General features: G+C 68.1%; 58 protein-coding genes and 1 tRNA gene (1 of these 59 cut by a window edge). 17 read left to right on the top strand and 42 right to left on the bottom strand.

Annotated elements, in window-relative coordinates:
- The 3 genes from AAH991_RS20185 to dcd all read right to left on the bottom strand — a co-directional run.
- Positions 1 to 688: the 5' portion of an inorganic phosphate transporter gene (locus AAH991_RS20185; RefSeq protein WP_346227415.1), read on the bottom strand. Its footprint begins 311 nt before the window's first position; 688 of the gene's 999 nt are visible here — the first part of the coding sequence; it begins with the start codon at positions 686 to 688; the stop codon falls past the left edge of the window.
- Positions 689 to 1,306, bottom strand: coding sequence for a DUF47 domain-containing protein (locus AAH991_RS20180; RefSeq protein WP_169987386.1), 618 nt, complete (start codon positions 1,304 to 1,306; stop codon positions 689 to 691). It abuts the gene before it with no gap.
- A 156-nt stretch (positions 1,307 to 1,462) separates the two neighbouring features.
- Positions 1,463 to 2,038, bottom strand: coding sequence for a dCTP deaminase (dcd, locus tag AAH991_RS20175; protein ID WP_346227414.1), 576 nt, complete (start codon positions 2,036 to 2,038; stop codon positions 1,463 to 1,465).
- Between the two features lie 119 nt (positions 2,039 to 2,157).
- Here dcd and AAH991_RS20170 point away from each other — a divergent pair.
- Positions 2,158 to 2,231: transfer RNA gene (locus AAH991_RS20170), tRNA-Gly, on the top strand.
- Positions 2,232 to 2,321: 90 nt separating this feature from the next.
- Here AAH991_RS20170 and AAH991_RS20165 read toward each other — a convergent pair.
- The 9 genes from AAH991_RS20165 to AAH991_RS20125 form a co-directional block, all read right to left on the bottom strand.
- A complete protein-coding gene (locus AAH991_RS20165) occupies positions 2,322 to 3,659 on the bottom strand; it encodes a tyrosine-type recombinase/integrase (RefSeq protein WP_346227413.1) in 1,338 nt (445 codons plus the stop codon).
- Complete coding sequence (locus AAH991_RS20160) at positions 3,659 to 3,865, bottom strand: excisionase family DNA-binding protein (RefSeq protein ID WP_346227412.1); 207 nt, start codon at positions 3,863 to 3,865, stop codon at positions 3,659 to 3,661. Before AAH991_RS20160 ends, AAH991_RS20165 begins: the two co-directional genes overlap by 1 nt.
- Positions 3,866 to 3,878: 13 nt before the next feature.
- Positions 3,879 to 5,492 carry a replication initiator gene (locus AAH991_RS20155; protein ID WP_346227411.1) on the bottom strand — a complete coding sequence of 538 codons (1,614 nt, stop codon included), beginning with the start codon at positions 5,490 to 5,492 and terminating at the stop codon, positions 3,879 to 3,881.
- Positions 5,489 to 5,680 (bottom strand): hypothetical protein, encoded by a 192-nt coding sequence (locus AAH991_RS20150; RefSeq protein WP_169987396.1) that lies wholly within the window; start codon positions 5,678 to 5,680, stop codon positions 5,489 to 5,491. Before AAH991_RS20150 ends, AAH991_RS20155 begins: the two co-directional genes overlap by 4 nt.
- The gene (locus AAH991_RS20145; RefSeq protein ID WP_346227410.1) at positions 5,677 to 7,098 is read right to left on the bottom strand and encodes an FtsK/SpoIIIE domain-containing protein; all 1,422 of its coding nucleotides are present in this window, start codon (positions 7,096 to 7,098) and stop codon (positions 5,677 to 5,679) included. The genes AAH991_RS20150 and AAH991_RS20145 overlap by 4 nt, the downstream gene beginning before the upstream one ends.
- An 85-nt stretch (positions 7,099 to 7,183) precedes the next feature.
- Positions 7,184 to 7,498 carry a hypothetical protein gene (locus tag AAH991_RS20140; RefSeq protein ID WP_346227409.1) on the bottom strand — a complete coding sequence of 105 codons (315 nt, stop codon included), beginning with the start codon at positions 7,496 to 7,498 and terminating at the stop codon, positions 7,184 to 7,186.
- On the bottom strand, positions 7,495 to 7,917 hold the full coding sequence (locus AAH991_RS20135) for a plasmid replication, integration and excision activator (RefSeq protein WP_346227408.1): 423 nt from the start codon (positions 7,915 to 7,917) through the stop codon (positions 7,495 to 7,497). Before AAH991_RS20135 ends, AAH991_RS20140 begins: the two co-directional genes overlap by 4 nt.
- Positions 7,918 to 8,034: 117 nt before the next feature.
- Positions 8,035 to 8,724 carry a GntR family transcriptional regulator gene (locus AAH991_RS20130; protein WP_346227407.1) on the bottom strand — a complete coding sequence of 230 codons (690 nt, stop codon included), beginning with the start codon at positions 8,722 to 8,724 and terminating at the stop codon, positions 8,035 to 8,037.
- Between the two features lie 271 nt (positions 8,725 to 8,995).
- Positions 8,996 to 9,280, bottom strand: a complete 285-nt coding sequence (locus AAH991_RS20125) for a hypothetical protein (RefSeq protein WP_183534033.1) — start codon at positions 9,278 to 9,280, stop codon at positions 8,996 to 8,998.
- Positions 9,281 to 9,629: 349 nt separating this feature from the next.
- Here AAH991_RS20125 and AAH991_RS20120 point away from each other — a divergent pair, with 349 nt between their 5' ends.
- On the top strand, positions 9,630 to 10,925 hold the full coding sequence (locus tag AAH991_RS20120) for an NsdA family TPR-like regulatory protein (protein ID WP_346227406.1): 1,296 nt from the start codon (positions 9,630 to 9,632) through the stop codon (positions 10,923 to 10,925).
- A gap of 46 nt (positions 10,926 to 10,971) precedes the next feature.
- On the opposite strand, the gene AAH991_RS20115 is transcribed toward AAH991_RS20120, so the two are convergent.
- The 3 genes from AAH991_RS20115 to AAH991_RS20105 all read right to left on the bottom strand — a co-directional run bounded on the left by AAH991_RS20115 (position 10,972) and on the right by AAH991_RS20105 (position 14,276).
- Complete coding sequence (locus tag AAH991_RS20115; RefSeq protein WP_346227405.1) at positions 10,972 to 11,868, bottom strand: DNA adenine methylase; 897 nt, start codon at positions 11,866 to 11,868, stop codon at positions 10,972 to 10,974.
- Entirely contained in the window at positions 11,865 to 13,316 is a 1,452-nt protein-coding gene (locus tag AAH991_RS20110; RefSeq protein ID WP_346227404.1) for a hypothetical protein, read from the bottom strand. The genes AAH991_RS20115 and AAH991_RS20110 overlap by 4 nt, the downstream gene beginning before the upstream one ends.
- Positions 13,317 to 13,778: 462 nt before the next feature.
- On the bottom strand, positions 13,779 to 14,276 hold the full coding sequence (locus AAH991_RS20105; protein ID WP_346227403.1) for a hypothetical protein: 498 nt from the start codon (positions 14,274 to 14,276) through the stop codon (positions 13,779 to 13,781).
- A gap of 644 nt (positions 14,277 to 14,920) precedes the next feature.
- Here AAH991_RS20105 and AAH991_RS20100 point away from each other — a divergent pair.
- Positions 14,921 to 15,202, top strand: a complete 282-nt coding sequence (locus tag AAH991_RS20100) for a hypothetical protein (RefSeq protein WP_346227402.1) — start codon at positions 14,921 to 14,923, stop codon at positions 15,200 to 15,202.
- A 628-nt stretch (positions 15,203 to 15,830) separates the two neighbouring features.
- On the opposite strand, the gene AAH991_RS20095 is transcribed toward AAH991_RS20100, so the two are convergent.
- The 8 genes from AAH991_RS20095 to AAH991_RS20060 form a co-directional block, all read right to left on the bottom strand.
- Positions 15,831 to 16,331, bottom strand: a complete 501-nt coding sequence (locus AAH991_RS20095; protein ID WP_346227401.1) for a hypothetical protein — start codon at positions 16,329 to 16,331, stop codon at positions 15,831 to 15,833.
- Between the two features lie 118 nt (positions 16,332 to 16,449).
- Complete coding sequence (locus tag AAH991_RS20090; protein WP_346227400.1) at positions 16,450 to 17,169, bottom strand: hypothetical protein; 720 nt, start codon at positions 17,167 to 17,169, stop codon at positions 16,450 to 16,452.
- A gap of 170 nt (positions 17,170 to 17,339) precedes the next feature.
- Positions 17,340 to 17,765: a type II toxin-antitoxin system VapC family toxin gene (locus AAH991_RS20085; RefSeq protein ID WP_346227399.1), complete on the bottom strand. Its 426-nt coding sequence runs from the start codon at positions 17,763 to 17,765 to the stop codon at positions 17,340 to 17,342.
- Entirely contained in the window at positions 17,762 to 18,007 is a 246-nt protein-coding gene (locus AAH991_RS20080; RefSeq protein WP_346227398.1) for a hypothetical protein, read from the bottom strand. Before AAH991_RS20080 ends, AAH991_RS20085 begins: the two co-directional genes overlap by 4 nt.
- Before the next feature lie 256 nt (positions 18,008 to 18,263).
- Entirely contained in the window at positions 18,264 to 18,779 is a 516-nt protein-coding gene (locus tag AAH991_RS20075; protein WP_346227543.1) for a hypothetical protein, read from the bottom strand.
- Entirely contained in the window at positions 18,737 to 19,132 is a 396-nt protein-coding gene (locus AAH991_RS20070; RefSeq protein WP_346227397.1) for a replication initiator, read from the bottom strand. The genes AAH991_RS20075 and AAH991_RS20070 overlap by 43 nt, the downstream gene beginning before the upstream one ends.
- A 151-nt stretch (positions 19,133 to 19,283) precedes the next feature.
- Positions 19,284 to 19,520: a hypothetical protein gene (locus AAH991_RS20065; protein WP_346227396.1), complete on the bottom strand. Its 237-nt coding sequence runs from the start codon at positions 19,518 to 19,520 to the stop codon at positions 19,284 to 19,286.
- 503 nt (positions 19,521 to 20,023) lie between these two features.
- On the bottom strand, positions 20,024 to 20,413 hold the full coding sequence (locus tag AAH991_RS20060) for a YccF domain-containing protein (RefSeq protein ID WP_428834001.1): 390 nt from the start codon (positions 20,411 to 20,413) through the stop codon (positions 20,024 to 20,026).
- 456 nt (positions 20,414 to 20,869) lie between these two features.
- On the opposite strand from AAH991_RS20060, the gene AAH991_RS20055 reads away from it, so the two are divergent.
- Complete coding sequence (locus tag AAH991_RS20055) at positions 20,870 to 21,232, top strand: hypothetical protein (protein ID WP_346227395.1); 363 nt, start codon at positions 20,870 to 20,872, stop codon at positions 21,230 to 21,232.
- A gap of 43 nt (positions 21,233 to 21,275) precedes the next feature.
- On the opposite strand, the gene AAH991_RS20050 is transcribed toward AAH991_RS20055, so the two are convergent.
- Both AAH991_RS20050 and AAH991_RS20045 read right to left on the bottom strand, forming a co-directional pair.
- On the bottom strand, positions 21,276 to 22,058 hold the full coding sequence (locus AAH991_RS20050) for an alpha/beta fold hydrolase (RefSeq protein WP_346227536.1): 783 nt from the start codon (positions 22,056 to 22,058) through the stop codon (positions 21,276 to 21,278).
- Positions 22,059 to 22,133: 75 nt separating this feature from the next.
- Positions 22,134 to 23,006, bottom strand: a complete 873-nt coding sequence (locus tag AAH991_RS20045) for a YwqG family protein (RefSeq protein ID WP_346227394.1) — start codon at positions 23,004 to 23,006, stop codon at positions 22,134 to 22,136.
- Positions 23,007 to 23,571: 565 nt separating this feature from the next.
- Here AAH991_RS20045 and AAH991_RS20040 point away from each other — a divergent pair.
- On the top strand, positions 23,572 to 23,952 hold the full coding sequence (locus tag AAH991_RS20040; protein WP_346227393.1) for a PLDc N-terminal domain-containing protein: 381 nt from the start codon (positions 23,572 to 23,574) through the stop codon (positions 23,950 to 23,952).
- Positions 23,953 to 23,989: 37 nt separating this feature from the next.
- Here AAH991_RS20040 and AAH991_RS20035 read toward each other — a convergent pair whose 3' ends face one another.
- On the bottom strand, positions 23,990 to 24,991 hold the full coding sequence (locus AAH991_RS20035) for a hypothetical protein (RefSeq protein ID WP_346227392.1): 1,002 nt from the start codon (positions 24,989 to 24,991) through the stop codon (positions 23,990 to 23,992).
- 109 nt (positions 24,992 to 25,100) lie between these two features.
- Positions 25,101 to 25,418 carry a winged helix-turn-helix transcriptional regulator gene (locus AAH991_RS20030; protein WP_346227391.1) on the bottom strand — a complete coding sequence of 106 codons (318 nt, stop codon included), beginning with the start codon at positions 25,416 to 25,418 and terminating at the stop codon, positions 25,101 to 25,103.
- 172 nt (positions 25,419 to 25,590) lie between these two features.
- On the opposite strand from AAH991_RS20030, the gene AAH991_RS20025 reads away from it, so the two are divergent.
- Complete coding sequence (locus AAH991_RS20025) at positions 25,591 to 26,493, top strand: NmrA family NAD(P)-binding protein (protein WP_346227390.1); 903 nt, start codon at positions 25,591 to 25,593, stop codon at positions 26,491 to 26,493.
- A 46-nt stretch (positions 26,494 to 26,539) separates the two neighbouring features.
- Here the strand turns inward: AAH991_RS20025 and AAH991_RS20020 are convergent, their stop codons facing one another.
- Positions 26,540 to 27,124 (bottom strand): dihydrofolate reductase family protein, encoded by a 585-nt coding sequence (locus tag AAH991_RS20020; RefSeq protein ID WP_346227389.1) that lies wholly within the window; start codon positions 27,122 to 27,124, stop codon positions 26,540 to 26,542.
- Between the two features lie 107 nt (positions 27,125 to 27,231).
- Positions 27,232 to 28,023, bottom strand: coding sequence for a hypothetical protein (locus tag AAH991_RS20015; RefSeq protein ID WP_346227388.1), 792 nt, complete (start codon positions 28,021 to 28,023; stop codon positions 27,232 to 27,234).
- A gap of 162 nt (positions 28,024 to 28,185) precedes the next feature.
- Here AAH991_RS20015 and AAH991_RS20010 point away from each other — a divergent pair, with 162 nt between their 5' ends.
- The gene (locus AAH991_RS20010) at positions 28,186 to 31,290 is read left to right on the top strand and encodes an ATP-binding protein (RefSeq protein WP_346227387.1); all 3,105 of its coding nucleotides are present in this window, start codon (positions 28,186 to 28,188) and stop codon (positions 31,288 to 31,290) included.
- 10 nt (positions 31,291 to 31,300) lie between these two features.
- On the opposite strand, the gene AAH991_RS20005 is transcribed toward AAH991_RS20010, so the two are convergent.
- Positions 31,301 to 32,149 (bottom strand): ABC transporter permease, encoded by an 849-nt coding sequence (locus AAH991_RS20005; protein ID WP_346227386.1) that lies wholly within the window; start codon positions 32,147 to 32,149, stop codon positions 31,301 to 31,303.
- Positions 32,146 to 33,129, bottom strand: a complete 984-nt coding sequence (locus AAH991_RS20000; protein WP_346227385.1) for an ATP-binding cassette domain-containing protein — start codon at positions 33,127 to 33,129, stop codon at positions 32,146 to 32,148. The genes AAH991_RS20005 and AAH991_RS20000 overlap by 4 nt, the downstream gene beginning before the upstream one ends.
- Before the next feature lie 248 nt (positions 33,130 to 33,377).
- Here AAH991_RS20000 and AAH991_RS19995 point away from each other — a divergent pair, with 248 nt between their 5' ends.
- The 4 genes from AAH991_RS19995 to AAH991_RS19980 all read left to right on the top strand — a co-directional run bounded on the left by AAH991_RS19995 (position 33,378) and on the right by AAH991_RS19980 (position 37,307).
- Positions 33,378 to 34,211, top strand: a complete 834-nt coding sequence (locus tag AAH991_RS19995) for a CPBP family intramembrane glutamic endopeptidase (RefSeq protein WP_346227384.1) — start codon at positions 33,378 to 33,380, stop codon at positions 34,209 to 34,211.
- The gene (locus AAH991_RS19990) at positions 34,208 to 35,353 is read left to right on the top strand and encodes a sensor histidine kinase (RefSeq protein ID WP_346227383.1); all 1,146 of its coding nucleotides are present in this window, start codon (positions 34,208 to 34,210) and stop codon (positions 35,351 to 35,353) included. The genes AAH991_RS19995 and AAH991_RS19990 overlap by 4 nt, the downstream gene beginning before the upstream one ends.
- A complete protein-coding gene (locus AAH991_RS19985; protein ID WP_346227382.1) occupies positions 35,350 to 36,009 on the top strand; it encodes a response regulator in 660 nt (219 codons plus the stop codon). The genes AAH991_RS19990 and AAH991_RS19985 overlap by 4 nt, the downstream gene beginning before the upstream one ends.
- A 77-nt stretch (positions 36,010 to 36,086) precedes the next feature.
- Positions 36,087 to 37,307, top strand: coding sequence for an SRPBCC family protein (locus AAH991_RS19980; RefSeq protein ID WP_346227381.1), 1,221 nt, complete (start codon positions 36,087 to 36,089; stop codon positions 37,305 to 37,307).
- Here the strand turns inward: AAH991_RS19980 and AAH991_RS19975 are convergent, their stop codons facing one another.
- From AAH991_RS19975 to AAH991_RS19945, 7 genes are all read right to left on the bottom strand, one after another.
- Entirely contained in the window at positions 37,308 to 39,035 is a 1,728-nt protein-coding gene (locus AAH991_RS19975) for an IlvD/Edd family dehydratase (protein WP_346227380.1), read from the bottom strand. It abuts the gene before it with no gap.
- A 48-nt stretch (positions 39,036 to 39,083) separates the two neighbouring features.
- Positions 39,084 to 39,965: a carbohydrate ABC transporter permease gene (locus AAH991_RS19970; protein ID WP_346227379.1), complete on the bottom strand. Its 882-nt coding sequence runs from the start codon at positions 39,963 to 39,965 to the stop codon at positions 39,084 to 39,086.
- Positions 39,965 to 40,909, bottom strand: a complete 945-nt coding sequence (locus tag AAH991_RS19965) for a carbohydrate ABC transporter permease (RefSeq protein WP_346227378.1) — start codon at positions 40,907 to 40,909, stop codon at positions 39,965 to 39,967. Before AAH991_RS19965 ends, AAH991_RS19970 begins: the two co-directional genes overlap by 1 nt.
- Positions 40,910 to 40,977: 68 nt before the next feature.
- The gene (locus AAH991_RS19960; RefSeq protein ID WP_346227377.1) at positions 40,978 to 42,375 is read right to left on the bottom strand and encodes an extracellular solute-binding protein; all 1,398 of its coding nucleotides are present in this window, start codon (positions 42,373 to 42,375) and stop codon (positions 40,978 to 40,980) included.
- 197 nt (positions 42,376 to 42,572) lie between these two features.
- Entirely contained in the window at positions 42,573 to 44,747 is a 2,175-nt protein-coding gene (locus tag AAH991_RS19955) for an alpha/beta hydrolase-fold protein (RefSeq protein WP_346227376.1), read from the bottom strand.
- 167 nt (positions 44,748 to 44,914) lie between these two features.
- Positions 44,915 to 45,955, bottom strand: coding sequence for a LacI family DNA-binding transcriptional regulator (locus AAH991_RS19950; protein ID WP_346227375.1), 1,041 nt, complete (start codon positions 45,953 to 45,955; stop codon positions 44,915 to 44,917).
- A gap of 162 nt (positions 45,956 to 46,117) precedes the next feature.
- Positions 46,118 to 48,511 carry a glycoside hydrolase family 3 N-terminal domain-containing protein gene (locus AAH991_RS19945; RefSeq protein WP_346227374.1) on the bottom strand — a complete coding sequence of 798 codons (2,394 nt, stop codon included), beginning with the start codon at positions 48,509 to 48,511 and terminating at the stop codon, positions 46,118 to 46,120.
- A gap of 135 nt (positions 48,512 to 48,646) precedes the next feature.
- On the opposite strand from AAH991_RS19945, the gene AAH991_RS19940 reads away from it, so the two are divergent.
- From AAH991_RS19940 to AAH991_RS19930, 3 genes are all read left to right on the top strand, one after another.
- Complete coding sequence (locus AAH991_RS19940; protein ID WP_346227373.1) at positions 48,647 to 49,516, top strand: fumarylacetoacetate hydrolase family protein; 870 nt, start codon at positions 48,647 to 48,649, stop codon at positions 49,514 to 49,516.
- A 105-nt stretch (positions 49,517 to 49,621) separates the two neighbouring features.
- Positions 49,622 to 50,350: a helix-turn-helix transcriptional regulator gene (locus tag AAH991_RS19935; RefSeq protein ID WP_346227372.1), complete on the top strand. Its 729-nt coding sequence runs from the start codon at positions 49,622 to 49,624 to the stop codon at positions 50,348 to 50,350.
- Between the two features lie 79 nt (positions 50,351 to 50,429).
- Positions 50,430 to 51,014 (top strand): hypothetical protein, encoded by a 585-nt coding sequence (locus AAH991_RS19930; protein WP_346227371.1) that lies wholly within the window; start codon positions 50,430 to 50,432, stop codon positions 51,012 to 51,014.
- Here the strand turns inward: AAH991_RS19930 and AAH991_RS19925 are convergent.
- The 3 genes from AAH991_RS19925 to AAH991_RS19915 all read right to left on the bottom strand — a co-directional run bounded on the left by AAH991_RS19925 (position 50,945) and on the right by AAH991_RS19915 (position 53,432).
- Positions 50,945 to 52,219 carry an MFS transporter gene (locus AAH991_RS19925; RefSeq protein ID WP_346227370.1) on the bottom strand — a complete coding sequence of 425 codons (1,275 nt, stop codon included), beginning with the start codon at positions 52,217 to 52,219 and terminating at the stop codon, positions 50,945 to 50,947. The genes AAH991_RS19930 and AAH991_RS19925 overlap by 70 nt on opposite strands.
- Before the next feature lie 82 nt (positions 52,220 to 52,301).
- Positions 52,302 to 52,706 carry an SRPBCC family protein gene (locus AAH991_RS19920; RefSeq protein ID WP_346227369.1) on the bottom strand — a complete coding sequence of 135 codons (405 nt, stop codon included), beginning with the start codon at positions 52,704 to 52,706 and terminating at the stop codon, positions 52,302 to 52,304.
- A gap of 18 nt (positions 52,707 to 52,724) precedes the next feature.
- Complete coding sequence (locus AAH991_RS19915) at positions 52,725 to 53,432, bottom strand: SDR family oxidoreductase (protein ID WP_346227368.1); 708 nt, start codon at positions 53,430 to 53,432, stop codon at positions 52,725 to 52,727.
- A 102-nt stretch (positions 53,433 to 53,534) separates the two neighbouring features.
- Between AAH991_RS19915 and AAH991_RS19910 the strand changes: the two genes are divergently transcribed.
- Together AAH991_RS19910 and AAH991_RS19905 are read left to right on the top strand one after the other, a co-directional pair.
- Positions 53,535 to 54,374, top strand: coding sequence for a helix-turn-helix transcriptional regulator (locus AAH991_RS19910; RefSeq protein WP_346227367.1), 840 nt, complete (start codon positions 53,535 to 53,537; stop codon positions 54,372 to 54,374).
- A gap of 131 nt (positions 54,375 to 54,505) precedes the next feature.
- Positions 54,506 to 55,543 (top strand): LacI family DNA-binding transcriptional regulator, encoded by a 1,038-nt coding sequence (locus AAH991_RS19905; RefSeq protein WP_346227366.1) that lies wholly within the window; start codon positions 54,506 to 54,508, stop codon positions 55,541 to 55,543.
- 73 nt (positions 55,544 to 55,616) lie between these two features.
- Here the strand turns inward: AAH991_RS19905 and AAH991_RS19900 are convergent, their stop codons facing one another.
- Entirely contained in the window at positions 55,617 to 55,844 is a 228-nt protein-coding gene (locus tag AAH991_RS19900; RefSeq protein WP_346227535.1) for a cellulose binding domain-containing protein, read from the bottom strand.
- On the opposite strand from AAH991_RS19900, the gene AAH991_RS19895 reads away from it, so the two are divergent.
- On the top strand, positions 55,777 to 56,005 hold a 229-nt coding region (locus tag AAH991_RS19895; protein ID WP_346227542.1), incomplete at its 3' end, for a hypothetical protein. The two genes, AAH991_RS19900 and AAH991_RS19895, sit on opposite strands and share 68 nt — an antisense overlap.

Raw genomic sequence — 56,005 nt, 5'->3', positions numbered from 1 at the left:
TGCCCAGGGAGATCGCCAGCGCCGAGGCCGTGATGACCCACTCGGGGATGTCCGAGTTCTGGGGGACGTACCCGCCGACGACCAGTGCGAGGAAGATCACGCCCATCGTCTTCTGTGCGTCCTGCAGGCCGTGGCCGAGGGCCATCCCGGCCGCGGACACCGTCTGGGCGTACCGGAACCCCTTGCCCGCCTTATGGGGATTGGCCTTGCGAAAGATCCACAAGATCGCGATCATGATGAGCGCGCCCAGGAAGAAGCCCACGACCGGGGACAGCACCATGGGAATGACGACCTTCTCGACCACCCCGCCCCATTTCACCGACTCGGTCGCGGCCAGGGCCGAGCCGATCAGGCCGCCGATGAGAGCGTGACTGGAGGACGAGGGCAGGCCGAAGTACCAGGTGATGAGGTTCCAGACGATGGCCCCGATCAACGCGGCGCCGACGATGATCAGGCCATGCCTGCCGTCCGGGGGAGCGATGATCCCCTTGCCCACGGTCGAGGCGACCGACGTGCCCAGATGCGCACCGATGAAGTTCATGACCGCGGCCATGAGCAGCGCCAGCCGGGGCGTGAGGGCGCGGGTCGAGACGGAGGTGGCGATGGCGTTGGCGGCGTCGTGGAAACCGTTCGTGTAGTCGAACACCAGCGCGATGACGACCACGCCGATGACAAGCGCGAGCTCCACTTAGCTTTCCTTGACCGCGATCGACTCGATCGTGTTCGCGACGTGCTCGAAGGCGTCGGCCGCGAGCTCGAGCTGCTCGATGACCTCGCGCATCTTCATCACGGTCAGCGCGTCGTACTCGCCGCTGAACAGCTTCGCCAGCAGCCTGCGGTAGACCTGGTCGGCCTGGTTCTCGAGCCGGTTGATCTCGATCCAGTACTCGTTGAGGTGCTGCATCCCGCGCAGGCGCGGCATCGCGTCCGCCGTGAGCTCGGCGGCCCGTTCGAGGACCTCCACCTGACGTACGACCTCCTTGGGCAGGTGGTCGATCTGATAAAGGACGATCAGGTCGGCCGCGGCCTCCATGTAGTCCATCACGTCGTCGAGATTCGACGCGAGGCGGTAGATGTCCTCACGGTCGAAGGGCGTGATGAAGCTCTCATTGAGCCGGTTCATGATCGCGTGAGTGCGCTCGTCGCCCGCGTGTTCGCAGGCGCGCATCTTCTCGGCCAGAGCCTCCCGGTCCGAACCGTCGCTGATGATCTCGACCAGCAGACGCGATGCGGTGACGAGGTTGTTCGCCGAGTCGGCGAACAAGTCGTAGTAGCTGTCCTCACGGGGCGTGAGACGCAGGCGCACGTCGTTTCTCCAGATGTGCGGGGACGGTCCGCAGAGAAGGGTACGGGTTACCAGTGGAAATGCGAAGTTCAGGCCGTACAAGCCCGCTTGTAACCTACTCTTCCCCTTCCCGCTGCCCAGAACGGCTCCCGTGACACACTTGTTGCCTCAGACGCTTCAGATCTTGGTGCGGTGGAAGTTCAGGAACGATCTGCTCGGGGTCGGCCCCCGCTGCCCCTGGTAGCGCGAGCCGTACCGGTCCGAGCCGTACGGGAACTCGGCGGGCGAGCTGAGCCGGAACATGCAGAGCTGTCCGATCTTCATCCCGGGCCACAGCTTGATGGGCAGCGTGGCGACGTTGGACAGCTCGAGTGTGACATGTCCCTCGAAACCGGGGTCGATGAAGCCGGCCGTCGAGTGCGTCAGCAGGCCCAGCCGGCCCAGGCTCGACTTGCCCTCCAGCCGCGAGGCGATGTCGTCGGGCAGGCTGATCACCTCGTACGTGCTGGCCAGCACGAACTCGCCCGGATGCAGGATGAACGGCTCGTCGCCGTCCGGTTCCACCTGCCGGGTGAGATCGGGCTGCTCGATCGCGGGGTCGATGTGCGGGTAACGATGGTTCTCGAACACCCGGAAGTAGCGGTCCAGCCGCACGTCGACGCTGGACGGCTGGATCATCGCCGGGTCGTACGGGTCGAGCTTCACCCTGCCCGACTCGATCTCGGCACGGAGGTCACGATCGGAAAGCAGCACGGGTGCAAGGCTAGTAGGCCATTTCAGCGATGGGTGTCGCGGATCTTCGCGTCGGGGCTGCAGGAGCACGCCCCGGATCCGCTACAGTAGGGGCAGCGACGGGCTCCACAGCCGGTCACGCGGGTGTAGTTCAATGGCAGAACATCAGCTTCCCAAGCTGACAGCGCGGGTTCGATTCCCGTCACCCGCTCCACGAGCGAAGGCCCAGGTCAGGGACAGATTCCCGACCCGGGCCTTGATCATTTCTGACACCTGTTCGATCTTCCGTGCAATTAGCGTGCAATTAGCCCACGGGGATCAGGACGGCGGCCGACCCGCCCTCGTCCTCGTCACCGGCCCCGCTGATGTGCCGGTCGATGGCGTCCGTGATCGTCTTGTCGGCACCGCGTACGGCGTGCTGGTAGATCATCGCGGCCCGGACGTTGTCGTGCCCCATCCGGGCCATCAGGTCCTTGAGCCCCGCACCCGACTCGGCGGCGAGCATGTTGCCGGTGTGACGCAGATCATGGAAGTGAAGGCCAGGGAGGCCCATCTCCTTGACCACGTCCACCCAGCGCGTACGGGTGTTGAAGCCGCTGCGCCGTAGAGGGCCGCCCTTGGCCCCGGGGAAGAGGAGCGCGCCCGGCTCGTCCTGCACGTAGGTAGCGAGGTGCTCGCGCAGTGCGGGAACGATCGCTTGCGGGATGCCCACGGTTCGCCGTCCGGCCTTGGACTTGGGAGGCCCGAGGACCAGTTCCCCCGTGGAGCGCTCGACGAAGGCCGCCCGAACGCGAACCGTCCCGGCGATCAGGTCGAGGTCACTGCGACGAAGGGCGCTGACCTCGCCCCATCGCAGGCTCGCGAAGGTTGCGAGCAGCACCAGGGCGCGGAAGCGTCTGTCCTGGGTACAGTCGGCCCGGCCGTCCATGCCCATCGCCCAGAGCGCCCGTTCGGCGTCCGCGCGAGTCCGGAAGACCTCGGGATGCGTGCGCATCTCCCCATGCCGCTGGAAGCGCAGCCGATAGGCGTTGTCCTTGAGCTTGCGCACGTTGCCGACAGGGCGACGGCCCACGAGGTCAGCCAGCTCGAAGACCTGGGCCACGGTGAGGACCGGCCGCTCTTGCGCGTGCTCGTCGCCGGCCCCGCGGATCCGGCATGGGTTGCGCGGGATGATGTGGTCCTCTTCGGCCGCCGTCATCAGCACAGCCCGCAGCAGCCGGTACGCCTTGGCCGCTACGGACACCGAGACGCCGTTGCCGAGAAGGTCGGCCCGCCACTGCCGAATCATCGCGGTTGAGAGCTTGCCGAGCTGGACCCCGCCGAGGTACGGCGTGATGTGCTTCTTGAGCAGCCACGTATAGAGATCGACAGTGCGCGGACGAAGGCCCGGACGCTGGGAGATCCACGTCTCGGCGTAATCCTTGAGCTTGACCTTGCCGCGATCGGGGTCGGTCCACTCCCCCGAGATCATCTTGGCCTCGATCAGCGTGAGCGCTCGTTCGGCATCGCCTTTGCGCTCGTACGTCTCGGAGCCCGTACGCCGCCGCCCGTCCGGCCCCAGGTAGCTCACCTGATAACGGCCGGACGGGAGCTGACGGATGTTGCCGAAACGGCGATGGTTCGGCTTGTTGCCCTTGGCCATCAGGCCGCCCTCCCGGTGATGTCATGGGCCGTCAGGGGCGCGACCGTGCCCGCGACGACGAAGGCGGTCAGTGCAGACTCGGAGATGCGGACGTGGCGACCGACCTTCACGAACTCGATGCGCCGTTCGGCCACCAGGCGACGGACGAAGCGAACCGAGGTGTTCAGGCGGGCCGCCGCTTGCGGGACAGTGAGCAGTTGATCCAAGGTGTTCCTCCCTTCACGCGGCGGACTGAATTGCCGAAAGATCTCGGCCCTCGGCTTGGGCCTGGAGCTGATTCATGTGGTTGCGCCAGCGTTGGCGTTCGTGGACCGAGCGCAGGAGCCGTACGCCGATCGGGGCGAGGTCGGGATCACCGGGCTTGACGGGCTTCCAGATGTAGCGGTGGGGATCGACCGGCTCGTCTTCGATGCCGAGCGCTTCGAGGACCCAGGTGCGGCGGTCCTGCTTGTGCTCGGTGAGGGTCTTGTTGGACCACTTGCGCGAGACCAGGACACGGCGGCCCGCGTAGCCGAGGTGGTCGGGCTTGTGCGCCTTGCCCTTGCACCGGCCCGGAGCCATGCCGGGCTTGGCGCCCTTGGGCTGGATCCCGTAGCGCAGCCAGTTCGGGCAGGTCGGTGAGCACGGCTCGAACCGCAGGGCCTCCAGCAGCCGTTCGGCGTGAGCTTTCCGGCGGGGGTCGTCGGTGCCCAGGGCATCGCCGAGGCTCTTGGTGAGGTACTTCGACAGGTACCCGATGAGCTGGTCAGCGTCCGGGGTTCCAGCGAGCACGCCTTTGACGTCCATCTGGTCGCCGAAGCGGAGCACGTGCAGGGGTTCGGCTTCGTCGTCTTGGTCGAGGGCGTCGAGGGCCTGTTCCCAGGTCGGCAGGACCTCCCCGGTTTCGGGGTCGAGGTAGCCGGCCCCGTCCTCCCAGACCGGCAGACGGTCGCCCTCGAAACGGACGTCGTCGGTCGAGGGCCACCACACCTGGTGGTAGGTGGCCGCGATGATCTGCCGCAGTTCCGCACGGGGCAGGGTGCCGCGGATCGCCATGTGCAGGTGCGGGGCGAGCCGCTTTTGTGGCTCGACGGTTGCGAAGTACTGCACGTCGTATCCGGCGACCCGGCGGAGGTTCTGCACGAACCGGTCGACGAGCTTGGAGAAGTGCAGCGCGTCGCGGGCTGCCCGCGTGTAGTCGTAGGCGTCCGGGTTGAGCGGCGCACCCTCCAGCACGCGCCCGTAGGAGGGCAGGGTGAGCGTGACGAACATCGAGGGCCGGTAGGTCTTGCCGTACGAGCCGGTAAAGGTCCGCCCGAGTGTGGTCTTGGTCATCTGCCGCTTGGGCAGGTCCGGTGCGTCCTGCCGCCGCTTGGTCGAGCGGGAGCGCTTGCCCGAGGTGCGGCCAAGGACGTTGCCGCGCATGCCCGCCCGGTTGATCTCCTCGTCCAGGTCTTCGATGGCGGCGTCCAGGTCGGTGGTGTCGCCGCCGGCCTTTTCCACCTCATCCCGCCAGGCTTGGGCATCGGCCCGCAGCTCCACGAGGTGACGCTGATACTCGTCAGCGTTGTCCGGGAGGTTGACCGGCTCGGCTTCCAGGTGCCAGCCCTCCCGGCACTGCGCCCGCCGAAGCTGCCGGTTCCGCTTGGCGCACGGCGGGCACTTGCTCTCCAGCGTCGCCCCGCAGGGGACGTCGATGACCTCAACCTGACCGGTGACGATGTCCTGCCGCCGGAGCGGAACCGGCCGGATACAGACGCCGTACCGCTTGGCGATCTCTTCCACGACCTCACGGGCCAGCGGTTGCGCCATCCGCACGGCGCGAGGGATGGAGCGGTCGGACGGGTTGGTCACCGGTCACCGTCCCACGCGCTGAGGGGGTCGAGGAGGTCGGCCGGACCGAGGCCATCGACCATCACGGCGGCCTTTTCGCCGCACTCGTGGCACTCGACGATGCCGCGCACCGGGTCGAGCCACAGCACATCGAGCGCGCCGCAGCCCGAGCAGCGCAGGCCGTCGAGGATGTGGGCCAGGCGCATCATCGGCCCACCCCCGCGAACTCGGCGACCATCGCCCGGATATCCGTGTCGGAGACGTAGGCCGCCCGCACGCGGACCGGATCGGGGGAGGTCTCCAGTCGGACGTAGCCGACTCCCGCGCCCAGCTCCGGGACGGGTGAGATGTGGTCGGCCAGTGCGCCCCGGTCGCGTGCGCCGTCGCCGAGGACCATGTCCACCTGCTCTGACTCATCGAGCCGCAGCGCGATCTTGTCGGGGAACAGGTTGCGGATGTTCATGACCTCCTTGCGCGGGTCCTGCAAGGCCGCCATGACCCCGACACCGACCGCCCGGCCTTGCGTGGTCAGGGTGGCCAGGGCCGCCGTGATGCGCTGACGGAGTTGCTTGTCGGGCTGGTAGGCGGTCAGGAACGCCACCTCGTCCACGAGCACCAAGACGAACGGATCAGCGGCGGTCGGCGTATGCGAGCGCTGGAGGCCGGCGAACCGATCGGCCCGCTCCTGCATCACGCACACGGCGTCATCGAGCAGGTCGGCGCACTCCTTCGGATCGGCGGCGTACCTCGCGCCGAACAGCGCACGCCCGAAGGACAGCTCCATCCGCTTGGGGTCCAGCGCCCACACCTGCACCAGGCCCGCCCGCATCGCCGGAAGCAGACCGCGGATCGTCGACCACAGGTAAGAGCCCTTACCCGCGCCCGTGGCCCCGGCGATCAGGACGTGCGTGCCGTGAACCTTAAGCCGCAGCGGTGAGCCGTCCTCGCACCGCCCGATCTCCACCGGCCCCACCGACGCCTCGTCAGGGACAGGAAGCGCGGGCAGGGGTTCGGCGAGGGGGTCGCGCCGGGGGAAGGTGAGCACGAGCCGCCCGGCCCGAGCGACGGCCACCCGGCAGGACGGGGCGCCGAAGCCGTGGGCCAGGTGCTCGATGCGGTCGGCCCAGTCGGTGACAGCCTGACCGTTGAGCATCTTCACACTGACGCGGTCGGCCCACCCGTCGCACTCCACCCGCACCAGGCGGGGCAGGTAGTCGCGGCCCCGGATGTGCCGCCCGAGACCGGACACGACCATGACCGGTTGCCAGTGCCGCCGGTAGACGGCGACGAGCCGCCACCAGGCCAGCAGCGGCCAGCCGACCAGGCGTAGGAACGAGGCCCGGTCCAACAGCAGCCAGGACAGGCCCGCCGAGGGCAGGAATCCGGCCATGACCAGGGCCAGTCGCCAGCCGTACAGGGTCCAGATCACCCCGAGGCCGACCGGGATGGCCACGGCGACCGGATGCCGCACGACCAGGCGGACCAGGCCCGCGACGAGGCGGGACAGCCAGATCACGATGGTGACGATGGCGGGGGTTTGCATGACGGCCGGGCGGAAGACCACGGCCGTGTCTGGTGTGGTGGAGACGAGGTTGCGTGCCTCGTCGCCAGGGAGTTTCTTGAACATTAGGCTTGGTGTCCTCTCAGGCATTGGCGTGTGTGAGAGATCTGGGGGCCGCTGGAATGCCAGTTCCAGCGGCCCCGTCCTTGTGTCAGGCCGCCGGGCCGGTGGCCTGAGCGTGTTCGGTGTGGTCGGCGTGCAGTCGCTCGCAGTCGGCCAAGTACCGCGCGGCGGCGTTGAAGATCTGCCGTGCGATGTCCAGGTCTTCGGCGGTGACCGGACTGGCCGCCCCGGTGGCCGAGACAGTCACGTCTGCCTCGCCGGACTCCAGGACCAGGTACGGCCGCCCCGACTCCAGCACTCGCGCGCTGGCCGCAGTGATCGAGCCGTAGAACGAGACGCCGATGCGGGGACGCTCACCGGGATCGACCGACATGGTCAGGTGCGTGTACGGCCGCCAGTTCACGCCGCCGCCTCCTTGCCGCCCGCGTGTCCGGACTTGGCCGAGCCCGTCCGAGGCGGACGCATCTCCCGAACGCGGATGGAGTAGGCCAGGCGGCCGTTTCCGTTGACGTACGGGGTGACGGTGACGCCGTTGAACTCGACCGGCGTGAAGGGCAGGCCCGCGACGGGGGCCGGGGGAACCGGCTGGACGGGGGCGATGATCTTTACGGCGACGGTCTTCTGAGCGGGCTTGACCTGGGGGTCGGCGTCCATGACGGCGATCTGCCAGACCAGTTCGCCGCTCTGCTTGTCGCGCGCCTGCACGAATCGGCCGTTGGCCGAGGCGTCGAAGTCCTTGACCGCCTCCACCTCACCAACGAGGTAGCAGCCGTGCGGGAAGACCATGGCGAAGCTGACGGGGATCGGACCTTGTAGAGCCATCGGGCATTCTCCTCTCTTGACTGATAGGCACTTAACCTATCGAGTGCCTTGAGCATAAGAGAGCCCACTTGCTAGGTCAAGTGCCTAAGCTAAGTGGGCTCCGAAGGTGAGGCGTTCCTACCCGATGGGATAGGCATCCTCCAGCTCGTGACGGTCGGCAGGCAGCACGACAGCCAGCACGGCAAGGGGCCGGCCACCGGGGTCGCGCACCGCGGCGTAGACGTCGAGGACCGGCGTGTTCTTGGGCATACCGAGCTGCTTGACCTCATCAGAGGTAGGCATCCGGGCCGTGATCTGCTCGATGACGTGATCGAACCGAACGCCCTTACGCGCCTGAATATGCTCGCGAATGCCCTGGGCCAGCGGCTCGGCGCTCGTGAGGTTCGTCCCCTCCGACAGGTCCAGGGGCAGCCACAGCGAGACGATCTCGGAAGGCTCATCGCCGCGTGACACCAGTCGGCGACGGAGGAACGCCTTACTCTTGGGCGGCAGGTCGAGCAGAGCGGCGATCCTGTTCGGTAGGGCTACCGCGCCGACTTCCAGTAGTTCGGCCGAGGGTGTCTCGGCGCTGGTGAGGTAGGCGTGGCCGGGCCGGGATTGTTCGAGCGAGGCGAGGGCGGGACGGCCCCGCACGAAACGGCCCTTGCCCTGCTGGGAATCGATCCAGCCCTGTTCCCGAAGCATGCGGAGGGCCGCCACGACGGTCGGACGGGAGACGCCGAACTCTTGGATGAGCTGGTTTTCGCTCGGCAGGAGGGTTCCGGGAGGGTAGTCCCCCGCTTCGATACGCCGCTGAAGTGTCTGCACAAGCTGTGCATACTTCGGAGGCACGGACTCTAGAGACATCACGACCGTCCAGCAGCCGACAGGTTGTTTTACTAAGTTTGAGCCTAGACCGGCTCGATGCTTCTGTCACCTCGTTCGGCTGCACTCGCAGTCCGGGCGAAGGGGACCGGCAGGGCCACACGGGGGGACACGGGGGCGAGTCACTGTGGCCCTGCCGGAGATCAAGGGCGCGACGAGGCAGGGATTGATGGCTGCCGACCCGTCGTCGGCTCACTGCCTCGCCGCGCCCGCTTCAGCGGCAAACGTAGGCGGCTATCACCTTCGCGGCGCCCTCCAGATCGGACACGGGGTGCCGCCTGCCTGCCGAGTTCCATGAGTAGTACTGGCCGCCATAGCCGACGAAGACCCACACCGGCATCCCCCGCCCACTTGGCGGGTTGACCATCAGCGCCGTGTTGTTGTCGCGCAGCTCAGCGTTGATGCTGAGTCGGGTCAGCGCGTCACGCAGTCGGATGAGCTTGTCCGCCTCGTCGCTTCGGTTCATGTAGGCCACCGCCGCAACCTCGATCGGGTTCATGTTCCGCTCCCTTCGGCCCGGCCGTTTCCGAGGCAGTCGAGGCACTCCCGCTCCCCACCCGAGTCGTGTTCGTCGCTGGTTTCGCCGCCGACGACGAGCTGACGGCGTGAATGGCACCGCTTGGTGCCACGTCCCCGACACGAAGGACAGGGTCTTGCCTCGCTGTTCTCGTCTGGCCGGGTCACCGTCGCCATCTCCTCGTTCATCCGGCGTTCCCTGTGGCGGGAAGCCGCTTGACGTACCGTGGTTGGTTGATGGCAAGTCCACCGGCAAAGCGAGTGCGATAGGACCCCCGAAAAGCCCCCCTCTTAACCCCCTGATGACCCCCCGACGGGAGGAAGACCCCGAGATGCCAGACAGCATCCCGAATGTCCAACTCCGCGCATGGCGCAACGCGCAACAGCTCACCCGCGCCGAATTCGCCGAGCGGATTAACCGCACTCCTGTGGGCATCAGGGAACGTCTCGCGGTCGATGAAGAACGCATTAGGCGATGGGAGGCCGGCGAAGTCTCCTGGCCTCGTGCCCCATTTCGACTCGCGCTGACTCAAGCCACCGGACTACAGCCCGAAGATCTCGGCTTCTCTCCCGCAAAGAGAGGCAGCGGCAATAGCCGCCTCATCGAGGCACACGTCATGCCGGTCGACGCGCTTCGGGCCGAGGCCGAACTGTACGGCACGATGGAGCTCGCGCAGCAGCTCCAGGCGTCCGATGTCGGGACCGGCACCCTCGAAGCCCTCGCCGAGGCCGTCGATCTGCTGTGCCGCGCCTACCCGGTTGTCCCCGCCGCGACGCTGCGCGACCGGACACAAAAGCGCCTCGCCCAGGTGACCCGGCTCCTGTCCGGCAGGATCACACTCGACCAGCACCGCGAACTACTGGTCATCACCGGATGGCTTACCGCCCTGCTCGGCTGCGTTCATTACGACCTGGGCGAGCGTGAGGAAGCCGAGACGGCCCGGCAGGCTGCCTACGAGATGGGCCGCCAGGTCGGACACGGCGAACTCATGGGCTGGGCACACGAGATGTCCGCATGGTTCGCCCTGGTCGAAGGCCGATACGAGGACGTTGTCACGGCCGCCCGCCAGGGCCAGGCCCTCGCCGGCCAATCCAGCGCACAGGTACAGCTCACCTTGCAAGAAGCCCGCGGCTTAGCCCGCATCGGCGACCGCCGCGAAGCCGACCAGGCGCTCTCACGCGGGGCCGACATCCTCGCCAAACTGCCGCTCCCCGAGAACCCGGATCACCACTTCGTGTTCGACCACGCCAAGTGGGTCTTCTACGCCGCCACTGCGTACACGTGGCTTGAGGACAACGACCGGGCCGAGGAACACGCGCTGGAGACGATCCAGATGCACACCCGCCCGGACGGCACCTCTAACGCACCTATGCGCGTCGCCGACGCCCACATAGACCTCGGCATCGTCCACGCCCGACGCGGAGACCTTGACGCCGCCGTCGAGCGAGGCATGGCCGCATTCGACATCGAGCGCAAGTCCCTCACCGACCTCGTGAACCGGGCCGGAGACCTCGACCGTGTCCTACGTCAGCGCTACCGTCGTGAAGCTCTCGCCGACAATTTCCACGAACGCTACGTGGCGGCCCGCCGCGCCCTAACTAGTCGCCGCCCTGATCTGCTCGACTAACAACCACTGCTACGTGGTCGCCTTCAATCGGCCTCAGGTCCGACAATTAGGAGACAGCGGCATCGCGATCAGCTCTGTCTGACAACCAAGCGGAATAGCCTCGACTCAGCAACTTGATGCTGTCAACGGTCAGCTTGTCAGAAAAAACTGCATACTCTGAACCTATTTGCTGCCTTGCCGCCGTGTGTTTGATGGAGAACTCGGCACAACGCAAGCCGGGATACAGAATCGAAGGAATACGCGGATCTGCATCATAAGTTACTACCCATCGTCGGTGACGACGGTGCAGGATGTTCGCTAAACGCAAATGATCAGCCCACTGTAGCGTGTTAAGGTATAGCTCGTCACCCTGCCCAAGATATGGCGGATCAACATAAAAAAACGAGCTTCGCGTAGGCGTGGATTCCAAGAATTCCAGGGCATCGGATTGTGACACCTGAACCCGATCACGATACTGCCCGAGAATAGTGATACGGTCAATTAGATCTTGGCGATTAAATCGAGCATCGATCTTCCACTTACCATCTTGGCGCAATCCTCCGATCGGCCGCGCGCCAAGTATTCCGGACCGATTGGTTCGGTTGAGGTATAGCGTAGCGAAGGCTAGCTCTATCTCCGAAGATAGCGGATCATCATAGACGGCTCGATAGTGATGCCACGCATCAATGGACAGCTCGCAGCTACGCAACCTCTCGTTTAGTTCATCGGTATGCCAGAAGACACTCCTCCAGAAAGCCGCAATTCCCGGATTCGCATCGTTCAGCAAGAGCTGCTTTATTCTTCCCGTATAAAGTAGGCGCAGGGCGGCCCCCGCACCTCCCGCAAAAGGCTCGACAAAAGTCGTGATGCGAGTTCCCTGAGATGAAATTATCTCAGCGAAAAAGTCGGCGAGGGCCGCTTTGCCGCCCGGGTATCGTAACGGGCTAATATAGAAGTATCTCAAGCTCGGGGGAGACTTTCTAGTTGGGCATCCAGATCACGCAGAAGCGTAGCATAAGTTTCCGAAAGTGCACGGAGACCGAGGGGGTCAGCAGGTAGATGGGCGTTGTGCAGATAGCCCTGCATGGACCTCATTGAGAAGGGACTATCCCTGTCGCTCATCGCCCTGCGAACCGGCAGGTACCGATCCGACTTGTTCGTGGGATCGAGCTTGGCGAGACATACGTTGATTCTGTCTCTCAGCTCAGTTCTCGCCTCCCACTTGAGCCTTTCCACTGCTTCGCCGATGACTAGCTCGACCAGGATACGGATGAGAGCAGCCCCGGCATTTGGGTACTCATGTAGATCTATCCGCTGAGCTTCCCGGAGAACGTCTTTAGCCTTTGGGCCGACATTGGCCAGCCTGACGCCGTAGAACAACCGCATAGGCCGCGGCCTCTGATTAGAGACACGGGACACGTTGCCCCTGTCATCACCCATAGGTTGCGTCGGCCTAGGAGACGGTACCGGCTCTGGGTCAGGAGCAGGTTCCGCGGAGGGCTCTTCCCATAGAGTTTCTTGCCCGCCCTTTTTTGGCTCGCCGGCCGGTTCTCTCGGCCGGTCTGCAGGCGGAGGGCTTTCCTCTTGCGGTGGCACCGACTGGGTCGGCTCATCCTCTGGATGAGGAGCAAGCCCGCTGAGCTTCTCAATGTAATCTCCCCGCTGCTTCTTATTCTTCAGAGAGGAGACCGTAACCGATCCGGCCAGGTCTTTCATGACCTTGAGCCAGATAGGCCGCATCGCCCGAAGCGGGTACTCACTCGTAAGCTTATCTTGCTTAAAAGTGAGCCCAACTACTGCACGAAAATCTGGGTCGCTAGCAAGCCTTCCGAGTGTCGTCAGCCTGGTCAACTTGACGCTTTGCAGGAGACCCTTCATTTCCTCGTCGTCTGCAAATGCAGCCTCTAGCGCGTCAGTCAGTCTGAGAGCCCGTCCTCTCTGGCCGGAGTAGATGCCAGTGAACCTCACTTGCATTTCTGGGCTCCACCCGACAACTCCGACGCCTAGCTGACTGCCGTTGTGCCGGAGTTCGATCCAACGTCTAGCCTCATCCCGCGACTCTGCGATAACGCACGGGAGCTCTATAGCGGAATCAGTTCTGCTACTAAGCTCAAGGATCGCTTGCTCGATTTTTGAGCCCCTAGCTAAGGTCGGATCTTGGAGCAGCTTCATCGCCGCAATACGCCGATTACCTTCTACGACGACAAAGAATTGACCTTCAGGGATAACAAGTGGTAACTCGATGGGGCTTGGCCCATATTCTGCGATGTCCTCTGCGAGCCTTAATAGCTGTGCCCCTCCCTTGCCTGCCAGCAGGGCATGCATGGCATCTTGCTGGCCAGTCATGGGGTCATGCCGAGGATTGAGCGTGTCGAGGAGGAGCCGCTTGAGGGGCAATACCTTGTATTCCATGCGCAACAGTATCCATCCACAGCGCTACCAATCGTCAACTCAATATGGAATTGACACAGGTTGTATCCCTTACAGCTCCACATGAGCAACACGAGGCTTCCGACCCATGATCAACCCTCGTGGAGGTTTTGTCTACATACTCCTGCGGAACGAAAGAGTGCGAATGGCCCTGTTACTTGGGCTTGATCCCCGCAGTGGTCCTGCATGTGCCCGCCCGGGCTACCCCGAGCCTCACCGCTCGTTCTGTGGCAACACCATCTGTTGCGGTTGAGCCTCGGGGTCCAACTGCGCCGTTGCCGCTGACAGGCAATGGACTGCCGAATTAGCATCTTAGGGATCAAGGGCGGCGCTCCGCGCCGCCTCGCGGCCCGTCGCCCGCTCGGCGGCCGGGCATGCGGCCTGGGGGCCGGTCCCGGCCGCCGGCAGCTCGGTCCGTCCGCCAGTAGCGAGCACCCTGTCACCTCATGAGGTCGAGGGAACTGGCATCCCTCTTTCGGCCTCCAGCACCGCACGCTCACCCAAGGGACGGCTGAGCCGTACGGTCACCTGGTTGAGGATTCCCACAGCGGTGCAGGCCCGTGCCCCCACGTGCACGTGCGGGTGCTCCTCCACCACGATCAGAACCGCATGCTCAGACTCCACGGCGCGGGCGGTGTAATCCGCGCCACAAGCTCCAGCGGACAAGGCCCCAACAAACTCAGCGGTAAGCGTCTGTCCGTCCCTATGCACGGTCACCTTCTCGATTGACAGAACGCCGAGACTTCGGCCATATCCCTCCCGCCGAGGAGGTGTTGGAGTAGCACCGACGCCATCTCTCGCGAAAGCTTGCTCATAACGTTCAAGAGCCTGCCGTATCTGGGCATCGAGCCGCCGGTCGTTCTCCGTGACCATCCACCACAGCAGCGCCGCCAGAACCAAGGTGACCGAGGCGGCGAGCGCGACCCAGCGCTTACGCGTCATACACATGAAACGTCGGCCGGTACTTCTGGGTTCACACGATCTAACGATCGGGAGCGTGTTGCCGTCCTCCTCGCTGCTCAAGTGTCCCGGCCGAGCCCGCCGAGTCAAGGGCGCCTACGGCGTCGCACGCGATCAGCTTCGCTGACCCTTGACACGGTGGTCCCGTCCTGGGTGTCGGCAGCTACGAGGAGGACGGGGGCGGAGCAGGGGCCGGGGGCGCGCGCATGGCGTGCCGCCGCAGTCGTGTGCGTGATCGTCGTGCAATTGGCGTGCAATTAGCCAGGGTGACGAGGGGGTAACCACGGTCACTCATGACCCGTCCGAAGCCCAGGTCAGCCGCCCTACGAGGCATGATCTGTGCGATTCCCAAGCTGACAGCGCGGGTTCGATTCCCGTCACCCGCTCCAAGCCCGAAGGCCCAGGTCAGGACAGCAATCCAGACCCGGGCCTTGATTGTTTTCGAGGCGCTTCATTCTTCTCGGGCCATCAGCGGGCCATTAGGTCTTGTTCCAAGCTTGGATCTTGGATGCTGTGGTCGGGCCACTGAACCGATGGGCAGCCATGGAGCGCGAACCCGTCTACTACCTTGCGAAGTCCGAGGGCGGTGACGTCAACACGAAGATCCTTCCGAAGACGCCATCTACATGATGATCGAGGATTTCACCCATCCGGATAACACCTACGTCATCATCGAGCCCGACGAAGAGGACTCGACCTGGTTCGCCTCTGTAGCTCTCCTGGAGGACGGACGTTACGAGGTTGAATACCGTGACACTCTCCACCGCGAGCATCGTGTAACTGTCAAGGGCGGCGCTGCGCGCCGCCTCGCGGCCCTGCGCCCGCTCGGCGGCCGGGCGTGCGGCCTGCGGGCCGATCCCGGCCGCCGGCGGCTCGGGGCGCACGTCTACTCCGCCGCACACCCATGAGCCGGACGACTCGGTCATGCTCAAGCCGCGGAAGTCAGTGCCTCCGCTGCCACCAAGGCCACTCAGGCGAGGCATGCGGATCCAGCGACGTCCGAGCGAGAAACCGCCTGTCCAGCGGGAGAACCAAGGAGTACAGGTAGAGCCTGGCCCATGGCGGCAAAGCCATGAGCGCCTGCTCAAGCCTCCAGCGTGGGGCCACTCCGCAGCACTCAGGGCACATACATGTCGGTGCGATCCGATCAGCGGATCCGGGGACCACTGCTTGTGTCCACGCGAGCAACGCCTCGGCTACCTCGCCCGGCCGCATTTTGGTGTGTTCAAGCCTGATCACCGCGGCCATGGGACGACGGCCGAGACCAGGGACCTGATGGATCGAGGCTCTGTGAGTTCCGCACACCGACCCACGTGCACGGACCTGCGAGGGGCGCCTACGAGGCATAGCCCTTTCTGATCGACGTCATAGACATGATGATCGCACCCCGGTACCCCGTCCCTCCACATGCCCAAGCGGAACAACCAACGCCTCCGGCGGGGGGCTCCGGCTCCGGGGTGACCGCCAAGTCCCGCGCATCGTCTCTGACCGTAACTGGCTGAGGTAGGGGGCCTGAGGCATGCGCGTCCGCGCAAGCTACGGCTCCTGGTCCTCATCGGTAAGGACTCCGGTGCCATGATGAGTTGCCAGGAAGGCGGCGACCTCTGCGGGATCAGCTTGCTGAGTACCCGGGCCGTCATCATCTCGCCCTTGGTACGCAGCCAGAAGCTCGCCAATCAGTTCATCGTCGAGCCGGGGGACGACGTATTGCGGCGTGGTACCTCGTAGGAAGAGCAGGGAAGAGACACGGCGAGCCGGGCCGGGAACGTCGCCGTGCTTGTCCAAGACCCTCCCGAGGCGGAGCCGAGGAGCGGCCGCCACGAGGTCGTCAAGCAGCGGCGTCTCTTTCCAGTTCCACCATCTCCTGATCTCGTCGTCTGGAACCTCACGATCAATAGCCACCAAGGAGATGGCATAGGTGAAATCCATCACAAGGTCATCTTGACCGCTCTTCACGCCCTCGGCAGGCAGCTCTGGTGGGTGGGCCATTAACGGGCCATTAAGCAGGGTGACGAGGGGACAATCACGGTCACTCATGACGTGATCCATGCAATTCCCAAGCTGACAGCGCGGGTTCGATTCCCGTCACCCGCTCCACGTACGAAGGCCCAGGTCAACCTATGGCCTTGCACATGACCGAGCCTCATGCGTCTCCTCACTTCGACCGGTGAGAATGACTTTGGCGAGCACTCAGTCCAAGGTCACCGATGGCAGCCGCAGTGTGAAGGCCCGCGCCCGCGCATTGCCATACTGCGGTTCCCTCCACCAAGGCAGCATGTAGGCCAAGCCGGTGCTCGGGACAGGTCGGCCACACTCCCCAGATGTGTTCCATGACGACGTCCTGAGCTGCGTCTGCGATCTCGACAAGGGCGACGCTGACGTCTCGTCCGCTGCTCGGCCAGATGGCAGGACCGCCACAACCGCCGCAGCACTGCACCCGCGCGCAGCCGCTGTCATCCCAGTCCGGGATAACGATTGTCAGCACCGCATCGATACCTGAGGCGCGGACATCGCCTTCCACGACCTTCACTGCTGTCTCCAGCGTGGCCCATAATTGATCGAAGCCTGTCACCCTAAGCAGGTCCCGCCCGAGATAGGCCACTTCCTCAGATGTCAACTCCGCTGTCGGGCGTTTCAGGATCTCTTGCACCGGAGGGCGGCCTGCATCGAGTTCCTCTATTTGGCACGCAAGCTCGACCACCGGCTCGGCGCGAAGGTCGCCCTCACGCAGCCCCCGATAGATCTGAGCGGCAAACCGCCCAGCGTCGTTTCCGTCCTGGTAGATGGAGTGCACGTCAGGAATTGTCTCCCTGCTCGACTTGAATGACCAACGCGAGGCCAGGTAGAGAAGCGGCCAGGCCACGACCTTGATCACGTGCCATATGCATGCCAGAACGGACGGCGACCAGCGGTGAATCGCGGAGATTCATGGTCGCTCGGCCAGCCCTGACCTGCGCCCCTGTTTTCGCAGCTCAGCACGGCAAGATCAGTAGTCTATTTCCAAGCTGACAGCGCGGGTTCGATTCCCGTCACCCGCTCCAAGAGCTAAGCGAGCACCTCCGGCAGCAGCCTGAACGCGGCCACATGCCGGGGCCGGATTAGGCCGAAGTCGCGCCGGTCGATCGTCGCTATCTGTGTGATTCCCAGCCGCTCGGCGATTGCGACTACGGACACATCTGCAGGGTCGAGGCGAGCATCCTCGTAGAGCCGGACGAGTTCGGCCATACGTCGTACGTCAGCGGCAAGCAGATCGACCAGCTCGAACTCCTCAATGACGAGATCAAGGAACTGCGCGTGTACGGCCGGTCCCATGTGCCTGTTGATCGTCCAACCAGCCTCGATCAGGATGGTCGAAGGAAGAAGCAACGGCCCTTCCAACTGCTCAAGGAGTCGCACACATGAGGCATGGTGCTTGTCATCGCGATCGACAACGGCGATCAGCGGCTCTGTGTCCAGGAGCGTAGCGGTCACACCGACCGATTGAATCGCTCCGCCAGCAGATTTTCGACCCGTTCCGATAGATCGCCTTCTCCGGATGCGCCGATTCCCGCGATCGACAGTCGGCGACGCCGTACCGGTTCCGACAAATCATCGTTCGCGGCCTCAGCGAGTTCCGGGTCTGTCTTGACCAACCGCAGCAGCCGACCCGCCTGGTCCGGCGACAGCCGGTCGACCAGGTGATGAAGCTCCTCATGCGCATGCCCGGCGCTCATACTCCGAGTCTACGCTGGCGATCTCGCTAGCGGCAGGAACACGATGGCGTACCCGTGGCGTGCCCGTTCGGTTGGCGGCGATCAGTGGGGAGCTGCGGGGACTCACGGTGACTCGACCGCTGTAGGCCCAGGTCAACGTACTCCCAGCTCAGAGCGCATGGTCCTGAAAGACTTCCCAAGCTGGCAGCGCGGGTTCGATTCCCGTCACCCGCTCCAATCTTCAGGGGCGATAAGCCTCGCCAGTGAATCACGAGCACTACGCGCTAAGCCTCCGGCGCGCATACCGCTGATCAGGGTCTCCGAACTCCAGGCCGTTCTCATCGAGAGCGTTGTAAATCGTCACCCGACCGTGCGGGAAGAGGAATCCAACCGCCACCATCCCTTGCGCCATGTCCTCCCCTATCCACGTCAGCAGCTCCACGGCCTGCAGCCTCTGCCCCAGCAATCGCGCCAGATCGTCAGGCACACCCCCTCGCCATGCCAGCCGGAATCCCTCCCCCGCCCAATCCAACGGCCGAGCCGGATTGACCGTGTTCCACGTGATCGAGATCTCATCGAACTTCTGGTGGACGATCTCGATCTGCTCGCCCTCGAAGTCCAACAGGACCAGGCCATCGGAGAACCAGACATCCTCGTCGAGGTCCCACACCAGCAGAGCGCACGTCAGCCTTCGCCCTTCCAGCATGGCCAGTCTCCGACCATGTGCGGCGGCGACTGCTGAAGTCCCGCTCAGCCATACGGGCCTGTATCCGCTGATCCCGAAGTCGAACATCTGACGATCATTCCGGGAGCCGGCGTGAGGACGTCAAGCCCATTACGAGCCTGTTGTGACACCGACGAGAGAGAGTCGACGTCCGTGCCAGATGCGTGCCAGAACGGACGGCGATCAGCGGTGGATCGCGGGGACTCACGGTCACTCGGCCAGCCCTGACCTGCACCCCTGTTCGCGCGTCGGCCCGCAGTTCCACGAGGTGGCGCTGGTCGTCGTCGGCCTTGTCGGGAAGGTTGATTCGGATCGTGGTCGAGGTGCCAGCCTTCCCGGCACTGCGCCCGCCGGAGTTGCCGGTTGCGCTTGGCGCACGGCGGGCACTTGCTCTCCAACGTGGCCCCGCACGGGACGTCCATTACCTCACCTGTCCGGTGAGGATGTCCTGCCGCCGCAGCGGAACCGGCCGGATACAGACGCCGTACTGCTTGGCAATCTCTTCCACGACCTCACGGGCCAGCGGTTGAGCCATCCGGGCGGCGCGAGGTGCGGAGCGGTCGTGCGGGTTGGTCACCGGTGACCGTCCCACGCGCTGAGGGGGTCGAGGAGGTCGGCCGGGCCGAGACCGTCAACGATGACGGTGGCCTTCTCGCCGCACTCGTGGCACTCGACGATCCCTCGCACGGGGTCGAGCCACAGCACATCAAGGGCGGCGCTCCGCGCCGCCAGGCGGCCCGAGCCTGCGGGCCCCACGCTGCGCGTGCGGCCCGGGCCGTTCTCGCGCGCGCCCGCCGCTCGGACCGCCACGGAATGTACGCCGAGCACAGATAGGCGAGACTCGCGAGATGACTAGATTGAGCCCCGGCTCTTCGGGGGAGCTGACGGATCCCGATGGCCGCACCTGGCAAGTGCGGAGGCGCAAGCTTGACCCCAGGACTGTCCGGAGCCTCGTACGCCGCCGCGACGTTCCGGTATTGCTAGGCGAATCCGGCGGCTTTGACTTGCGGTGGGTCGTGGACGAGGAGCGGGTTGCTCTTTCGGAGCTGGTACGCCGGAACTACGCATGCATGTCTGAGTCTGCGACCTCTGACACCGTGTACATGGGCTACGAGTTCGGCGATGAAACTGGGCAACGTCTGCTCTACATCGAGGAATGGTGCTGAGGCTCGAAGGGATCGCCATACGTCCAGGTCAACGTCTCACCGCGTCAGCCGTGCCCCCGTCGTCGTCACGGCGCTCGAGCTGCTTGTTGATCGCATCAGCGATCACTTCGTCCGCCCCGAGAAGACCCACTCGTCATCGCAGGCCACTTATCCGCGGCTCACCGGAACGATGTCCTTGCCCAGCGGCATCAGCGAAATCGGGATCATTTTGAGGTTCGCGATCCCCAGCGGGATGCCGATGATCGAAATGAACAGCGGGATCGCGGTGGCGATGTGCCCGATCGCCAACCAGATCCCGGCGACGAGCAGCCAGATGACGTTGCCGAGCACCGACCACGCACCGGAGGACGGTTTGTCGGCGACGGTCCGGCCGAACGGCCACAGCGCGTAGCCCGCGATACGGAACGACGCGATGCCGAACGGGATGGTGACGATGAGGACGCAGCAGATGATCCCCGCCACGACGTAGCCTAATGCGAGCCACAGGCCGGCGAAGATCAGCCAGATGACATTGAGGACAGTGTTCATAGTGCTCACTGTCCCACCCGGCCGGCTCAGCAGGTAGCGGACCCTGAGGTCCTCGAGCCCCGGGCCCGACTCGGCCGCGAGCTCGGCCCGCCCCACGAGAGAGTCGCCCTACTACCGGGGTTCACATACCAGGGGGCGATCTTCATCTCTACGGGCGAATCCACCGCTGTCGAACCGCGCGCTCGAAGCCCACCCGACCAGCTGCTCAGTCAGGGTCGCCACAAACAAGTGCTCCTGCGCCTCGTCATCATCACCGATAAGCGCCACAGGCCATTCCTCCGGCGTGCCCATTGTCGTCCAGCCAAGGTAGTCGCCGTCGATTGTGGAGCCCCACAGAACAAACCCCCGGGCTCGGGTCACATCGCCCGCGGAAATTCTTCGGGGTGCGCGCAGGTGCGCGGCATCTGGCTCCCGTGCCACCATGACGCCGTGTTCAGAGTCATTTACTGGCGAGGCTACCTGCGTGTGAACAAGCAGGCCGGAGCCGAACGAGTAATCGCCAGCATGGGCAAGGCCGTGGGAGAGCCCTTCACGCTCCTGTCCTACGAGCGCTACTGGAAGATCCCGGAGTTGGCCGCGGTCCAGATGACTTCCCCGCTCGGGATACAGGAGCCGCAGGAGGCCGTATTCCGTACCCTGCTCGTGGCGCAGAGGATTGCCTTCCCCTGGTCCGTCACCTGCAATACCTTCGACGACGACCTGGAATTCGAAGGCATCGCCACCAAGACGGTCAGTGCTCACTTCACTGTGCCCGGTGTCGACTGGTTGCTGTTCTCCGTGACCACCGACGAACCTGCACGCCGGCCGGAGCAGGAACACCCCGCGTGATCCTCCTCGCGATTCTCAACCGACAGCGCAGGTTCGCCTCCCGTCACCCGCTCCACTTCTCTCTGCGTAGATTCAGGTGTCCAATCAAAACACTCAGCAGAGCCTGAGGATCCTCAATATGAGGATCATGCCCTGTCCCCAGTGACACGTGCCGGACCAGAGGCAGTTCCCGAGTAATTGCTTCAAGCTGTTTTTCGAGCCAGAGGCAGTAGGCGTTCCACGCCGTGACGAGATGCTCCGGGAACATTGCTGCGAAAGCCGAAGCGTCGCCGCTGACGACAAGGAGCGGACAACGCACAGCGCGATAGACGGTGCACAGGCCCAGGGCGTCTATCTCCTTCATGACCTGCAGGAACTCCTCCGGAAGCCCCCGGCCCATCTCAGCCAGGAACCCGGTCATCGCCCGGCAGGCATCGGCTGCCGAGACCTCGTCCAGACCGAAGAACTGGTCTGGACGCGTCGGATTGCCATGACCATCAAGGTTCACCGCGAGCGGACACTCCGCATGTTCGCCGGCCCACAACGCGGCGACCATACCCCCGAGCGAATGCCCGACGATCATAGGCCGGTGAAGTCCATACTCCTCGACAACGGCAGCGACATCCGCGAGCGCCTCGTCCCATGACCATGGCGCCTCGCCGGACTCCCCATGCCCACGGTGATCCATCGAGACCGCGCGAAATCCGTTGCTTATGAGAAGCCCAGCAAAGGAATCCCAATCCCTGCGGGATCGTCCTCCCCCATGGAGAAGGAGAACGTCCCTGCCGTTTCCCCCGTAATCCTCTGCCGCGACCGGCACGCCACCGGCCACAACCCTGCTGACCATCCCCACGTCGCCAGCCTCCCGCCTTCGAGTGGACCGGACAAGGCGCAAGCGCGCGTGACGCGCATACCGGCGGGGCTACGAGCACTGGCCGACCATCTCCACCGGACGCTCCGGGCACGCCAAGCAGACGAAGAGGTACATCGACCCTGCGTCGCCGAGCATGATGTCTGCGGGTTCCTGAAGCTCCGGGACTTGATGGCGACGTAGCAGGTGCTGCTCTTCCAAAGGTGTCCATCTCTTGCGGGAGTGGACGTTGTGCTCCCAGCTTGCGACCGTCAACAGGTGCTCCATCTCATGGCCGCGGCTGCACTCGACCTTGACCGGATCCTGGATCCAGTCGATCCACCCCCCGACCTTGCTTCCCGGAGCCACTGACAGGTGGGAGAAGTACTCCCAGCCATCGGGGTTCGGGAAATTCTCCTCCCAGTCCCGGATGCGAGCCCTGAGCTCAGGGGACAGTTCCCATCCGGCCGGATACTCCCCCACTCGCTCCGGCGACAACACGCACGCGGCAGGCAGATACAACTCCTCGCTGTCGGCATGGGGTTCGGGGACCTCGGTGAGGAGAGACCCGGCTGCCGTCGCCTTACGCCAGCGTACGACCGGGTGAGGCTGAAAGAACGGCTCGTGATCGACCGGACACCACAGCAATTGAAAAGTATCGGTGTCGTCGGGAAACGGCAGCTCCGGGACATCGCCGACGAAGAGCTGAAGCACTGGAACCAGCGGTAGCGGATCAAACCCTTCCGGGGGATCATGCGTCTCAGGCGCTGGGCAGATGGGCCAGGGTTCATCGGCCGGCCACAACAACGGCCCGCCCATAGAACTATCCGTGATGGTCGGCGCACCGCGGCGCGGATGCAACCGGACGGTCGTCCTGCGCCGGCCTTCCAGCTCAGGGAAGACGGCCGCTACATCAAAGGGTGCCGGGGGCGTCGTCAGCCCCATGCTCATCACTCCGATCGCCAGGACAACCTCGTATTGGCACACCGTAGGACAGAGGGCCGACAAGATGGAGCCCCTGACCAGGACTGCGCTCGGCGTGCCGTAAGCGTGTCATCGAGCAGGGCGACGAGGGGGCGACCATGGTTGTCCAGCCGTCCCTGTCCCTGCAACTCCCGCAGATCGACGTCAAAGTCGATCACGTCATCCGACAGGAACCGGAAGATCGCAAGTACCCCTGGGGCGGGCCAAACACGAAGACGTGGGCACTCGAAACCCATACATCCGGCAGCGTTCCCATCGAGTTCGGATCGAAGAAACTCCTCACTTCATCCCACACCAAGTCCGACACCCCGCCATCGTGCCCGCCTATGTGCGCCGATGCATCTAAGCCGTGAGCGACCCTGATCGCGTGCGTGCCGAAACAGGGGATGCGCCCGGGTTGGTGAGCACTACGCGCTGAGGGTGAATCGCGCAGCCGTATCGGAAAAGCTTCCATACCGGGAAAGCCGCGTCAGACGAAGATCGGATCCACTACGCTCTGCGCGTCTCACACTGGGAGGATTCCGAAATGCCCCTCATCTACGGCGGGTTCGGTCTGGTTCTGCTCGCCTTATGGATCTTCTGCCTGTTCGACGTGATCGTCACGGCGGAGGAGGACTGCCGCAACCTGCCCAAGGGGTTGTGGATCATGATCGTCCTGTTCCTCCCCGAGGTCGGATCGATCCTGTGGCTGCTCCTCGGCCGGCCGCAGGGCGTGATGCGGCCCGGCGGACTGCCCTACAAGGGCAACACCGGGCGCTTCCCCGAGTACGACCGGCCGGGCCGATTCGTCCCCTCCAACCCCGACGACGACGAGGAGTTCCTCCGTCGCTGCCGGGAGCGGGCCGAGGAGCAGCGCCGGGCCTACCGCGAGCAGCAGCGTCAGGCGGACAAGAACCAGGACCAGTAGGGCCCGGTAACGGGCGAGCCCAAGCCGGCCTGCGCGATCAGGTCGCGGCCAGCGGTACGCCGATCTGGATGTCGAAGTACGCCACGAGATCATCTCCCTCCGCGGCGCCCCGCCGTGCGTCGATGATCACGACCGTTCCGGCCACGATGCCGGCGAAGCCGGTGCCGGACCGCCGGGACTGTTCGATGCGCTCGGTGACCGGACGGCGGACGGCCTCGGTAAGGAAGGTGAGGCCGTGCGGGAACTCCTCGCTGAGCAGGTGTCGTTGCCGGCCCGACTCGATCAGGCTGCCGATGCCGAACTGGGCCGAGACGATCCGATCACCGCGGAGGGCGACCCGGAAGTAGCCGTTCGACTGGGGCCGGTTGCAGCTCTGCTGAGGTGGATAGAAGCAGTCGTAACCACCAACCAGGAGATCATCGACGGCGGAGCTCATCGTGGTCGCGTAGTGCTCGGAGCCGAACGGCCAGCGCCGCACGGAGGCGCCCCGGGCGGTGACGATCAGCCCGGTGTGCCCGTCGTAGCTGTAGTCCGCGTGCGTGTCCCGCCACCCCGTCCGGGGAATGTCGTCACTTCGTCGCGTCGCACGTGTCTTGACATCGCGATCGAAGTCGTCGATCTCCTGTCGCACGCGATCACCGGCGTCGGGCCAGATCGCGGTCAGCGCCGGCGCCGCGGCCGCGGCAACCTGATTCTCATGGTCCGCCTCGGTGGACGGGAACCATGCCCAGGCGAGCCGGTCGTCGCGGTCGAGCAGGAACTGCGCTACCTGCGGATAGACCGTCTCCGCCTCGTCGCGGCGAGCGATCCGGCACCATACGGCACGGCCGTCCGCGTTGGCTCGTACTCGCGCGCAGAACCAACCGGCTTTCCGCAACGGCCGGGTGAGAGCCCCTGCCGTACCGTCGGTCGGAGCCTCCTCGGCCTGCGAGTCCTCACCCGCCGCCTCATGCTCGTAGACACCGGCGGGCGGCAGCGACGGTGGCTCGTCCAGGGTGCAGCCCGTCAGCGCGAGCGGACCGAGGCACGTGATCAGCAAGATCGCGACACGAACTCGACGGGCCGGCCGAGGCCGGCATCCGGGCCCGGAGGATGGGCCGGACACGGAGTTCATCGGCCCGGCTCAGGACGGCATCGCTTCAAGTGACTCACGCGTGCTCCCGATCCCAGCGGCTGCGGGCCGCGGCGACGGCATCCTTGTGATCGCGGGACCAGTCGGCCAGGGCGAACACCATGTCCGCCAGGCTCTTCCCCATCGGCGTGAGCCGATAGTCGGTCTGCGGCGGGATGGTCGGGTAGACGGTCCGTTCGACCAGCCCGTCGCGGCACAGCCGTTTGGTCGTCAGCGTGAGCATCCGCTGCGAGATACCGGGAATCGCCCGCTCCAGCTCCCGGAAGCGGCGTGTTCCCTTGGACAGCTCGACCAGCACCAGTACGGTCCACCGATCACCGAGCCGGTCGAGCACATCACGGATCCCACAGTCGTCATCACCACACGGTCCGGTGGGAACAGGGCCGTCGGCCTGTGGGATTACCGCCGTGTTCGTGACTGACACGAAAGTGCCTCCTTACGATGCCGCGGTGCGGCGCGGATGATCGGGTGCTGTTCCAGCCTGCACCAACATCGAGGAGCTTCGAATGATTCTCGTCACCGGCATCTCCGGCGGGCTCGGCGGCCTGATCTTCCGTGGTCTGTCCGCGCAGGACGGCCTTGACGTGGCCGGCGGCACCCGCTCGGGCGACGGGGCGGCCGCACGCCGGATCGACTTCGACGACCCGGCCTCACTTGCCGAGGGCTTGCGAGGCGTGGACGTCCTGGTGTTCGTCTCGGCCGGATACGCCGAGGACGACGTCGTGCTGGCCCGCCATGGCGCGGTCGTGGACGCGGCCGAGGCCGCGGGTGTCCGGCACGTCGTCTACACCAGCCTGGCGAGGTCGGGCGACCTGCTGACGATCGCGCTGCCGCACCGCTGGACCGAAGCGCGCCTCGCCGCGGCCTCGTTCGATGTGACGATCCTGCGCAACGGTCTGTACGCCGAGGTTCCGGCCGGGCTCGCCGCGGCCGCCGCCGCATCGGCCGCCGAGACCGGCGTCTTCGCCGCCGCGTTCGGCGCGGGGCGGGTGTCCGTCGTGGCGAAGGAGGACCTGGCCGAGGTCGCCGCCCGGGTCGCGGCGGAGACCCAGCGCGACCTCGCCGCAGGCCACCGCGGCCGGCACGCGGGCAAGACCTACGAACTGGAGGGCGTGGACGCGATCGGCGGTCAGGACGTCGCCGAGGTGTTGAGCGACGCCCTGAACCGCCCGGTCTGTTACCGGCCGATCCCCCTGTCCGTCGCACGCGAGGCACTGGCCGGCAGCGGCCTGGAGCCGTACCAGATCACCCACACGCTCTCGATCTTCTCCAACATCGGCGCCGGACGCCTGGAGGCTCACGGCACCGATCTGACCGCTCTCCTGCCGGCCGGACCCCGCGCCGCACGAGACCGGATCGTCCAGGCTGCCGGAGAGAGCGCCCGCCGGCTCGTCACCAGCCGGACCTGACGGCAGCGCGGTAGGGGCCCGTCTCCTCGCCGACTCATCTTTTCCCTCATCCGCCGCCAGGTCGGTAGGTGGCGATGACGACACCGGTCCGGGTCGTCGTGGAGTCGACGAGTTCGAAGGACTCCGGCGAGGTCTCGTCGAACAGCCGGCGCCCCGAGCCCAGCACCACCGGGTGGATCAGGAGGACGAGCTCGTCGACCAGGCGGTGCGGCAGCAGCGACCTCACCAGCACTCCGCTCCCGAACACGACGAGGTTGCCGGCCAGTTCCTCTTTCAGACCGGGCACCGCGTCCGCGGCGCCGCCCTTGAGCAGGGTGGAGTTCTGCCAGGTCAGCGGCTCGGTCAGCGTGGTGGATGCGACGTACTTCTGTACGCGGTTGAGCGCGTCGGTGAACGGGTTCGGCTCCTGTGCGGGCCAGTAGTCCGCGAAACGCTCGTAGGTGGTCCGGCCGGCGAGCAGGGACCAGGCGTCCGTCATCCGGGCGCCCATCGCCTCCTGCATGGCGGGGTCCTGGCGCCGGGTGGCCCATCCCCCGTGCCGGAATCCGTCCCGGAGGTCCTCGTCGGGGTGCCCCGGTGCCTGCATGACGCCGTCGAGTGTCAGGTGCTCGATCGCGACGACCTTGCCCATTCCGCGTCTCCTTCATAGTCGGGTTCACCCTCTACACGAACGGCAGACGGCCGGATCGACAGTGAGGCCTCCCCCGGTTTCCCGCGAATCGCTCGTCCGCGAAATGGTCACGCGCCCCCGCGCCCGATGCTGTGTAGTCGCCGGCGACCAGGAGGGCGTACGGCGAGGGCCAGGACGGCGCAGTAGATCGGGAGGAACACCTCCCACGTGTCGCCGGGCGCCTCGGGCACCACGGGGCGCAGCAGTTCGTACGCGATGCCGAGGAGAAGCGCCGCGAGCGGATAGAGCAGGGACCGCCGGACGGCCGCCTCGCCCCTCTTCCACCGGACGGCCAGGGAGGCGAGCACCAGGACGATCGCCACGAGGACGGCGGCGAGCGTGATCACCATCAGCGGGTCGCCGAGGCGCGGCGGCAACGACGCCGGGTTGCCGCCGGCGCCGCCGTCGCTGCGCGGCCAGTTGTAGGTCGCGGCGGTGAGCGACGCCGCCGCGACGGCGAACACCGAGACCTTCGCGGCGATCGGCAGCGCCGGGCGCCCGTCCGGGAAGATCGCGGTCGCGAGCAGCAGCGGCGTCATGACCTGCGGCACCCAGATCCAGTAGTGCAGCCACGAGTTCCAGCTCGCGGCCAGTCCGTCGGACGCGATGACGAGGCCCGGCAGCCGGCACACCAGCCCTGCCACGCCCAGCAGTCCGCCGAACAAGAGGATTCGCCCGATACCGCGGCTTTGGGGCCGGCCGCCCGCCCACGCTCCCGCCAGCAGCATCACGCCCGCGCGGAGGGCCTCCACCACGGTCACGCCGCGGACAGTAGAACCGTCGGCGACCAGCGTGACGATGACGGGGAGGGCGGCCAGTCCCGGCAGCGCCGTCCCCCGGAATGGGAGCGAAGCCCGCATGGCAGACATCATCCGCTCACAGTGGTCCCGCCTCCAGATCGTTGCGCTTCCGCCCCGCTGCCTCTCCTGGCGTCACATCCGAGAACCGCCGCCGTCGCCGGCCGGGGTGCGGGACCGAAAACGAGAACGGGCGGACGGCCCGGTGAAGCCTAGACTGGCGCCATGCCGATCGACCTGAGCCTGCTCGCCGGGGTGCGGTGGCGGGGGCAGCCGGTGGTCGGCGAGAGGGCTCGGGCACTGCTCGCGGCCCTGGCGTCCGCTTCCCGGACCGTGAGCGCGGACCGCCTCGTCGCGCAGGTGTGGGGGGACGACGAACCGGCCAATCCGGCCAAGGCGCTGCAGGTCCTGGTGTCCCGGACCAGGACGGTCGTGGGGCCGGAGGCGCTGGTAACGGAGGGGGGCGGCTACCGGCTCGACGTCCCGCCCGACCGGGTCGACGCCGGCCGGCTGCATGGTCTGACGGAGCGGGCGCGGGCGCTGCTCTCCGAGGACCCGGCCGCCGCGGCCGTGGCGGCCAAGGAGGCTCTCGCGCTGGGCGTCGGAGCGCTGCCGCCGGACGGCGGCGGCCCGCTGGCCGAGGTGCGCGGGCGCGCGGCACGCGACCTGGCGGCCGCGCGGGTCGTGCTCGCCCGGGCCCGGAGCCGCAGCGGCGACCACGACATCGCCCTGCCCGAGCTCGAGGAGGCCGTGCGCGTCCGCCCCGAGGACGAGGGACTGCTCGCCGATCTCCTGCACAGCGAGGCGACGGTACGCGGAACGGGCGCCGCGCTGGACCGGTTCGAGCGTTACCGGTCGGACCTGCGCGACCGGGTCGGCGCCGACGTCGGCCCGGAGCTGCGGCGGGTCCATCGTGAGCTCCTGGCCCTCGACAATCCCGTGCGCGCCGGCGTGCGTTTCGACACGACCCCGCTGCTCGGCCGCGACGACGACCTCCGGCGGGTACGGGCCCTGCTCGCCACCTCCCGGGTGGTCTCGATCCTCGGCCCGGGCGGGCTCGGCAAGACCCGGCTCGCCCATGCCGTCGCCCGGGAGGCCCCGCAGCCGGTGGTGCACTTCGTCGAGCTGGTCGGCGTGACCGCGCCCGAGGACCTGGTCGGCGAGGTCGGGTCGGTGCTCGGCGTCCGCGACTCGGTGACCGGACGCCGCACGCTCACCCCGCGGCAGCGCGCCGACATCCGGGCCCGGATCGCCCAGCAGCTCGATCCGGCCCCGACGCTGCTGGTGCTCGACAACTGCGAGCATCTGGTGGAGGCGGTCGCCGACCTGGTCGCCTATCTGGCCGCGACCACGCGGGAGCTGCGCGTCCTCACCACGACGCGCTCGCCGCTGGCGATCGCCGCCGAACGCGTCTATCCGCTGCCCCAGCTGGGCACCGCCGACGCGATCGAGCTGTTCCGCGACCGCGCGACCGCGGCCCGGCCCGGTGTGCACCTCGACGAGGATGACGTACGCGCCGTCGTGACCCGCCTGGACGGCCTGCCGCTCGCCATCGAACTGGCCGCGGCGAAGGTGCGGGTGATGTCACCGGCCGAGATCGCCCGGCGGCTGGAGGACAGGTTCTCGCTGCTGCGCGGCGGCGACCGGAGCGCGCCCTCCCGCCACCAGACGCTGCTGGCGGTGATCGACTGGTCCTGGAACCTGCTGGGCGAGCGGGAGCGCCGGGCCCTGCGCCGCCTCTCGGCCTTCCCGGACGGCTTCGCCCTCGACGCCGCGGAGGAGGTGCTCGGCGACGGCGCTCTGGGCGACGTCGAGGAGCTCGTGGAGCAGTCCCTTCTCACCGTCGTGGAAACGGCCGGGACCGTCCGGTACCGCATGCTCGAGACGGTGCGGGAGTTCGGCCGGATGCGGCTGGACTCGGCCGGCGAGACCGACGAGGCGCGGGCCGCCGTACGCGCGTGGGCCCTCGGTCACGCCGACCGGCACGGCGCCCGGCTGTACTCGCCGGAGCAGGTCGACGCGATGGACCGGCTGCGTGCGGAGGAGACGAACCTCTCCGACATCCTGCGCGAGGCCCTCGCCGACCCCGACCCGGAGGCCGTCGTGCTGCTGTTCTCGGCTCTGGGCGGCTTCTGGTCGATCAGCGGAGACCATCCGCGCAGCATCGTTCTCACCCCCGCCGTCGCGTCCGCCCTGACTGGCTGGACGCCGCCACCCCGGCTCCTCGACCGGACCCGGGCGGCCCTGAGCATCGCGCTGTTCAACACCATGATCGTCCCGCTGGAGGAGTCCGGGACGCTGGCGCGGCTCCTGTCCGGGCTGGGCGCCGGCTCGGCGAACCCCGCCCTCCGGGCGGCGGTGACCGCCCTGCTCACAGCGGCGTCGGATCCCGAGCGCGGCCTGGACAAGCTGACCGCCGATCCCGACCCGATGATCCGCCGCATCGCGCTGCACTGGCTGAGCCACGGCCGGGAGAACGTCGGCGACCCGGTCGGCGCGATCGAAGCGGCCCGAGCCGCCCTCGAACTCGTCGCCGATGACGGCGGTCCCTGGCACCAGGCGGTGCTGCACACGCAACTGGCCGGCCTGTACGCGCACCTCGGTGACACCGCGTCGGCCTCCCGGCATGCCGTCGAGGCGCTCCCGGTGCTCGAACGCCTCGGGGCGGTGGACGACGCCGTACAGATCCGCGCCTCCCTCGCCATGGCGGCGCTCGCCGAGGGCCGCCGCGACGAGGCCGCGCGGATGGTCGACGATCTGGAGGCGCTCGCCTCCCAGGGCACCTACGGGCAGGTCCTGTCGGTCGCGGCCGCCAGGGCCCAGCTGACCCTCGCCGACGGCGACGTCGCCGAGGGACTGCGGCAGCACCGAGAGACGGCCGAGGCGCTGCGGAACCTGCGCGTCCCGGGCGCGGGGGACGGCGTCACGCCGTGGGGCGTCCTGGGCGAGGTCGTCGCGCTCTCGGCGTTCGCTCTGTACGGCGAGGGCGACGACGGCGCGGACCTCTTCGAGTCGTTGCGGGGCAAAGTCCGGACCGCCTTCGCGCTGCACCACACGGACTACCCCGTGATGGGGATGGTGCTCGCCGGGCTGGGCATCTGGGGCCTGCGCAAGGGGGCGCTGCCCGCCGAGGAGGCGGTCCGGCTGCTCGTGCTCGCCGACAGGTTCGCCTACAACCGGTTCGTCCCGACGCTGCAGTGGCCGGTCCTGTCCGCGCACGCCGAACGGATCGCCCCCGGCGTCATGTCCCGCATCGAGGCCGAGTACGGCGAACGACGCGGCCCCGACCTGCTGGCCGAGGCGCGTGCCGTCCTGGAACGGCTGTTCTGACACCGGCCGGCTACATCTTGCGGGAGTACGAGCGGACCGCCAGCGGGGCGAAGACCGCGACGACGACCGCGCAGCCGATGACCGCCCAGCCGACCTCGGCCGTCACGGCCCCGTCGTTGAACAGGTCGCGCACCGCGGAGACGACGTGCGACACCGGGTTGACCTTCACGAACGCCTCCAGCCAGCCGGGCAGCGTCTCGGCGGGGACGAAGGCGTTGGACAGGAAGGTGAGCGGGAACATGATCATCATCGAGATCCCCTGGACGCTCTGCGCGGAACGCGCCATCGTGCCCAGCCAGGTGAAGATCCACGCCAGCGACCAGCCCGCGATCACGGTGAGCGCGACCCCGCCGACGCAGCCGAGCACACCGCCGCCGGGGCGGTAACCGATGAGCAGGCCGGTGACGACCGTCAGCACCGACGCGATGCCGTAACGGATCAGGTCGGCGATCATCGGGCCGGCCAGGGGGGCGATCCTCGCGATCGGCAGGGACTTGAAGCGGTCGAAGACCCCCTTGTCCATGTCTTCGCGCAGTTGCACGCCCGTCGCCATGCAGACGGTCAGGGCCGTCTGGGCGAGGATGCCGGGGATCAGCACCGGGAGGTAGTCCGCCACGCTGCCGGAGATCGCGCCGCCGAAGATGAACGCGAACATCGCGGTGAACAGCAGCGGCTGGATGAGGACGTCGAAGAACTGCTCGGGCTTGCGGCGCATCTTCTTCAGGGCACGCCACGCCATGGACAGGGTCTGGACCCAGGTCTCCTGCAGCGAACTGTGCGACGTCGTGCGGGCGACCACGGCGGACGGGTCGACGCGCCGGGGGTCGAGCGGGTTCGGGGCAACGGTGGTCGTGGTCATCGGGCCGCCTCCATCTGGGGCTTCATCTGGGATTCGTCGTCGGCGCCGTGGCCGGTCAGCGCCAGGAAGACCTCGTCCAGCGTCGGCTTGGCGACACTCACCGAGGAGATGCCGAGGCCTGCCTCCCGCAGGCCGATCAGGACGTCCGCGGCCCGGTCGGGGTCGGGGAGGGGGATGTTCATGCGCCCCGATTCCGGCGTCAGGACCGGGTCCTCGCCCAGCAGCCGGCGGACGACGTCCGCGCCCAGGGCGACGTCGGCGCCCTCCACCAGGCGGAGCTGCAGGGTCGACTCGCCGACCTGGGTCTTCAGCGCGTCGGGAGTGTCCTCGGCGACCTTCCGGCCCCGGTCGATCACGGCGATGCGGTCGGCCAGCTGATCGGCCTCGTCCAGGTACTGGGTGGTCAGGAGGATCGTGGAGCCGTCGGTGACCAGCTCGCGGATGGTGTCCCACATCTGGCCCCGGGTTCTCGGGTCGAGGCCGGTCGTGGGCTCGTCGAGGAAGATCAGGGGCGGGCGGGTGATCAGGCTCGACGCCAGGTCGAGACGGCGGCGCATGCCGCCGCTGAACTGGGACAGGGGACGGTCGGCCGCCTCCTGCAGGTCGAAGCGGTCGAGCAGGTCACCGGCGATGCTCTTGGCCCGGGTGCTCGTCAGGCCCTGCAGCCGGCCGAACAGCCAGAGGTTCTCCCTCGCGGTGAGGTCCTCGTCCACCGAGGCGTACTGCCCCGTCACGCCCACCAGCTGCCGGATGCGGTGGGGCTCCCGCCGGACGTCGACGCCGAAGATCTCCGCATGCCCGCCGTCGATGGGCAGCAGGGTGGCGAGCATCCGGAGCGTGGTGGTCTTGCCCGCCCCGTTGGGGCCCAGAACTCCGAAGATCTCGCCCTGCCGTACGTGGAGGTCGATTCCGTCCACGGCCCGGAAGTCGCCGAAGGTCTTGACCAGACCGTCGGCCCGGACGGCGCTGAGGTCCGCCATGACGCGTCTCCTCTCTCCGCCGGGTACCTCCCGGCGTACGAGAAGAGCTTCCGTGCCGCCGGATTCATCGCGGCTTCACGCCGGTTTCACCCCTGACCTGGTGGTTTCACCAGCTTTTCCCGCGCTGTCCCCCGTGAGAGCTACCCGCGAATGTCCACCGCGCGGTGACGATTCCCGGCCGCCGGATCCCTAGCGTTTCTCCCCGTAGCCGCGGCGCTCCGGTCGCGGAATCCTCCGAAGGAGTCGTCATGCGGCTGTTGAAGCAGCTCGTGCCCGTCGCGCTGGTCGCCTTCGCCGGCGGTACGGTCGTGGGCGTGGTGCAGGGGAACGCGTTCCTCACCCTGATCCTCGGTGTCGCGACCGCCGTCCTCGCGGTGTTCGTGTACGGCTGGGCGGTGCGATGGTCCGAGCGCCGCGCGCCGGTGGAGGTGGCCGGGAAAGGCGCCGTCCCCGCCGTCGGCCGGGGACTGCTGATCGGAATCGGGATGTTCGCGGCCGTCATCGTGAACCTCGCCTTCCTGGGGTACTACCGGGTCGACGGCCTCGGCTCGGTGACGGGCGCGGCCGGGCTGCTCGGCTTCATGGCCGCCGCCGCCGTGACGGAGGAGCTGCTGTTCCGCGGCGTGCTGTTCCGGATCGTCGAGGGGTGGGCCGGCACGTGGATCGCGCTGGTCCTCACCGGCCTGGTGTTCGGCCTGATGCACCTGACCAACGAGCACGCCAACCTGTGGGGCGCGATCGCCATCGCGATCGAGGCCGGCGGCATGCTCGCCGCCGCCTACGCCGCCACCCGCACCCTGTGGCTGCCGATCGGCCTGCACTTCGGCTGGAACTTCGCCGCGGCCGGCATCTTCAGCACCGAGGTCTCCGGCAACGGCGCGAGCCAGGGGCTGCTGCACAGCGTGACGTCGGGCCCGGCCCTGCTCACCGGCGGCGACTTCGGCCCGGAGGCGAGCCCGTACGCGGTGGTGTTCGGCCTGGCGCTGACGGTCGTGTTCCTGTGGCTGGCCCGCCGGCGCGGCAACCTCGTCCCCATGCGGCGCGACGCCCGGGCGGACGCGACCGCTACGCTCACCCGGTGATCGACTTCCGGAGGGTCCCGGACCTGTGGCGGCGGTGTGACGTCGTGGTCCGGGACGCGCCGTTCGGGCTGCTGCTGGCCGTCGTGTCGCTGCTGCCGGCCCTCTACGGCAAGGGAACGCAGGTCGGGGACATGCCGGTCCGTCCCTTGGACGCACTCGCGTACGTGGTGATCGCTCTGGAGTGCCTTCCGCTCGCCGTACGCCGCCGATGGCCGGCCGTGTGCCTGGCTCTGGTGACGCTCGGCTTCGTCCTCGACCAGATCCGCGCCTACCACGTCTTCGCGAGCAACGCGATGACCGTCGCGCTGATCAGCGCGGGCGCCCATCTGGAACGCCACCGGCGCACCACCGTGATCCTCCTCTCCATGGCGTACGTGCCGCTGGCGGTCGCGCTCGACCGGCTCGGCGCGACCGAGAAGGTGGAAGGGTACGTGGTGTTCTACCTGACGCTGGTCCTCGCGTGGGGCATCGGCGCCTGGCTGCGCTCCACCCGGGCCGCCGAGGCCGAACGCCGCCGCCACATCGCCGAGGCCACCCGCGCCGCGGAACGCACCCGCATCGCCCGCGAGCTCCACGACGTCGTGACCCACCACGTGACGGCCATGGTCGTACAGGCCGAGGCGGCACGCTACCTGACCGCCGCGCCCGATCGCCTCGACGCGGCCCTGAGCGCCGTCACCGACACCGGCCGGCGGGCCATCGCCGACCTGCGGCACCTGCTCGACCTGCTCAACCCCGACCACGACACCGACACGATGCCGTCGGTCGGTGAATTGCGCACCCTCGTGGAGCAGACCCGCCGGGCCGGGCAGCCGGTGGAGTTCACCGAGGAGGGCACGCCGGCGGAATCGCGCGGCAGCGCCGAAGTCGTGGCCTATAGGGTCGTCCAGGAATCCCTGACGAACGCTCTCAAATATGCCCACGGCAGCCCCACGGTGGTCCGTGTGCGCTATGGCAAGGAGATCATCGTGGAGGTCGGCACCGACGGATCCGGTTCGCGGGCCGGCTCGCCCGGCGGGAGCGGCCGGGGCCTCGCCGGGCTCCGCGAGCGGGTGAACGCCCTCGGCGGCGAGTTCAGCGCCGGGCGGGCGGACGGCGGCTTCGTCGTACGGGCGCGAATCCCCGCGGGGAGCCCGTCGTGAACGCGCCGGTCCGGGTCCTGGTCTGCGACGACCAGGCGCTGATCCGCACCGGGTTCGCGACGATCATCGACGCGCAGCCCGACCTGGAGGTGGTTGGCGAGTGCGGGGACGGCCGCGCCGCGGTCGACCTCGCCCGCCGGCTGAACCCGGACATCGTGGTGATGGACGTGCGCATGCCGGTGCTCGACGGCATCGAGGCGACCCGCCTGCTGGCCGGCGCCGGGGTCGAGCATCCGGTCAAGGTGCTCGTGGTGACGACGTTCAACCTGGACGAGTACGTGTACGAGGCGCTGCGCGCGGGGGCGAGCGGGTTCCTGCTCAAGGACGCTCCGCCGGCGCAGCTGCTGCACGGCATCCGCACCGTCGCGTCGGGTGCCGCGCTGCTGGCGCCCGAGGTGACGCGGCAGCTCGTCGGCAGGTACGCGGCGCGGATCCGCCCCGCCGAGAGCACACCGGACGACGTCGCGCTGACCCCGCGCGAACTGGAGGTGCTGCGCCTCATCGCCGACGGCCTGTCCAACAGCGAGATCGCCGCGGAGCTGGTGATCAGCCAGGAGACCGTCAAGACGTACGTCTCGCGCATCCTCACCAAACTCGGCCTGCGTGACCGCGTGCAGGCGGTCGTCTACGCCTACCGCAGGGGCCTGGTGACCTGAGGCCCGCCGGCCCGGCATCGCCTCCCGCCGAATGGGTAAGGCGGTCGCGAACGAGGGGCGGACAAGGGGGAGTCGCCATGGTCGTCAGCACTCGCGCCGGGGCGGAACGGTCCCAGAACATCACCGTGGTCCGGCAGGCGCCACCGATGTCCCGTACGGTCTCCGCGGCGGGGCTCGGCGCCGTCGGAGGCATGGTCACCGAGTATCTGTTCGATCCCGAGCTCGGGCGGAGCCGCCGCGCCCGGCTCCGGGACAAGGGCGTCCGTCTGACGCACGGGGTCAGGAACGGAACCAGGACCGTCGTCCGCGACGTCCGCAACCGAGGCCAGGGCGTCCTCGGCGCCGCCCGCTATCGGACCACCGGACGGGAGGCCGACGACGAGGTCCTCCACGAGCGGGTACGCGCCGAGCTGGGCCGTCACGTCCGCCACCCGCGTGAGGTGGACGTCCGCGTGGAGAGCGGTCACGTCACCCTCACCGGTGACGTGCTCGACAGGGAGAGCCGGAGGGCGCACCGGGCGGTGGCGCGGATACCCGGCGTCGCGGGCGTGGACGCGAGCTGGACCACCCACCACGACGCCAGGCGAGCGCCTCGGTCGCGGGAAGACGGCGGGCCGATGGAGGCGCTGCAAGACCTGTTCCGGCAGAGGTGGTCACCGGCCGGCAGGTCGCTCACCGGTCTGGCCGCCGCCGTCGTCTGGTCGCTGTCCGGACGCCTGCCGCGGCCGCTCGGCTACCTGGTGCGCGCCGGCTGCGCGGTCCTGGCCGCACGTGCCGCGACGAACCTGCCGCTGCGGCGGCTCACGGGCATCGGAGCGGGCCGTGACGCGATCGACGTAGGGGACTCCATCTCCGTGGCCGCGCCGGCCGAGGAGGTCTGGCCGGTGCTGAGCGACTACGGCCTCTTCGCCCGGTGGATGCCCGACGTCCTGGACGTACGGCGCTCGGACGACGGCGGGCGGTCCCAGTGGCGGGTCTCGGGACCGGCCGGAGTGCCGATCCGGTTCGAGGCCGTGGAGACCGCCCGGGAGGAGGGCCGCAGGATCGCCTGGAAGACCACGGAAGGGCAGTTGGTCGCCCACTCCGGCGAGCTCAGTGTGACGCCGGAGGACGCGGGCCGAAGCCGCATCCAGGTCCGGCTCACCTACAATCCGGCGTTCGGCGCGGTCGGTCACGCGGTGGCGAAGATCTTCGGAGCCGATCCCGGACGCAAGTTCGCCAAGGACCTGATGCGGCTGAAGTCGCTGATCGAGACGCGCAGGGCGCCGGTCGGCGCCGGCGCCGGTCCGCGAGAATGATCAGTGGGAGTGGCGGGGCGGGGCGCTGCCGCTGCCGCCGGTGAGGAAGTCCAGGTCCGCGCCCTGGTCGGCCTGGAGGACGTGCTCGCTGTACAGACGCACCCATCCGCGGTCGGCGGCCGGTCCCGGGGGCTGCCACGCGGCGCGACGGCGCCCGAGTTCGGCGGCGTCGACCAGCAGGTCCAGACGGCGCGCCGGGACGTCGAGCCGGATCACGTCGCCGGTGCGCACGAGGGCGAGTGGGCCGCCCACCGACGCCTCGGGAGCCACGTGCAGGACGCAGGTGCCGTAGCCGGTGCCGCTCATGCGGGCGTCGGAGATCCGCACCATGTCGGTGACCCCCTCGGTGAGCAGCCGCCGCGGCATGGGCATGTTGCCCACCTCCGGGAACCCCGGGTAGCCGCGTGGTCCGGCGTTCCGCACCACGATGACCGTGTCGGCGGTGACGTCCAGATCCGGGTCGTCGGCCACGGCGATGTAGTCCTCGATCCGGTCGAACACGAGCGCCTGTCCGGTGTGCCGCAGCAGGTGCGGCGAGGCGGCGGAGACCTTCAGCACGGCCCCGGACGGCGCGAGCGACCCGCGCAGGACGACGGTCCCCGACCCGGCGGGCTGGAACGGCTCCTCCATGGTGCCGATGACCTCCCGGTTCCAGCACTGGGCAGCGCTGACGTTGTCGGCCACGCTCTTGCCGCTGACGGTGACGTGGTCCATGTGCAGCAGCGGGGCGATCTCCTTCATCACCGCCGGGAGCCCGCCGGCGTACGCGAAGTCCTCCATGAGGTACGTCCCGGAGGGCATCAGGTTCACCAGCATGGGCACGTCGGCGGTGAGCGTGTCGAAGTCCTCCAGCGACAGGGGTACGCCGAGACGCCCGGCGATCGCGAGCAGGTGCACCACGGCGTTGGTGGAGCCGCCGATCGCGGCGTTGACCCGGATGGCGTTCTCGAACGCCTCGCGGGTGAGCACGGTGGACAGCCGCTGGTCCTCCTCGACCATGGCCACGATCCGCCGCCCGGCGGCGTGCGCGAGCGCGTACCGGCGGGAGTCGACCGCCGGTACGGCGGCGGCCCCCGGCAGCTGGACGCCCAGCGCCTCGGTCACGCAGGCCATCGTGGAGGCGGTCCCCATGGTCATGCAGTGGCCGCGGCTACGGGACATGCAGATCTCCGCCTCGGCGCAGTCGGCCGCCGTCATCCGGCCGGCGCGCTGTTCCTCGGTGAACCGCCACACGTCGGTGCCCGAGCCGATGTCCCGGCCACGGAACTTGCCGTTCAGCATCGGGCCACCGGTGACCATCAAAGCGGGCAGGTCGACACTGGCCGCGCCCATCAGCAGCCCGGGCGTGGTCTTGTCGCAGCCGGACAGCAGCACCACTCCGTCGAGCGGGTTGGCCCGGATCAGTTCCTCGGCCTCCATCGCCAGCAGGTTGCGGTAGAGCATGGTCGTCGGCCGCATCAGCGGCTCCCCCAGGCTCATCGCCGGAAACTCCAGCGGCAGGCCGCCGCTCTCCCACACACCGCGCTTCACCGACTCGGCCAGATCGCGCAGATGGGCGTTGCACGGCGTCAGTTCCGACCATGTGCTGGCGATGCCGATCACCGGCCGGCCGTCGAAGACGTCGTCCGCGAACCCCTGGTTGCGCATCCACGATCGATGGATGAACCCGTTGCGGCCCTCCGCGCCGAACCACTCCTGACTGCGCAACGGACGATTCGTCATCGACATCGGCACACCTCTCTGTCGTTTCGATTGTTGGCTGGACACCGGCCGCGGCTATCTCAGGCCTCCGACGGACAGTCCGCCGCGCCAGTGCCGCTGGAGGGTGAAGAAGGCGATGATGAGCGGGATCACCGAGACGAGCGCGCCCAGGATGATGAGGCTCCAAAGAGAGGTACTACCCGAGTTGTTCGCCGAGGCGATTCCCTGCCAGAGGCCGAGCCCGACGGTGACGGGGAAAAGCCGGTTGTCGGAGAGCATCGCGAGGGGCAGGAAATAGTTGTTCCAGGACGCCACGGCGGACAGGAGCAGCACCGTGACCACCGCGGGCCGCATCAGCGGGAAGGCGACCTGGATGAACGTCCGCAGTTCACCCGCGCCGTCGACCCGCGCCGCGTCCAGGATCTCGTCGGGCACCGCGTCGCGCGCGTACACGTGCATCAGATAGACGCCGAACGGATTGAGCAGCGACGGGAGGATCACCGCCCAGATCGTGTTCGTCAGGCCGAGCCCGGAGAACATCATGAAGGTGGGGATCACCAGGGCGGTCGCGGGCACCATCAACGCGCCCAGCAGGACCGAGAAGCTGAAGCGCCGGCCGGCGAACCGGTATTTGGCGAATCCGTAGCCGGCCATGACGGCCAGAACCGTCGCGCCGATCCCGCCCGCGAACGCGTACAGCGTGGAGTTGAGGATCCACCTGCCGTAGATGCCGCCGTCGTAGGTGAACAGCCGTTGCAGATTTCCGAAGTAGTCGACCGAATCGGCGAACCACAGGGTGTTGCTGCCGCTGAACAGGCCGGGGGCGTCTTTGGAGCTGTTGACGATGACCCACCAGAACGGCACCAGGAAATACACGACCAGGAAGCCGAGGAAGATCTGCACGGGGAGGTGGCGCTGGGGACGGCGGCGTGCGCCGGCGCGGGAGCTGCCGGTCATCAGAAGAAGCTCCTCCGCTTGCGGGTGAAGAACAGGAAGGCGTAGACGCAGACGAACACGATCCCGCCGAGGGCGAAGGAGATCGCCGATCCGTAGTTGAAGTTCGCGAGCCCGAACGCCTGCTGGTAGGCGTACATGTTGGGGGTGAATCCCGGCGAGATCGTGCCGGCCGCGAGGTAGCGCAGAATCTGTGGTTCGTTGAAGAACTGCAGGGTGCCGATGAGCGAGAAGACCAGGATCAGGAGCAGCGCGGGGGCGATCAGCGGGATCTTGATCCGAAGCGCGACCTGCCATTTCCCGGCGCCGTCCATACGGGCGGCCTCGTAGAGCGTCGGGTCGATCCCCTGGAGCGCCGCGTACAGGATGATCATGTAGTAACCGGCCCACTGCCAGGTGACGACGTTGATCAGGCCGTAGAAGATCAGATTGCTGCTGAAGAAGTCGGGCGCGGTGGCGCCGAACAACCCGAAGACGTCGGTGAGCGGCCCGAAGCTCTTGCTGTACAGGAATCCCCACATGACCGCCCCGATGACCGTGGGAATGGCGTAGGGGAGGAAGATCATGAGGCGGGAGAAGCGGGTGAACAGCGAGGTCACGGCGTCCAGGATGAGGGCCATCGCGAGCGCGAGGACGATCTGCAGCGGGATGGCGACGAGCGAGAAACGGATGACGAACCACGCCCCGGACAGGAAGGTCGGGTCCGAGAACGCCTTCACGTAGTTGCCGAGGAAGACGAAGCTGGTCCCGCCGATCAGCTTCTTCTGCCAGAGGCTGAGATACAGCGCGTACGCGAGCGGCGCGATGAGAAACGCCAGGAAGACGAGCCCGAACGGCCCGACGAACAGCCACCCCATCAGGTGCTCACGGAGGCGCACCTTGCCGCGGACCTTGTGCGCTTTCTTCTTCTGAGTGCTCGCTGCACTCTCCTCGATCAGGAGGGTCATTGTGGGCTCCGGGGATTTGATGCTGGAGGGTCGCGGGTGGGCCGGGACGCCCGGCCCACCCGCGTCTGTCACTGGACGGTGAACCCTTGCTCCTTGGCGTAGCCCACCACGTCCTCCTGGACTCGGTCAGCGGCCTGCGCACCGGTCACGGAGCCCTCGATGAGGGCGCTGACCTGCTTCGTCATGGCGTCGAAGTAGTACTGGCCGAACGGGGCGTAGGTCATGCCCTTGTAGGCGTTCGCCGCGGGGACGTAGACCTCCTTGTTCGCCTGCTGGCCGTCGAAGAACGCCACCTTCAGGTCCACGAACTTGGGATCGTTGAGCGCCTTGAGGTTCAGCGGGAAGATGATCTGGTTGGTCCAGCCGTCGGTGAGCGACTCGTCGTCGGCGTAGAGGCCGTACGCCACCTTCGCCGCGAGTTCGGGGTTCTTCGCCTGGTTCGTCACCGAGAAGGCCGACCCGCCCCAGTTCACCTGCACCGGGTTGGCGGGATCCCACTGCGGGAGCGGCGCCACCGCCCACTTGCCGGTGTCCTCGCCCTTGCCGACGCCGGCGCCGGTGAGGTATCCGGGCGCCCACGCCGCCGAGATGTACGTCGCGTACTTCCCGTTGACCACACCGGCGATGTACTCCGGCGTGAACTGGTCCTGCGTCCCGACCAGGCCCTTCTTGGCGAGGCCCCCCCAGTAGTCGAGCACGTCCTTGGACGCCTGGTCGTTCAGCTTGACGCCGATCGTCTCCGGCTTCGCCGGATCGTAGGTGAACGGATTGGCGCCCTTCTGGATCTGCAGCGCCATCAGGACGGCCGGCACGTTCGCGCCCAGGTCGCCGAACAGCGGGCCGCCCGCGTCCTTCACCTTCTGCGCCGCCTGCTCGTACTCGGCCCACGTCTTCGGCGGCGTGATCTTGTACTTGTCGAAGACGTCCTTGCGGTAGATCATCGCCATCGGGCCGCCGTCGACCGGCACGCCGTAGACCGCGCCGCCGATCGAGACGTCCTTCCACGCGCCCGGGCCGTAGTTGTCCTTGACGGCGTCGTACCCGTACTGCTTGATGTCGACGAGCGCCTTCTGGATCTGGAAGGTCGGAATCCGGTCCGCCTCGATCATGATCACATCGGGCGCGCCGGTGCCCGCGGAGATGGCCGTCTGGAACTTGTCGTACTCGTCACCGCCCTGGCCGACGTTGGTCCAGCAGACCTGCACCTCGTTGTTCTGCTTGTTGAAGTTGTCGACGACGAGCTGCATGTTGGGGTACCAGCCCCAGAAGGTCACGACCGGCAGGTCCTTCTTGCTGATCGTGTTCGTGCAGTTGCTCGCGTTGTTCCCACCGGCGTTGTCCGCGGGCGCGGCGCTCCCACCCGCGGTGTTCGCGCCCCCTCCCGCGTCGGGGGCGCAGGCGGCGAGCGCACTCGCTGCGGCGAGCATGGCCGCCGTGACAAGTAATCTTTTCGTCTTCATTGACATGATCTCCCCTTCGGGGTCACAGCGCACAAGGGTCCATGCGCCGCCGCTGAGGCCGGGCGATCGGCCGGGACGGGGCACGGATGACACCCTCCGCGCCCTGCCCCTCGTGCCGATTTCTCGATGTGAGCGCTCACACGCTCACGTGCGCGGCGAGCATCACCGGTGGCCCGGTGGTCTCGCCTCCGACGGGCCTGGGATCAGCGCTTGAACAAGCGCGGTGCCAGGTCGATGAGGTTCTTCTGCCAGACGTCCCAGCCGTGCGGGCCGGGGGTGACGCCGTCGAACTCGTAGTGGACGCCGAGGTTGTCCATCGTGGTCAGTCCCGCCATGAACGACGGGTAGACGAAGTCGGTCACGTCGCCGACGTACATGCGCAGCAGCTTGGTCCCGCTGTTGATCGCCGCCACGTCGACGCCGTTCCCGCTGCCGAACCCGGCCGAGAACGCCGCGATGTAGGCGAACCGGCCCGGGTGCGCCTTGAGCATCCCCATCGTCTGCCCACCGCCCATCGAGAGGCCGGCGAGGGCCTGCCGCGACGGGTCGCCGGAGACGTTGTAGCGGGCGCGGACGGCCGGATCGATGTTCTCCAGCAGTTCCTTGTTGAAGTCGGGCACGTTGCCGTTGCTCATCACGACCACCATCGGCACCAGGTTGCCGTCAACGGAATGGTTGTCGAGGATCTGCTTGGCGCGTCCCATCTCGACCCAGTCCGTGTGGTTCTGGCCGCCACCGTGCTGCAGGTAGAAGACGGGGTACGGCTCGGCACGGTCCGGGTCGTAGCCGGGCGGGGTCCAGACCAAGGCGGTCCGGTCCTGGTTCGTCACGTTGCTGCGGTACGTCAGGCTCTCGACCTTCCCGCCCTGACCGGCGGGAACGTCCATGAGCATGCGTGCCCTCTCACCTGGGACGAGGAAGGTGCTCCAGGTGGGCTCGGTGGTCACCTTCGTCGGGTTCGACGCGTCCTTGACCGCGACCCGGTCCACGATGAGCCGGTAGTAGTAGAACCACGGTTCCAGCGGACCCACGGTCGCCCGCCACCGGTCGCCCGCACGGGACAGCGGGACCCGCAGCCAGCTCCCGCCGGGAGCGATGTTCGCCCACACCGTGACGTGCTTGGCGTCCGTGAAGTCCGTCGTGGTCTCGAAGGTGACGAAACCGTCCTGCAGGAACGGCGTCGGCGTGGTGCCGGGCGCCGGCGGGGTGAACTCGCCCTTCAGCGGCCCGTGACCGGCGCTCGGCCCGTGGTCCGGCACCGTGCGGAACAGCCGCGGCACGAAGTCGATCAGGTTCTCCTGCCAGGCGGTCCAGTTGGCCCCGCCGTCGGGGTTGACCCCGTCGAACTCGTACGTGACCCGGGCGCGGTCCAGCGCCTTCGTCAGGCGGACGGTCGCGTTGTACGCCGGATCGGTCACGTTCCCGGTGTACAGACGCAGCAGCTTGGCACCGGGCCGGGGTCCGGGACCGGGCTTTCCATTGGCGATCTCCGTGAGGAGACCGGAGAACGAGCCGGCGTACGCGAACTGGCCCGGACCGGTCAGGGCGGCACGCAGCGCCTGCGACCCGCCCTCCGACACGCCGGCGATCGCCTGGTGCTCCCGGTCGTGATGGACGCGGTAGGCGTCCGCGACCGCCTTGCGGAGGGCCTTGAGCTCCTTGTCGTCGTCCGGTCCGCGACCATCGCTGATCACGACCACCATCGGCTCCATGGAGCCCTGGACCGACAGGTTGTCGAGGATCTGCCTGGCCCGGCCGAGGTCGAGCCAGTCCGTGGCGCTCCTGTCCGTGCCGGACTGCAGGTACAGCACCGGATACGGCTTGCCCTTGGCCGCGTACCCCGGCGGGGTCCAGACCAGAGCCGACCGCTCCTCCTTCTTGACCCGGTAGGTCAGGGTCTCGACCTTGCCGCCCTGCCCCTCGGGCACGTCCGCGAGCAGGCGCGCCGAGTCGCCCCGGACGAGGAAGGTGCTCCACAGGGGCTTGGACGCCACGGTGGTGCCGTTCGTCGGGTCCTTGAGAACCTTGGTGTCGTCACCCGTGACCTGGTAGTAGTACAGCCCCGGCTTGAGCGGGCCGAGGGTGCCCGTCCAGGCGGCGCCGCCTCGGGTCAGGCCGTACTCCACCCAGGTGGAGGAGGGGCCGAAGTTCCCCTCGATGACGACCTGGGACACCTGGCCCATGCCGGCCTGGACGTCCGCCGCCGGGACGCTGAACGACACGTAGCCGTCGTCCGAGACGGTCAGCCACGGCGTGGCCGCCGCAACCGGTCGCGGCGCGAGTAACACCGCCGCGAGCGCCATGACTCCGGCGATGATCGCCGCCGGGAGCCGGCGTGCGCCCATGGGACGCATCCTGCCGTGATACAGTAACGTCATACCGAAACTCCTTTGATGGTCGGCAGCGGGTGGGGCCGCTCAGCCGACCTAGTTTCTCGGTGAGTGTGACGCGGTTTCTGTTTGGGTGTCCGCACCTCCGTTCGTCACTGGTTTTCATGTATTCCTGAACACCAGGTGCACCTGGTCCGTGCACCTGGGGTCGGGTGTCAGACTCTCGTCGCGGTCTTCGATGGCGCAGTGATCTTCGGTGGCGCGGTGGAGCCACGGACCACCAACCGGGTCGGAAGCAGTATCTGGCGAGGGCCCTCCCACTCACCGGTCACCAGCGACTTCAGCATGTGGGCGGCCTCGTATCCGAGGCGGTACATCGACTGGTCCACGGTGGTCAGCGCCGGCTCGGCCAGCGCCGACTCCGGAATGTTGTCGAATCCGACCACCGACAGGTCGCCGGGCACGTCGAGCCCCAGCTCCTTCGCGACCTCCAGGACCTTCAGGGCCATCCCGTCGCTCGCCGCGAAGATCGCCGTCGGCCGGTCAGGCCTCTCCAGCAACGCGCGCGCCAGCGGGATCGCGGACTCGGGATTGAAGTCCCCCCTGCCGACCAACGTCGGATCGGCCGGGACTCCCGCTTCGGCCAGCGCCCTGCGGTACCCCTCCTCACGCGACCAGGCCGCCGCGAGGCTGGAACGGCCCGCGATGAATCCGACACGCCGATGCCCCAGGCCGAGCAGATGCTCGACCACCTGAGTGGCGCCCGTGAGGTTGTCGGCCGTCACGGACGGGACCGTCGAGTCCCTCACCGGATCGATGACCACGACCGGGGTGCTGCTCCGCACCTCACCCCAGGGCGTGACCACGATGCATCCGTCGGTGAGCGTGCCCGAAAGGCGGGTCAGGTGCCGCTGCTCCCAGCCCTCCGAGTACGTTCCGTAGAGATCGCTGTTGGCATAGATGATCAGGTCGAAGCCGGACTGGCTCAGGGCCTCCATCACGCCCTTGAGCACCTCGGCCGTATAGGACTGGAAGCTGTGCGTCACCAGGCCCAGAACGTTGGTGCGGCTGCGGCGCAGGCTGGTCGCCACGAGACTCGACTCGTAGCCCAGTCGTTCGATGGCCGAACGGACCTGCGCGATGGTGCTGGCACTGACGCCGTAACGCCCGTTGACCACCCGCGACACCGTCGCGGTGGAGACGCCCGCCAGACGCGCGACGTCGCTCATCGTCACCGGCGTATCGCCGTCGGCCATGCCACCCTCTCTACATTGCAATCGTTATCGGTTACGTTTCCAACATTTAACGCGATAACGAAAGCCAAGACAAGACCCATTTCGGACTCGTTACACGCGGTCCACATGTCCGAAAAGGGCACGGCCGGATCGCTCCGATCCCCCGCCCCACCTGCCGCGCCGTCATCTCGGCCGCGCGGTCGCCGGCGGCACTTCCACCACGCTGACGGTGCCCGTGTAGGCCTTTCGGACCTCGGGCCGGCCGGCGTCGCCGGTGATGGCGAACGTCCCCGCGAGGGTGAGCGCGTCGGAGGAGAAACCGACATGTACCTCAATATGTCCGGTTTCTAGTGCGTAGTCCATGTTGCGGTTATAGAAACCAAGCTGACCCGTCGGGAGGCGGAATCGTACGGCCGTTCGCCGGCCCGGACCGGCGCTCACACGGGCGAAGCTCTTCAACTCGAGCACGGGCCGGGTGACCGACGCCTGCGGATCCCTGATGTAGAGCTGAACCACTTCCTCACCTGCTCGGTCACCCGTGTTGGCCACGGTGACCTCCACGGTGACGCTGTCCCCGGCGGCCACTTCGGCGCGGTCGAGCGTGACGTTCTCGACGACGAACGGGGCGTACCCGAGCCCGTGGCCGAAGGGGTATCGCGGGCTGACGGGCGAGTCGACGTAGTCGCCGTGCCAGTGCGACCGCCCGCCGGACACCTTGTGCCCGTAGAAGACGGGGATCTGGCCAACGGAGCGGGGGTAGGAGATGGGCAGCTTCCCGCTCGGGTTCACCTCGCCGAGCAGGACCTCGGCGATCGCCCGTGCCCCGGTCTGCCCGGGCAGCCAGGCCATCAGCACCGCGGCGCACTCCTCGTGCAGGAAGTCGCCGCCGACCGGCCGGCCGGCGACGAGCACCGCCACCACGGGGGTGCCGGTGGCGACGACGGCACGGACCAGGTCCTCCTGGACACCGGGCAGCTCCAGGCTGGACCGGTCCCTCGACTCTCCCGTCGTGGCCCGGGTCGTCAGCCCCGAGCGGTCTCCCAGGACCAGCACCGCGACGTCGGCGGCCGCGGCGGCCGCGACCGCCTCGCCGAAACCGTCCCTCGACGCGTCGATCACGTCGCACCCGTGCGCGTAGCGCACCCGGTCACCCAGGCGAGCCGTGAGCTCGTCGCGCACCGTGGGCACCCCGTCCGTGCTCTCCTCCATCTCGAGGTCGTCCGGGACCGTCATCGTCTGGCCGAGCAGGCCCTTCCGCTCGCGCGCCTCCAACAGCGACTCGACGTGGGCGGCGAAGGAGTAGTCACCGAGCAGGTGCCGGGCGCTGTCGGCGTTCGGTCCGATCAGGGCAACCGTTCCGGCGGCCGGCCGCAGCGGCAGGATGCCCTCGTTCTTGAGCAGGACCAGGCTGCGGCGGGCCGTCTCGAGCGCCACCTCCCGATGCCGCTCGGCGTTCACCGTCACCGCGACCGCGGTCTCGTCGACGTACGGGTTCTCGAACAGGCCCAGTTCGAACTTGTGCCGGAGGACCCGTGCGACCGCTTCGTCCACTTCCCCTTCGCCGACCTCGCCGGCGTCCAGGGCACGCGCCAGCGCGTCCGCGTACGCGTCCGTCGCCGGAAGCTCGACGTCGGTGCCCGCGGTGAGCGCCGCGGCCGCCGCCTGCCGCTTGTCCTCCGCGAAGCGGTGATACGAGTGGAGATCGTCGACGGCGAAGTAGTCCGACACGACGGTGCCCGTGAAGCCCCACTCCCCGCGGAGGACCTCGGTGAGAAGCTCTCGGTTGGCGTGGCAGGGGATGCCGTCCAGTTCGTGGTAGCCGGCCATCACCGACTGGAGGCCCGCCTCGCGGACCGCCGCCTCGAACGGATACAGATACACCTCCCGCAGCAGACGAGGCGGCAGGTGCGCCGGCGCCCAGTTCAACCCGCCCTCGGACGCCCCGTAACCGACGAAGTGCTTGGCCGTCGCGATGACGCCCTCCGCCGGGCAATCGCCCTGCAGGCCCCGGACGAACGCCACGCCCATGCGGGCGACCAGATACGGATCCTCGCCGTAGGTCTCCTCCGTCCGGCCCCACCGCGGGTCCCGCACCACGTCCAGCACCGGGGAGAGCCCCTGGTGGCTTCCCATCGCGCGCATCTGCGCCCGGACCGCGTCCGCCAGCCGCCGGTTGAGCTCCGGCTCCCAGGTGCTCGCGACCCCGATCGCCTGGGGGAAGATGGTCGCCTCGCGCGCCATCAGGCCGGAGCACACCTCCTCGTGCACGATCGCCGGAATCCCCAGCCGGGTCCGCGTCACCAGGAACCGCTGGATCGCGTTGGCCGCCCGCGCCACCTGTACGGCCTTGAGATTGGTGGCTCCGGCGACCCGGGTCACGTGCCCCAGGCCGTGCCGGAGGACCGTTTGTGCCCGCTCCTCCGAATACCGGCCGCCGTCCATCAGCGAGAACGCCCAGACGCTGCCCAGCTGCGCGAGCTTCTCCTCCCGGGTCATCCGGGCGAGCAGATCCGCCACGCGCTCCTCCACGGGAGCGGCCCGATCGGTGTAGATCGCCCCGGACTCCACAGTGGTCACCCGATCACCCCAATCATGCTTGTGCAAACGTAATCGGTAACGTTTACAACGTCACCGTCGCCGATCACAATGACTTTGTCCAGAGCTCGCAAGGGCGCCTGAGGTCATGCGCTGCACGGCGGAAGGGATACCGGAGTGCACATCGTTAGGTATCGGCGGCATGCCGACCCCCGCGCACACATCGCCGTGGTGAACGACGGCATCCTGTCCACCCTGCCGGTCGCCGGCATGTCCGAGCTTCTCCGGCACCGGAAGGAGGAGATCGAAGGGATGTGCGCCGACGCCACTCCCGACGGCCTGCTCAGCGAGGTCCGGCTGCTCGCCCCCGTGGACGGCGCCACAGAGGTCTGGGCCTCGGGCGTCACCTATCTGCGCTCCCGGGACGCCCGGGTGGAGGAGAGCGCCCTCAAATCGGTCTACGAGCTGGTCTACGACGCCGAGCGCCCCGAATTGTTCTTCAAGTCGCCTGCCTGGCGGGTGGTCGTCGACGGCGAACCCGTCGGCATCCGGTCCGATTCGGTGCTCAACGTGCCCGAGCCCGAGCTGGCGCTCGTGGTCAACCGGTTCGAGGAGATCGTCGGTTACGTCGTCTGCAACGACATGAGCTCACGGTCGGTGGAGGGCGAGAACCCGCTCTACCTGCCGCAGGCCAAGACGTACGCCGGCGCGTGTGCACTGTCCTCCGGCATCAGGCCCGCATGGGAAGTGGACGCCTCCGACCTCGCCATCCGCATGACGGTCGCCCGCGAGGGCGTCGTCGTCTGGGACGGCACGACCTCCACCAGTCAGATCAGGCGCTCGTTCACCGAGCTGACCGCCTACCTGTTCCACTCCGAGAACCATCCCCACGGAGTCGTGCTCTCCACCGGGACCGGCCTCGTGCCCGAACTCGACTTCCGGTTGCACGCGGGCGACCTGATCACCGTGTCGATCGAGGAGGTCGGAGAGCTCCGCAACCAGGTTGTCGTGGGCAAGGACCATTTCGGCTTCCTGACGCCTCCCTGAGACGCGGCTGACGCCGGGCGCTTCGGGCCGCGGGTTTCCGGCCGGGCAGGGCGAGATCGGTAGCCTGGCACCGCCGGACGCACACTTTCGGGCGACAGGAGGCGCGTGGACACGGGCACGACTCAGCTGGCCCAGCTGGCCCTCCAGCTTGAGCATGCCGTGGACAAGTTGCGTGGCATCCCCGTCGGCGTCGAGCTCGTGGACGACAACGAGCTCGTCCAGCGGCGGATCCTGGAGGCGGCGCACACCGCTCGCGAGCTGCGCGCCATGCACCCGGTGGGCTCGACGGACAGGGGGCGCCAGGAGCAGAGGAGCAGGCGCAGGGTGCTCGACGCCCTGCAGCGCGGGATGGAGATGCGCACCATCGTGCACGCGAGCGTGCTGGACGATCCCGGCAAGGCGGCGCGCATCAGGGAGCTGCACTCCTCCGGCGACCTGCACCGTGTGGTCGACGAGCCGATCCAGCAACTGCTCGTCTTCGACCGCACCGTGGCGTTCGTACGGACGACTCCCGTCGCCTACTCGCCGGGCGCTCTTCTGATCAGGCAACCGACCCTGATCACCATGCTCGTCGACCTGTTCGAGCACATGTGGCGCAAAGCCAGGGACGTCACCGAGCCGGTGCAGCGGCTGACCGCGCGCGAGCGCGAGGTGCTCGATCTGATCGCCGAAGGGCGCTCCAACAGCGCCGTGGCCCGCGCGCTGTCGATCACGGAGGCCGCCGTCGGCAAGCACGTCGCCAGTGTGTTCGCCAAGCTCGAGCTGCCGGCGACCGAGGACGTCAACCGGCGGGTGCTGGCCGTGCTCGCCTATCTCCGCGGAACGGCGAGGTAGTGCCAGGCATACCTCGTTGTCGCCCTGGCCCCCATGCGCGGGCGACGCGGCACCCGTTTGAATGGATCACATGCAGCGAATGACTGGATTGCTGATCGGCGCGGTTTTCGGCGCGGTGTTCGTGCTTGTCAACGCACAGAGCCCGCTCCCTCCCGTGGCCGTGACCCTTCTGAAAGCGGCCGCCTGCCTGGCGGCCGCGAGCGTTCTGGCCATGTGGTTCGTCGCCGCCCGCAGGGAACGGCCGGCCGAGGGGCCGCGGCGGCCCATGTTCGGCCGCGGCTACCTGATCGTCGTCGCGGCCGAGGTGGTCCTGCTCATCGGCGGAATCCGGGTTCTGGCGATGCTGGGCCGTCCCGAGGAGACCAACGTGGCCTGGGTGGCGCTGGTGGTCGGGGTGCACTTCATCGCACTCGCCCCGATATGGAAGGAGCGGGGCATCGCCGCCCTCGGTGTGCTCCTGTCCGTGCTCGGCGCCGTCGGTCTCGTCCTCGCCTCGACGGCCGCCGTCGCCTGGGTGCCCTTCGTCAGCGGGGTGCTGTCCGGACTCGTGCTTCTGACCGGTGCCGTCGCGTTCGGCGGGCGTGCCGTGACAGCTCAGGGCGTTCTGAGCGGGGAGGCCGCATCCGAAGCGGGGTCCCCGCGGAGTGGAGTGACGTCGCTCTGAAAGCGGGACATCCCGCGCAGGAAGACGGTCGCCATCGGCACGGCGAACCCGGCGGCCGCGCCGATCAGCAGCAGCGTCTGACGGCCCATCGCCGCGCCGGCCGGACCGGTCAGCGTCAGGCCGATGGGCGTCATGACCGAGGCGGCCAGCCAGTCGACGGAGGTGACCCGGGCGAGGCGGTCCGGCGGGATCTCCTTCTGGAGGTTCACCACCCACTGCACGGCGAAGACCTCCAACCCGAGACCCGCGGTGATGTAGCACGCGTACACGAACTCCGGCGACACCGGCCAGGCGAGCGCGAGCGGCACGACGCCGTAGAGGGCGAGCCCGGTGATCGCGGCCAGTCCCGGCCGGGCGGGTCTCCACCTCATGCCGATCAGCCCGCCCGCGAGGCCCCCCACCGACAGCAGGGCGAGGGCGGTTCCGTACACGGCGTCGCCGCCGAAGGTCTCGCGGGAGACGAGAGGCAACAGGACCTGCGCCGGCGCGATCGTGAACATCTGCTGGAGCGCGACGGCGACGATGACCCCCAGGACCCACCGTCGCCGTGAGACCTCCGAGAGGCCGTCGCCGATCTCCCGTACGGCCGACGCCCGCGGCCCCGCTCTGACGACGGGTTCGCGCAGCGGCAGGAGAAGGACGAGGCCGAGCAGATAGGCCGTCAGCACGGCGAGGAATCCGATCCGGGCGGACCACGCCGTCACGACGTACGCGCCGAGTCCGGGCCCGACGACGGCGCCGAGCCGCCAGGAGACTGCGGTCAGCGCCGCGCCGGCCGGACGCTGGGCGGGGGTGAGCACGGACGACAGGCACGCCTGGTAGGCGGGCCGGTGGAACGCCTCCGCCGCTCCGGCCAGGAAGACCAGCAGCCCGAGGAGCCAGGTGGAGGTGCCGCCGGACAACCCGACGGCGGCCACACAGCACTGGAAACCCAGCGAGGCGACCATCACCGTACGGCGCGGCAGCCGGTCCGCCCACAGCCCGCCCAGCAACGCGAACACGATGATCGCGATCCACCGGCACGTGAAGATCGCGCCGACGGTGGAGGCCGTGCCACCCGCGTCGAGAGCCGCGATGGTGATCGTGACCGGAAAGATCTGGTCGGCCGCCACCGACATCGTGAAGCTGAGCCACAGCAGCCGGAATTCGCGGTTTCGCGCCAGAGAACCGTCCGCGGAACGAGCCGGAACCATGAGCTTTCGCAAGCGACCGCGCATGGTAAGCAATGAATCCCGATCGAGCGGAACCCGCAAGACAGCGATCGGCTGCCGTGCCGCGACGAGCCCTTCAGGCGCCCGGCGCTTCGAGCACCTGCTTCAGCCGGGTGAGGTCGGCCTGCACGAGGCCCGCGTCGCGGGCGAAGTCCTCGTCGCTCACGCCCGGGAGGCGGCGCAGGGTGAACACCACCTCGCAGCCGTCGCCGTCGGGGATGACCCGCATCGGGTTGTACACGACCTCGCCGGAGGGAAGCGTGACCTCATGGTCGAGCACGCCGTACGCGTTGCGCTCCACGAAGGCGAAGCCGACCCGTCCCGACGGGGTCTGCACGAACCACTGCCCGTCGACGTTCTCCACGGCCTCGCCGAGCCCGGGCGCCCAGGTGGGGAGATTGGCCGGGTCCGAAGCGTATTCGTAGACCTCGTCCGCCGGCCGGTCGATGCGCTCGCTGATGTGTCTTGATTCCGACGCCATGCACGCCAGTATTCCGAGTCACCAGGGCAGGGGGCCCCGGGCGTCGAAGTAGCCCCCGGTCGGGCCGTCCGGGCCCAGCCGCGCCATGCGGACGATGATTTCGGCGCCCTCCTCGACGGTCTGCGTGCCGGTGTGCCCGTTCAGGTCCGTGGCGGTGTATCCGGGTTCCACCGCGTTGATCCGCATCCCCGGGAACGCCTTCGCGTACTGGACGGTGATCATGTTGACCGCGCTCTTCGACGCCGGGTAGGCGACTCCCGGGTACGCGTACGCCGGCGAGCCGGGGGACGAGGCGGCGGCGAGCGAGGCCAGGCCGCTGCTGACGTTCACCACGACCGGCGCGGCGGACCGCTCCAGCAGCGGCAGGAACGCGTGGGTGACGCGCACCAGTCCGAAGACGTTCGTCTCGAACACGTGCCGCATCAGGTCGGCGGTGGTCCCCGCGGCGCCGGTGACCGCGTTCGTCTCGGTGCGCTCCTCGATGCCGGCGTTGTTGACCAGCACGTCCAGTCCGCCGTCCGCCTCGACGGTCTTCGCGGCGGCGGCCACGGACGCGTCGTCGGTGACGTCGAGGAGGACCCAGCGCGCGCCGAGCCGTTCGGCGGCCCGGCGCCCGCGCTCGGCGTCCCGGCTGCCGACGTAGACGGTGTGCCCCGCCTCGACGAGCCGGCGGGCGGTCTCGAATCCGAGTCCCTTGTTCGCTCCGGTGATCAGTGTCGTCGTCATGTCTCCAGGGTCCGCCCCGGCCGTACGGCCGGCCAGCGCCCTCCGCTTCCTGGGACTCCCGGTACCAGGAAGGACCGCGCCCGGCGGTGCAGACTTGGGTGCATGGCGACGACGGAGTTCGGTGAAGCGGTGCGCCGCTGGCGCGACCGCGCCTCGCCCGAGGCCGCCGGGCTGCCCGGGGGCGGGCACCGGCGCGCGGCCGGACTGCGCCGGGAGGAGCTGGCCATGCTGGCCGGGATCTCCGTCGACTACGTCACGCGGCTCGAACAGGGCCGCGCGTCCCACCCGTCGGCGCAGGTCGTCGAGGCCCTGGCGCGGGCCCTGCGGCTGTCCGGCACCGAGCGCGCGCACCTGTTCCGGCTGGCCGGGCTGGTGCCGCCCGGCCCGGAGACGGTGTCGGCGTACGTCACCCCCGGCGTGCAGCGGATGCTCGACCGGCTGGCCGGGACACCCGTCGCGGTCTTCGACGCGTGCTGGACCCTGCTCATCGCGAACCCGCCGTACGCCGCGCTGATGGGCGATCCGTCCGGGTGGCGCGGCGACCAGCGCAACGCGGTGTGGCGGCACTTCCTCGGGCCCGGCAGCCGGGCCCGGCACACCCCGGAGTCGCTGCGGGCGTTCGAGGCGGGCCTGGTCGCCGATCTGCGCGCGACCCGCGACCGCTACCCGGGCGACCAGCGCCTGCGCCGGCTGGTCGCGGATCTGCGCGCGAACAGCGACCGGTTCGCCGAACTGTGGGACTCCGGCACCGTCGGCCGGCATCAGGCCGGGCGCAAGACCATCGACCACCCGGACGTCGGCCCCCTGACCCTGGACTGCGACGTGCTCACGGTGACGGGCAGCGACCTGCGCGTCATGGTCTACACCGCCGAGCCCGGGACCGAGGACGCCGAGCGCCTCGCACTGCTCACCGTGCTCGGCACCCAATCACTCACCGGGTAGCCCCGGCATGCCGAAGACCGAAAGTTTTCGGGCCCGCTATCAAGCGCCAGCCGGGCAGTTCACCGATTTCGTGGTCACGATGACCGAAACATTTAGAGCCATACGCACAACTCGCCGTTAGACTGCGCCTTGTGACCGTTGTCGACGAGCCGTCCGCATCAGAACCAGAACCGCTGACCCTCGCGCAGCTCGCCGAGCTCGCCGGAGTGTCCAAGGCGACGGTCTCCAAGGTGGTGAACGGCCGCTCCGCGGTGGCGCCGGAGACCCGCGCGATGATCGAGGACCTCATCCGGGAGCACGGCTTCCGCCGGCAGCGACGGCGTTCCAGCCCGGCGGCCGTGCTGGAGCTGGTCTTCCACGAGCTGGCGGGCGACTACCCGACGGAGATCGTCCGGGGTGTCGGGCGGGTCGCGCGCGAGCACCACCTGGCCGTGGCCATCTCCGAGCTGCAGGGCAACCACACTCCCGGCGGCGACTGGCTGGAGGACGTGCTCATGCGCCGCCCCACCGGTGTCATCGCGGTCTTCTCCGACCTGACCGGCCTGCAGCGGGAACGGCTCGCCACCCGCAAGATCCCCCTCGTCCTCCTGGATCCGACGGACGACCCCGGCCACCGGACCCCCTCCGTGGGCGCGGGCAACTGGAACGGCGGGCTCAGCGCCACCCGCCATCTGCTGGAGCTGGGCCACCGGCGGATCGCCATCATCACCGGGCCGTCGCACGCGTTGTCCAGCCGGGCCCGTCTCGACGGGTACCGCGCGGCGCTCGACACCGCCGGTGTGCCCGTCGACCCCGACCTCATCTGCCCGGGCGACTACCAGATCGAGGACGGCCTGACGCACACGCACCGCCTGCTGCGCATGCCGAACCCGCCCACCGCCGTTTTCGCCTCCAACGACGGCCAGGCCATCGGCGTCTACCACGCGGCCCACCAGCTGGGGCTGCGCATCCCGGAGGACCTCAGCGTCATCGGCTTCGACGACATGCCCCCGATGCGCTGGGCCATCCCGCCGCTGACCACGATCCACCAGCCGCTGACCGAGATGGCGGCGGCCGCCGCCAGAATGCTGGTGACGCTCGCCAGAGGCGAACCACTCCCCCACAACCGTCAGGAGTTCGCCACCGCCCTCGTCGTACGCGACAGCACCGCGCCGCCGAAGCAGCGGTAGTTCCCCGGAGCCTCCGGTGCGGGCGGGGTCTTGGTCCCGCCCGCACCGGAGGTGATCCTCGCCAGGAGGAGGGTCAGGGGCTGGTGCAGGTCACGGCCGGGGTGGCCGCGCTGCCGTTGGCGGTGAAGCCGAAGGTGGTGGACGAGCCGGCCGCGATGGAGCCGTTGTAGGGGGCGTTGCGGACCGTCACGGAGGAGCCGGACCCGCTCTGCTCACCGTTCCACACGCTGCTGATGGTCTGCCCGCCCGGCCAGGTCCACTTCACGGTCCAGCCGTTCACCGGCGCGCTGCCCGCCCGCACGGTCACCGTCGACTGGAACCCGCCCGGCCAGCTGTTGGTCGTCTCGATCGTCGCCGAACACGCCCCCGTCACCGGAGACGGCGTCGAGGACGGGCTGGTACGCGGGGACGGGCTGGTGTTCGGGCTGGTGCCCGGAGACGGGCTGGTGTTCGGCGTCGCGC

It is taken from the genome of Microbispora sp. ZYX-F-249 (genome assembly GCF_039649665.1).
GTDB classification, from domain to species: Bacteria; Actinomycetota; Actinomycetes; order Streptosporangiales; family Streptosporangiaceae; genus Microbispora; species Microbispora maris.
The sequence above is the reverse complement of the archived record's forward strand: the minus strand, read 5'-3'. Positions and strand labels throughout refer to the sequence as shown.

Bases quoted from the DNA above. Each gene is read 5' to 3' on its own strand.
- AAH991_RS19920 (WP_346227369.1), bottom strand. From the start codon at position 52,706: ATGGCGTCGGAATCAAGACACATCAGCGAGCGCATCGACCGGCCGGCG.
- AAH991_RS20095 (WP_346227401.1), bottom strand. From the start codon at position 16,331: ATGAGTGACCGTGATTGTCCCCTCGTCACCCTGCTTAATGGCCCGTTA.
- AAH991_RS19960 (WP_346227377.1), bottom strand. From the start codon at position 42,375: ATGTCAATGAAGACGAAAAGATTACTTGTCACGGCGGCCATGCTCGCC.
- AAH991_RS20080 (WP_346227398.1), bottom strand. From the start codon at position 18,007: ATGAGCGCCGGGCATGCGCATGAGGAGCTTCATCACCTGGTCGACCGG.
- AAH991_RS19910 (WP_346227367.1), top strand. From the start codon at position 53,535: ATGGCGACGACGGAGTTCGGTGAAGCGGTGCGCCGCTGGCGCGACCGC.
- AAH991_RS20020 (WP_346227389.1), bottom strand. From the start codon at position 27,124: ATGGGCAAGGTCGTCGCGATCGAGCACCTGACACTCGACGGCGTCATG.
- AAH991_RS20150 (WP_169987396.1), bottom strand. From the start codon at position 5,680: ATGATGCGCCTGGCCCACATCCTCGACGGCCTGCGCTGCTCGGGCTGC.
- AAH991_RS20075 (WP_346227543.1), bottom strand. From the start codon at position 18,779: ATGTTCGACTTCGGGATCAGCGGATACAGGCCCGTATGGCTGAGCGGG.
- AAH991_RS19930 (WP_346227371.1), top strand. From the start codon at position 50,430: ATGACTGGATTGCTGATCGGCGCGGTTTTCGGCGCGGTGTTCGTGCTT.
- AAH991_RS20135 (WP_346227408.1), bottom strand. From the start codon at position 7,917: ATGGCTCTACAAGGTCCGATCCCCGTCAGCTTCGCCATGGTCTTCCCG.
- AAH991_RS20025 (WP_346227390.1), top strand. From the start codon at position 25,591: ATGATTCTCGTCACCGGCATCTCCGGCGGGCTCGGCGGCCTGATCTTC.
- AAH991_RS20070 (WP_346227397.1), bottom strand. From the start codon at position 19,132: ATGGACGTCCCGTGCGGGGCCACGTTGGAGAGCAAGTGCCCGCCGTGC.
- AAH991_RS19915 (WP_346227368.1), bottom strand. From the start codon at position 53,432: ATGACGACGACACTGATCACCGGAGCGAACAAGGGACTCGGATTCGAG.
- AAH991_RS20125 (WP_183534033.1), bottom strand. From the start codon at position 9,280: ATGAACCCGATCGAGGTTGCGGCGGTGGCCTACATGAACCGAAGCGAC.
- AAH991_RS20015 (WP_346227388.1), bottom strand. From the start codon at position 28,023: ATGCGGGCTTCGCTCCCATTCCGGGGGACGGCGCTGCCGGGACTGGCC.
- AAH991_RS19995 (WP_346227384.1), top strand. From the start codon at position 33,378: ATGCGGCTGTTGAAGCAGCTCGTGCCCGTCGCGCTGGTCGCCTTCGCC.
- AAH991_RS20105 (WP_346227403.1), bottom strand. From the start codon at position 14,276: ATGACGCGTAAGCGCTGGGTCGCGCTCGCCGCCTCGGTCACCTTGGTT.
- AAH991_RS20165 (WP_346227413.1), bottom strand. From the start codon at position 3,659: ATGGCCAAGGGCAACAAGCCGAACCATCGCCGTTTCGGCAACATCCGT.
- AAH991_RS20040 (WP_346227393.1), top strand. From the start codon at position 23,572: ATGCCCCTCATCTACGGCGGGTTCGGTCTGGTTCTGCTCGCCTTATGG.
- AAH991_RS20050 (WP_346227536.1), bottom strand. From the start codon at position 22,058: ATGGTCAGCAGGGTTGTGGCCGGTGGCGTGCCGGTCGCGGCAGAGGAT.
- AAH991_RS20110 (WP_346227404.1), bottom strand. From the start codon at position 13,316: ATGGAATACAAGGTATTGCCCCTCAAGCGGCTCCTCCTCGACACGCTC.
- AAH991_RS19975 (WP_346227380.1), bottom strand. From the start codon at position 39,035: ATGTCGATGACGAATCGTCCGTTGCGCAGTCAGGAGTGGTTCGGCGCG.
- AAH991_RS19950 (WP_346227375.1), bottom strand. From the start codon at position 45,955: ATGGCCGACGGCGATACGCCGGTGACGATGAGCGACGTCGCGCGTCTG.
- AAH991_RS19970 (WP_346227379.1), bottom strand. From the start codon at position 39,965: ATGACCGGCAGCTCCCGCGCCGGCGCACGCCGCCGTCCCCAGCGCCAC.
- AAH991_RS20010 (WP_346227387.1), top strand. From the start codon at position 28,186: ATGCCGATCGACCTGAGCCTGCTCGCCGGGGTGCGGTGGCGGGGGCAG.
- AAH991_RS20005 (WP_346227386.1), bottom strand. From the start codon at position 32,149: ATGACCACGACCACCGTTGCCCCGAACCCGCTCGACCCCCGGCGCGTC.
- AAH991_RS20000 (WP_346227385.1), bottom strand. From the start codon at position 33,129: ATGGCGGACCTCAGCGCCGTCCGGGCCGACGGTCTGGTCAAGACCTTC.
- AAH991_RS20045 (WP_346227394.1), bottom strand. From the start codon at position 23,006: ATGGGGCTGACGACGCCCCCGGCACCCTTTGATGTAGCGGCCGTCTTC.
- AAH991_RS20120 (WP_346227406.1), top strand. From the start codon at position 9,630: ATGCCAGACAGCATCCCGAATGTCCAACTCCGCGCATGGCGCAACGCG.
- AAH991_RS19965 (WP_346227378.1), bottom strand. From the start codon at position 40,909: ATGACCCTCCTGATCGAGGAGAGTGCAGCGAGCACTCAGAAGAAGAAA.
- AAH991_RS20100 (WP_346227402.1), top strand. From the start codon at position 14,921: ATGATGATCGAGGATTTCACCCATCCGGATAACACCTACGTCATCATC.
- AAH991_RS19980 (WP_346227381.1), top strand. From the start codon at position 36,087: ATGGTCGTCAGCACTCGCGCCGGGGCGGAACGGTCCCAGAACATCACC.
- AAH991_RS20145 (WP_346227410.1), bottom strand. From the start codon at position 7,098: ATGTTCAAGAAACTCCCTGGCGACGAGGCACGCAACCTCGTCTCCACC.
- AAH991_RS19955 (WP_346227376.1), bottom strand. From the start codon at position 44,747: ATGACGTTACTGTATCACGGCAGGATGCGTCCCATGGGCGCACGCCGG.